This is a genomic window from Bacillus sp. R45 (genome assembly GCF_021729365.1).
Lineage (GTDB): Bacteria > Bacillota > Bacilli > Bacillales > Bacillaceae > Bacillus > Bacillus velezensis.
In genome coordinates, this window is record NZ_CP091421.1 from 3,812,329 (window position 1) to 3,869,999 (window position 57,671).

Sequence of the window (57,671 nt, forward strand, 5' to 3'; positions counted from 1 at the left end):
TATCGGATTCATCATGGGTGCCTTCGGAGAGAAAAAAACGCTGCACGACATCATGTGCAGCACCCGGGTTGTTTATAAATAATGTCCCCAAGTCCGGGCCTTTTGAGCCCGGGCTTTTTTATGACGGCTGTGCCCGCCTGATGTCAATGCTGCCTTCTCCGTCAGCCTCAATGCGGATCGTCCCGTTCACAATGACAGACAGCGGATGGAACTCCGCATGCTGATCAGAAAAAATCCAGCGGCGGCCGCTCGGCCCTAAAAGCAAAAACGCCCCATCATTGTAATCACCCATAAAATGAAACCCGTTTTCCTTAAGAGGCGCGCCGTCTCTCACCGGTATACCGAAACGCTGCAGCTCCTTCCCCGTCGATACCACCTCGGCAGCCGTCAGATTCACCTCACCGATATTCAGAACGGACTCAATCGAAAAACGTTCCGCGCTTGGCGGCGATGTGCCTCTCGCGATGAATTCCGCCAGATTGTTGGACGGATCTTTAAAATAAAAGGAACGCGCCTGAATATGGGAGAAATACACCTCATCCTCCCCATCTTCCGTTTGAAAAACGACTTTATCCTTTATCCACGCCTTCGCCTCATCAAAACGATTATTCGGAATATTAAACGCGAAATGATACGTCGGATGAGAGTGAGAATCGGCGCGCCTGAATTCCAACTCACTTTCTCCCGCCTTGATGGTAAACGAATCACCGGACTCATCAATTAAAGGAAAACCTAACACCCGTTCATAGAAGTGTTTCGTCTCCTCCAACGCACAACTGTACAAAGTAATGTGATTTATTTGCATGATCATACCCCCTTTGGTTTATACTGCCATATAGAGGGGGTGATTCCTACTGTTTCGATTCACCAATTGAGAATCCTCCTTTCGCCCGGCGCTACACATGACAAGCAGCGCCAAACCGCTTATACCAGGCGTTATTAAATGTCTAAAGCAAAAAAAGCAGAAAATAATACCCCATATAGCTTGACAAAAAATAAATGTTATTTAATAATCTATATATAATTAGAATTATTATTGAAAGATAAAGTGAATGCTTTGTCTTTTTAATATATTTCAAATCACATTTCAGGAGGAAGATATTATGTCTTTAATCGGAAAAGAAGTACTGCCATTCGAAGCAAAAGCTTTCAAAAACGGTGAATTCATCGATGTAACAAACGAAGATTTGAAAGGTCAATGGAGCGTTTTCTGCTTCTACCCAGCGGATTTCTCTTTCGTTTGCCCGACTGAACTTGAAGATCTTCAAGGACAATACGCTGCACTGAAAGAATTAGGTGTTGAAGTATACTCTGTTTCTACGGATACTCACTTCGTACACAAAGGCTGGCATGACAGCTCTGAAAAAATCGGCAAAATCACTTACGCAATGATCGGTGACCCATCTCAAACGATCTCCCGCAACTTCGACGTTCTTGACGAAGAAACTGGTCTTGCTGACCGCGGAACATTCATCATCGATCCTGATGGCGTTATCCAAACAGTTGAAATCAATGCAGGCGGTATCGGCCGTGACGCAAGCAACCTAGTAAACAAAGTAAAAGCAGCTCAATACGTTCGTCAAAACCCAGGTGAAGTCTGCCCGGCTAAATGGGAAGAAGGCGGCGAAACACTTACACCTAGCCTTGATTTGGTAGGTAAAATCTAAGGAGTGCATTCCATTGGTACTTGATGCAAATATCAAAGCACAATTAAATCAATACATGCAGCTAATTGAGAACGACATTGTTCTCAAAGTAAGCGCCGGTGACGATGACACTTCTAAGGACATGCTGGCTCTCGTTGACGAACTGGCTTCCATGTCATCTAAAATTTCAGTTGAAAAAACTGAATTAAACAGAACACCGAGCTTCAGCGTTAATCGTACCGGAGAAGACACAGGCGTTACATTCGCCGGTGTTCCTCTCGGCCACGAATTTACATCATTAGTGCTGGCATTGCTTCAAGTCAGCGGCAGAGCGCCTAAGGCTGATCAAAAGGTCATTGACCAGATTAAGAACATCAGCGGAGAATACCGCTTTGAGTCTTATATCAGCCTGACGTGCCACAATTGCCCTGATGTCGTCCAAGCATTAAACATGATGAGTGTGCTCAACCCGAATATCACACATACAATGATTGACGGCGCGGCATTCAAAGAAGAAGTAGAAAGCAAAAACATCATGGCTGTTCCGACTGTTTTCTTAAACGGTGAATCTTTCGGCAGCGGCCGTATGACCATCGAAGAGATTCTCGCGAAAATGGGCAGCGGCGCAGATGCGTCTGAGTTTGCCGACAAAGAGCCGTTTGACGTTCTTGTTGTCGGCGGCGGACCTGCCGGCGCAAGCGCGGCGATCTACACGGCGCGTAAAGGCATCCGCACCGGTGTCGTCGCTGAACGCTTCGGCGGCCAGGTACTCGACACCATGAGCATCGAAAACTTCATCAGCGTCAAAGCGACTGAAGGACCGAAGCTCGCTGCAAGCCTTGAAGAGCACGTGAAAGATTATGATATTGACGTCATGAACCTTCAGCGCGCGAAACGCCTTGAGAAAAAAGACCTCTTCGAACTTGAACTTGAAAACGGCGCTGTACTGAAAAGTAAAACAGTGATCCTTTCAACAGGTGCCCGCTGGCGCAATGTCAACGTACCTGGTGAGCAAGAGTTCAAAAACAAAGGTGTTGCATACTGCCCGCACTGTGACGGACCATTATTTGAAGGCAAAGACGTAGCCGTTATCGGCGGCGGAAACTCCGGAATCGAAGCGGCGATTGACCTTGCAGGTATCGTCAATCACGTGACTGTGCTGGAGTTCGCGCCTGAACTGAAAGCAGACGAAGTCCTGCAAAAACGTCTTTACAGCCTGCCGAACGTCACTGTGCACAAAAATGCACAAACGAAAGAAATCACAGGCGACCAAAACGTAAACGGCATTACGTTCGTTGACCGTGAAACAGGCGAAGAAAAACACGTTGAACTCCAAGGTGTATTCGTCCAAATCGGTCTCGTGCCTAATACAGAATGGTTAGACGAAACCGTCGAACGCAACCGCATCGGCGAAATCATCGTCGATAAGAGCGGCGCGACAAGCGTTCCCGGCCTATTTGCCGCAGGGGACTGCACAGACGGCCCGTACAACCAAATCATTATCTCCATGGGATCAGGTGCAACTGCCGCTTTAGGCGCATTTGATTATTTGATCCGGAATTAATGTAAAAAGCGCTACCCTGCTTACACGGCAGGATAGCGCTTTTTTTATATTAAAACGGCATACTGCATAGCAGTACACCGTCTGAAGTCATTCAATCTGTCTTTCTCCCTCTCGCCCGATAGATAAGAAACAATCCAATAAACCACAGCGGCGTCAGCAGCAAAGCCGGGCGCGTCGCATCCGCAAACAGCATAATCACCAGAATGAAGGCAAACAGCGCCAGCACGGCGTAATTGATAAACGGCGCAAACGGCGCCTTGAAAGACGAGCTTGCGTGTAAGTCCGGACGGGTTTTCCTGTATCTGATATGACAGACAAGAATCACACCCCACACCCAAATGAAACAAATCGCGCTGATGGTTGTCACGATGCCAAAGGCTGCTTCCGGTATCAATTTGCTTAAAAGAGCGCCCGCTGACAGCACAATAACCGATATCCATAACGCGCGGCTCGGCACATGATTTTTATTCAGCTTCGCAAAACTTGCCGGCGCCTGTTTCGTTTTGCTTAAGTTATACAGAATCCGGCTTGTTGAAAACATCCCGCTGTTACAAGCAGAAGCGGCAGACGTTAATACGACAAAATTAATGATTCCCGCGGCTAACGGAATGCCGACCAGACTGAAGGTCTTTACAAAAGGACTTTCCGTTGCATTCAGCTGCATCCACGGGTTAATACATAAAAGAATGATCAATGCCCCGACGTAGAAAAATAAAATCCGCAATGGAATTTTATTGATAGCGGACGGAATATTTTTTTTCGGATTTGACGTTTCCGCCGCCGACACACCCACTAATTCCACACCGACATAGGCGAAGATCACCATCTGAAATGAAAGCAAAAAGCCTGAAAATCCGTTCGGGAACAAGCCGCCGTGCTCCCACAGATTCGCCGCTGAAACCGTTCCGGTATGCGTTTTGAACCCAATCACCAGCAGAACCACCCCGATGACAATTAACGCGAGAATCGTGACTACCTTAATTAAGGCGAACCAAAACTCCAATTCTCCAAAAATCTTAACCGTTAACAAATTAAGCCCTAATAAAATGAGCAAACAGATAAGTGCCGGAATCCACTGCGGAATATCAAACCAATATTTCACATACACACCGACGGCGATCACATCCGCCATAGCCGTCATAATCCAGCAAAACCAGTAGGTCCAGCCGGTGACAAACGCTGCACGCAGTCCTAAATACGCCTCGGCTATATCCGTTAATGATTGGTACCCCGCTTTAGATAACAGCAGTTCTCCCAGCGCCCGCATGACGAAAAAAAGCGCAATACCTACAATAAAATACGCAAAGATGATAGAAGGACCCGCCAGCTGAATCGCCTTACCGGACCCTAAAAACAATCCGGTACCGATCGTGCCGCCAATAGCGATCAGCTGCACGTGCCGATTCGATAAGTCCCTCTTTAGCTCTCGCTGCTCCACATCTGACTCCTCCTTACCTCTCTAGTGAACGATGAGCAAAAAAAGCCAATAAAAAAAGAGATTGGATGCCCTCCAATCTCATGGTCATAAGAATATCAAATTATATTTGCGCCGCTGACAATCAACAGCATGACAAATACATATTCGGTACTCTTCTGTCCTTTTGCCTGAGATTGTGAACCCTTCGGCGCCGCGGAAAACCCGCGGTCTCTCCAGAAGCCGCTCCTGCTGTAGTGCGACCCACAGCAATCATAGCCTGCTACGTATTGAGTTTCCGATAGAAATAACTATCAGCTAACTTTTTATTTTAATGGAAGTTGAATGCATTGTCAACAGGGGTATACGCTCACAGCGTTATCCCGGTCCAATTTTTGATGCCTGAAGCGCCGTATCTTCCGTTTTCATTGTCTCAAAAAGGCGTTATGCGGTACTATCATATAAGGTCTAATCATTTAAACATTATGTCATACTTTAAATTCACTTTATCATACAATTGCTCGTAAATAAAAAGGGGATGGACGAGATTGGAAACCAAATATTTAGATCTGCTCGCACAAAAATACGATTGTGAAGAAAAAGTGGTCACGGAAATCATTAATCTGAAAGCGATACTGAACCTGCCGAAAGGAACCGAGCATTTCGTCAGTGATCTGCACGGGGAGTACCAGGCATTCCAGCACGTGCTGCGGAACGGTTCAGGAAGAGTAAAAGAGAAGATCCGCGATATTTTCAGCGGCGTCATTTACGATAGAGAAATTGATGAATTGGCGGCTTTGGTCTATTACCCGGAAGACAAACTGAAGCTGATCAAACATGGCTTTGATACGAAAGAGGCATTAAACGAGTGGTATAAAGAAACGATTCATCGGATGATTAAGCTCGTTTCTTATTGTTCTTCCAAGTACACCCGCTCCAAATTGCGCAAAGCACTGCCCGCCCAATTTGCTTATATTTCCGAAGAGCTGCTGTACAAAACAGAACAAGCCGCCAACAAGGAACAATACTACTCCGAAATCATAGAACAGATCATTGCGCTCGGCCAGGCCGATAAGCTGATCACCGGTCTTGCCTACAGCACGCAGCGATTGGTGGTCGACCATCTGCATGTTGTCGGCGATATTTATGACCGCGGACCGCAGCCGGATAAAATCATGGAAGAACTGATCAACTATCATTCAGTGGATATTCAATGGGGGAATCATGATGTTCTCTGGATAGGCGCTTATTCCGGCTCAAAAGTATGCCTGGCAAATATTATCCGCATCTGTGCCCGCTATGACAATCTGGATATTATTGAAGACGTTTACGGCATCAATCTGAGGCCGCTATTGAACCTTGCCGAAAAATATTACGATGATAACCCGTCTTTCCGCCCGAAAGCGGACGAAAACAGACCGGAAGATGAGATTAAACAAATCACAAAAATTCATCAGGCGATCGCGATGATCCAATTCAAGCTTGAGAGCCCGATTATTAAGAGACGGCCAAACTTTAATATGGAGGAACGGCTGTTACTGGAAAAGATTGATTATGACCGCAATGAAATTACGCTGAACGGAAAAACGTATCAACTGGAAAACACCTGCTTTGCGACGGTGAATCCCAAACAGCCTGACGAGCTGCTAGAAGAAGAAGCAGAAGTCATGGACAAGCTGCTGTTTTCTGTCCAGCACTCCGAAAAGCTGGGCCGCCATATGAATTTTATGATGAAAAAAGGCAGCCTGTATCTGAAATATAACGGCAACCTGTTGATTCACGGCTGTATTCCCGTCGATGAAAACGGCAGCATGGAAACGATGATGATAGAGGATAAAGCTTATGCGGGCCGTGAGCTGCTCGATGTATTTGAACGGTTCTTACGTGAAGCGTTTGCCCATCCGGAAGAAACCGATGATCTGGCGACAGATATGACGTGGTACTTATGGACAGGCGAATACTCCTCCCTCTTCGGAAAACGGGCCATGACAACCTTTGAGCGGTATTTCATTAAAGAGAAGGAAACGCATAAAGAAAAGAAAAACCCGTATTACTATTTGCGTGAAGACGAGGCAACCTGCCGAAACATCCTGAAGGAATTCGGCCTCAATCCTGATCACGGCCATATCATCAACGGCCATACACCGGTAAAAGAAATCGAAGGCGAAGATCCGATCAAGGCAAACGGAAAAATGATCGTCATCGACGGCGGCTTCTCCAAAGCCTACCAATCCACAACAGGCATCGCCGGCTACACGCTCTTATACAATTCCTACGGCATGCAGCTCGTCGCCCATAAACACTTTAACTCCAAGGCCGAAGTACTGAGCACCGGAACCGACGTCTTAACGGTGAAACGATTAGTCGACAAAGAGCTTGAGCGGAAGAAAGTGAAAGAAACAAACGTCGGTGAAGAACTGCTGAAAGAAGTGGCGATTTTGGAGAAACTGCGGGAGTATCGTTATATGAAGTGAAGAATATGGAGTTCAGAGATAATTCTCTGAGCTCTTTTTTTACGGTTGCGAACTAAGAAGTCCCTTTCCCTGTATGTAAAACAGATTTAACCGCTTCTTCAATCTCCCGATAACCGGTACATCTGCAAATATTGGACTCCAGCCAATTTTTAATCGTGTCATCACTTGCATTCGGCTCAGTATTCACTAAAGCATGACAATTCATGAGAAAACCCGGTGTGCAATAACCGCATTGAAACGCGAATTTTTCAATAAAGGCCTTTTGAATCGGCGTATTGATCAGTCCTTCAATTGTCGTAATATCCTTTCCTTCCCCTTCTGCCGCAAGCATTAAGCAAGATTTCATCGGCACCCCGTCCGTTAATACCGTACAGGCGCCGCAATCCCCATTTAAGCAGCCCGGCTTTGCACCAGTTAATCCGAGACGAAGACGAAGAGCAAATAACAAAGTATCAGCCGGTCTGACCGTCATCTGTCTTTCCTCGCCATTTACTTTCAACGTAATAGGATCAGACATTTGGACCTCCTTCTAATTCCCGTAAGGCATCTAAAATTGTATGTTGCAAGACAAATATTCGGTATTCACTTGAGCCTTCCGCATCATCAAGAACGGGTTTGGGTACATACTGTAAAGACCTGCGCGCTCTATCTTCTAATGAATAGCTTTTATCGTTAAGCACAGCCTCCATTTCAGCAGAACGAAACGGAAATGGACATACGCCGCTGAAAGCCATTCTGATCTCATCATCTTTTTTCAGCGCACAGACTGTCACCAATGGATATCCGACATTCCACTGCTGTCTTCTTTTGATACTGACAAATGGCAAGTCAACATACGCTCGATCGACAACGATATGAAATAAAAAATCACCTTTTTGCAATTGTATTTCCTTGTTAAATACTTTATTTATAGGATGGTAATGAATCCCCGCTCTCCCTGCAATCCCTAGCAAACTATCAGAAATCAGCAACGGCAGCACGGCCTCACGGTAGTAGATGCCCCCGCAAATGTTTCCGCCCAGGCTGATCTTATTTCGAGTCGTCCGATCGGCTATTTCACTTACTGTTTTACTTAATAGCGGAAATGGATTTTCTTCCTCCAGTTTCGTTAATGACACACCCGCTCCGATCACCAGTTCATGTTCATAAAAGCGGATGGTTTGAAATCCCGGAAGCGCGTTCATGTCTATCACCGCATCCGTATAGATGATATTCAGCCTTCCTAACGTGATAATTTCCGTGCCGCCGGAATAATACATTGGTGTTTTCTTTTCGGCCGCAAGCGAGTGAAATAGATTGATTGTTTCTTGAATGGTCTTCGGTTTAAAATAATCAAAATCAAACGGTATCATCTTTCCACCCCTCTTGCGTTCTCCATAATTGTTCGGGAATGAGAGGAAGTTGATTCAATTGGACACCTAAAGCGGCGGAAAGGCAATTTCCCAATGCGGCCGGCATCCCCAGCAGTCCGTGTTCCCCGCCGCCGCGCGCTCCATAAGGCGCAATCTCATGCGGGGTTTCAACAAATTCAATGATATATTCAGGCTGCTCTCCATAGTGAAGGGGGCGGTATGTTCTAAGCTGAGGATTTAATACTCTGCCATATGAATCAAAGACAAAGGTTTCTCTTCCTCCGAATGCGATTCCCATACTCATTCCGCCCATCACTTGACCCCTTGCAGCTTTTTCATTCAGTACAGTTCCTATATCCACAACAGAATAGGCTTTTGTAATCCGATACGTATAATCCCGCTTATCCAACTCAACTTCAATTCCCTGAGCACCGACAGCCCACTCGGGTCCCGGCTTTCCTCTTCCCGTTTCCCGGTCTAAATTCGTCATCCGGGTTAATGTGTAATTGCCGCTCGCAATGATTTGGCCGCCAATGGTATTTCCATTCGGAAACGTATATCCGTAAGCAATGTCTTTTATGTCAACATGTACAGAAGGATGATCTATAAAATAAACCTTTCCGTCGGCCACTTCCAATTCCTCGACAGGAACCCGCAACACACATGATGCCGCGTCCTTCAGCTTTCGAATGGCTTCTTCCGCTGCATTCAGTACGGCATTTCCGGCCATTAACGTCCCTCTGCTCCCCACGGTTTTCCAATGCTCGGGTGTTGTTTGTGTATCTACAAGCATTTTTACATGAATTTTGCTTATATCCATTTTCATTCGTTCCGCCAGGATTTGGGCTAGCACTGTTTTTGTCCCTGTTCCAATTTCCACTACCCCTGACATCAAATTAATGCTTCCATCGGGATTAAAGGTTAAAATAACCCCGGACGTTGCATTTGTATCAAATGTTGAGGTTTTCCAAATACAGCTGATTCCCTTCGCCCGTATCTTCCGGCCGTCGATTTCAATTCGCTGTCCCTCGTCCCAATTCATTAATTCCTTCAATCTTTCAATACATTTCGGTACATTTCCGACCGTGCTTGAATTGAGAAGAACTTGAGTCGGTGTGGTGTCACCGGGGCGAATGGCATTTTTATAGCGGAGTTCTAACGGGTCCATGTTCAGCTTTTCCGCCAATACATCCATCGTCCGCTCAAAAGCAAATAACACTTCAGCATGGCTGTAGCCTCTGAATGCACTTGGATATGGATGATTCGTATACATACAATATGAATCACACGATATATGGTCGATAGCGTACGGACCCGTACAATCAACCACCGCAGCCCGGCTGATGTCCACTCCTTTATCAGAGTATGCTCCGCCATCAAATAAAAGCTGAATGTCCGCCGCCTTTAAAATTCCATCCTTTGTGGCCCCTAATTTGACAATGGCATCCAATCCTACATGAACGGGAGATGTGATCATATCCTCTTCTCTCGTATTAAACAATTTGACGGGCCGGCCTCCGACTGCTTTTGATGCCAAATAGGCAATCACCTCTAACTGAACGGCTGCTTTTCCCCCGTACGCCCCGCCTACTAAAGGCGTTTTGACGATAACCTTTCCGGGTTCAATTCCAAAATACCACTGCATTAATTTTTTAATGGCAAAAGGAGCTTGAGAGGATGTGGTAATGATAATCTCCTCATCCGCCCGAATTTCAGCGATCGAGCATCTTGTCTCCATCGCAGCGTGATCAGAAGGGTTAAAGGAAATCTGGAATTCTGCTGTCACATGGCTTTCCCTAAATCCGTCTTCAATATTTCCTTTTCTAACCTTATCCACGTTTGCGATATTTGTCTTCGGAACCGGGAATACACCTTTTGTCTTCTCATAGCGGTCCGCATGTTCATGGACGAGCGGCGCATCCTTTTGAAAGGCCTCACGGGGGGAATTGACGACGGGAAGAGGTTTATAGGATACTTTGATGGCATCCGCGGCCTTTTTAGCTGTAATCGGATTTTCCGCAACAACAACAGCAACCGGCTCACCATGGTATCTGACCCTTTTGTAAGCAATCGGCGATCTGTCTTTAATTTCCTCACCTGCAAGCGGAAAAGGTTCATCCCCCAATATCGCTCTCACACCGGGAATCTTCCAAGCTTCTGAAAAGTCCATCGACACAATATCGGCATGAGCATATGGACTGGTCAGCATTTTTGCGTGCAACGTCCCTGTTTCTTGAAAATCATCCGTATATTTCGCTTTACCCGTCACTTTTTCAAGGGCCTCTTTCCGAATGACACTCTTCCCGATATACTCCAACTCATTCACTCCCCGAATTTATTCAGCAGCAGCCTATAATCTTCAACTGTATCGACGTCATAAAAAAGCAAAGGGTCTTGAAAGCTGATCATTTTTCCCATATTGATCATACTTTCACGGATGACATGCCGGGCGCCCCGATCTCCCTTTAACTGATGCAATACCGGAAAACATTGATTGGAGAATAAAATGGGGGGCATAGGAAGATGCTGATTTTCAGCGGCGATAAATGAATAACGGCGCTCTTTTTGATAGGAATCAATTAACGTATTGATGATATCTGCGGTGACAAACGGCTGATCTGCAAGGAGAATGATAACGGCGTCAGCCTCGTACGCTGCCGCTTTTTTTACACCGCATTGTATAGAATGGCTTTGGCCCTTACCCGCCTGCTCACATTCTGCCTGGCTCCACTTATTTGACATGGGATCTAAAAAGAAAAAATCCGAAAGCCAATGCAGTAAATCTCCCTTTCCCGTAATAACGAAAATATGATCTAATTCAGATAACAAGGCATGTTTAAGAGCCATACTTCCAAGGGAAACGCCATTGAGAAATAAACTTCGCTTATCCGTTCCCATGCGTCTGCTTGTACCGGCTGCCAGGTATATGGCTGCTGTTTTCATAAGCGGGACCTTTGTTTTCGCATTTTTTGAATCAGCTCGCCGACAATACTTACAGCAATCTCTTCAGGGCCTTGTGCCCCGATGGGAAGGCCGATAGGGGAATGAATATCTGCCGGAATCTCTGCCCCGCCTAACAGCCGCTCCGTGCGCCTTCTGGGGCCTAAAACGCCTTTATAAAACACATTCTCGTTTTTTATTGTATGTAAAATGATCTGATCTTTTTGAAAGCTGTGCGTCATAATGACAACAAAATCCCTTTTTGTCATGCTCAGTCCTTCCATGACTTCTTCCGGTGCTCCCGTAATCAAATGGCCGGCTTCAGGAAAATGCCCGTGATGACATAAAGCGGGACGCCAGTCAATCACCGTCACATGAAAACCCGTACCAGCTGCCAAAGAAACTAACGGCTTCGCATCTTCCCCTGCTCCGAAGACGTATAAACAAGGTTTTGGCACCATCTGATGGATAAAAAATAAATCAGATGTATGTTCATCCCTTTTGATTCCCTTTTCTATCTGTCTCAGTTTTTGAATACGGCCTTGTTCCATCACATCCCCGGTTCCAAACACGCTGCCGTCTTCAGCGATATACAGATCTTCCTTCGGCTCTAACGTTTCAGTGAATCGTTTCAGTCGGGTCACAGACTTTTTTTCATCTAAGCATGTCTTGACTGTCATCAGATTTCGTTCCAATTCCCCTTTTACAGGCTCAAGTAAAACCGTCAAAACACCATTACAGCCAACACCCTGTCCCCAAGATAAATCGTCTTCCGCGCTCATATCAAAGCGGACAATCAACGGCTCTCCTGCAGTCCAGACCTGTTCCGACCGTTCAACGAGATCTTCTTCCAGACAACCGGCGGATAACATTCCGACTCTTGTTTTATCCCCTAAAATCAGCATGGAGGCCCCTTCTTTCTTATAAGCGGACCCCTCTGTTTTAATGATGGTAGCCAGTACCTTAGCTTTCTTAGAATTGGCGATGACATCCAAAATCCGGTGTATATCATCCATCTCATGTCCCCCGCTTTTACCTGATCATATCTGCATCTGTATATCCGTATTCTTTTTTTCCGGAAAACATTACAAACGCTTCAGCAATTTCTTCGTTTCTAAAAAAAAAGAGTCTTTATAGACCTTATGACTGGGCGGCGGGTGCGACAGCATGTCGGAGCGGAGAGATTCCAATAACACGTCCTGTTCCTTCTGTTTCCGATTGTCTGTTTCACCTTGCTGTATGCCTTTAAAACCCGCAAAGTATTCACTTAACACTTGTAAATCATTCCCCAGCTCCCTTTTGTCACTTGAAGATAAAGCTCCTTCTTTTTCCCATTCTTTTAACGTTTTCACTATATTTGATAGATACTCAAATCCGGCGTTCAACTTTTGCATCTCTATTTGATAGCTTGAAATGATGATTTTATGTTTTTTTCTGACGGGGTTGAATTTTAAGCTGTCAGAGGCTGTTTGCAGCATCTCTTTTGTCATATGCAGCTCCTGCAGAAGATGGTTCATTTTATATTCCATAAGGTTCCCTTTTCCTTGTCCCCACTCTGATTGAACCCATTTGGAAAGGTCTGAAAGTGTGCCGGAAAGCTGACGAGCCAATGTTTGAAAAGAGTCCGCTGCCTTTTTTGTGTAGTCGGGCGGAAAAAGGAACATGTGAACCAGAATGGCGATGATGACGCCGATCACCGTATCGATGATTCGGTCGAATGCATAATCTTTAGAGTTCCGTTCAAACGTAAAGACCAACAAAATGGTGAGCGCTACCTGATGCAGAACCGTTACATCTATTCGCAACCACTTCGCTATGTAAGTACCGCCTAACAGGAACAGCCCCAGCATCCAGCCATTCATTGGCAAGTGACTGACAAGAAAGGACGTTAGCATGATCCCAATCGCAGTTCCCGCAATACGATGAAAAGAAAAACGAATCGACTGATCTATCGTTGGCTGCAAACATAAGATAACAGACAGAGGCGCTAAATAGGGGTGATCAGAGCCCGCCAGTTTTGCCGCTTCCCAAGAAACCGCAGAGGCAATCGCCATCTTCCAAACCAAAGATGTTTTGTTTTGAATTTTTTCACTTTTCATCATACGCCCCCTCCTTTCAGAAACCTTTTCCACTAGGTTTCCGTGACGGAAAGGGATTTATACTGACGTGTGGAAAATGCGGAAGAAGCTGTTGTTCGCAATAAAGGTGCTTCTCTGAGCTCTTCTTTACGGTTTCTATCCTCCTTGATAACTTCGCATCAGATATGAACCCTGCTCTCCTATGACTTTCGAAGGGAAACATACAAACCTTGTTGGTTAATGTGATGAAATTGGGTGAATTTTTTATCATTTTATATGGTAAGGGTTTAACAAGCAGAATGCCTTTGTTAGTATGGCAACCAAAGGAGGAGGATCAATTATGCAAAGCAAAATGAAGCTAACCGCAGTGAAACTGGCAGCCTTGGTATTCCTAGCAGGTGCCTTTGCCCTCCCGGTTTTACCCCATGCTGCGGCAAGCGATTACTTCTCTTATCATAAAAATGCTACTCTCTCTAATTAACTTTACCGAAACTATATTGATATGTTTTGTCCTTGTAGAGACGCTTTTTTAATAACACGGATCGAAAAAAATCCCAACTAACGAAAAGCTCTCATATTCCCGTTTGTATGATGTTGTATGTGTTAAATGTGGAAAATTTCATTATTAACATCCATTTGATGGTAATAATGACTTAAATATTTCAAAGAAAATAGAATAATACTTAAAAAAGGAATGATTAATTCAAATCATTCCTTTTTCTTTAAATAGATCGTATATAGCACTAGCTAATCTCTTACTGAATTCGGGTGGAACTGCATTCCCAATCATTTCATAATTTTGAACCATACTACCTATAAATTCAAAGTTGTCATCAAAGGTTTGTAGTCTAGCTGCTTCCCTAACGGTTATTGACCTAGACTGAACCGGGTCTGGGTGAATATGTCTAAGTCCATCTTTTTTCAAATGAGCTGGTATTGTATTACTAGGCTGATCCCATCTTAGCACGTAATATTTATGAATATTTGAAGTTTTACCTGTTTTCTCGGTATAAAGCTTTTTAAGATTTTCAGTCGAGAGATATTTATTATTTCCTTTATCAATATCTTCTGCTAATATCTTGAATATATCCATATCTCTTCTATTATGGTATCTTGGATAATGCCCATTATAATTCGTTTCAGGTGGGACATGTGAATATTTCCGACGTCCTAATTTATAGTCTTCTGGTGAAGGTACTAACTTAGGAAGCTTTCCTATCGCATCACGAACTGTATAAATTTTTTCAGATTTATATCTAGTTAGAATTTCGTTGTAGAAGAACTGAAGTGCTTTTTGATTTTCTGTCTTATTCCCACCAAAATACCTTCTATTTAAACCAATTAGTATTACCCTTTTCCTTTTTTGTGGAACACCAAATTGAGTTAAATCAAGTAAAGCTCGACCTTTAATATCGTCAATAATGTCAAAGCCATATTCATTGAATCCTCGCTTTATTTTATCAACTATATTTTCACCATCTGGAGCTGCCGACAGCATACCTTCAACATTTTCAAAGACAATCAATTTAGGGTCGTAGACTTTTACAACTTTTAAGTAACTTTCGAAAAGATAGTTCCTGTAATCATTTGTCATACCATCTTTATCTTGTATCCTACCTGCAACTGAATATGCTTGACAAGGAGGGCCACCAACAATTAAATCTATTTTCCTATTATTTACTATAGAGTCTAGACCAACATGCGATCCATAAACCTCATCATCTTTCCAACCATTTATTAATTCTTCTGTTCGTTGAATGTCAAAATGAAGAACTCTTTCTTCAGCATCCTCATAATTATATGTTTTTTTTAATCTATTTATTAGAGTATCACAGGCATATTTTTGCCATTCAACACTAGCAACTGTGTAGTAATGCTTCGTTTTTTCAAAACCGTCTAAGAGTCCTCCACACCCAACAAATAACTCTAATGTATTTAGTTTAGTCATAATATCACCTTTATATATTCAATTCCAAGTTCAATTGTTCTAAGTCTTTAACTTTTCTACGCCCGCTTTTCACATCATCAAAATGTCGAAGTATGGCTTTGGCCAAATTGAGGGATAAAAGAGGTGGTACCGCGTTCCCTACCTGTCTATTTTGTTGAGTCCTAGTGCCTATAAAGACAAAATCATCCCTAAAGGATTGTAACCTTGCATTTTCTCTAACAGTTGGTACTCTATTATACTTGTAGTGAAAGTGATTTCTGTGACCAGTATCAATTGTTCGTGAAGGCTTTTTACTGTGATATCGAGTCCAAGCTTCATTGAACTTTCTGCTATCACCAATACCGGGAGGTAAATCCTTATGATTACCACCCTCAGGAACTTGACTTATAACCCATTTAACATGTTCCGTATGATTTGTAGCAACATGATTATGAAGCTTTTTACTGTTTTGTCTCATGAATTCTTGATATAGCGATTGAGGTTTCTTTTCATAGTTATCAACCTCTTCTCCAAACTCTTCATCTCTACTTGGTAAATCACTAATCGCTTCACTACAGCTTACATATCTTTCTGGTGTATGAGTTGGTTCTGGAAATTCAAAATATCCATATCCCTTTTCTATTCCCACAAAAAACATTCTTTTTCTCATCTGTGGTACGCCGTAATCAGCTGCTAATAAAGGTTTTGGTGAAACTGACACATTATATCCCATATCCTCAAAGGTATTTATTATTTGCTGCTTAACAATACCATTATATAATGTTGCAATCCCCGGTACATTTTCAATCAGAAATGCTTTAGGTTTAAATCTCCTTACAGCTTTAACGACTGCTAAGTAAAGGGTGTTTCGTGTATCGTTTATATCTCGTGATCCTGTTAATGAAAATCCTTGACAAGGTGGCCCTCCGATAACAATGTCAACTTTTTGGTCCCCAATTTTATCAGCAATTTCTTGTATAGCCTCATCTTTGGAAAGATCGGCCAATAAAACATCTGACGATTCATGATTATATTTAAAGGTTTTTAACGCTACTTCTTCAAAATCAACACCAAGCATGACATTATATCCAGCATCTAGAAATCCCTGTGATAAACCTCCACAACCACAAAATAGATCTAGTACATTTAATTGTTTTTCACTCATAGACCTATCCTCCATTCCACGAACGTATATTCCCTTTTATTTTAAATTTTTTTTATTATATATGCAATAGCCAAAGTTTTATAATAACACTTTTCGGTATCAATTTGCCACTAATAAATGAAAAAGAGGTTGTTAATCCTTTCCACCTAGAAGTTGAGTAATACTTTTTTTCCGTCAAAGAGATTTACAGCAACTTCATAAATTCCTTCGTGAATAATTAGTCCTTAGAAAGGAATTCCAAATTTAATTTCATTCTTTTCCGACTCTTCACTCCAAATATCTCATTGCTAATATTCTCACTTTAGGTTGAACTTCTGCATCCTATCACCTCTCTTATACTATCTTTTCATTCCAAATATAACAATGTATGCGCATAAACAGACTATAAGTTGTATACCAAATAGAGAAATTTAAAACTAATTTATAAATTTTCCATAAATATAATCTCTATGGTATTTAATCATATCTAAATTGGGCCATAGAGTCTTATCTTGTGGCAAAAGTAATTTTTTTCGATCAATTTCCTGTAAAATCTTATTCTCTTGCATCTTTTCATGCACTTGAATAGTGAAATCATCATTTATTGCAAAAAAACCATGATCAAACGCCCAATGAAGATCTAAGGAAAGTGAGAGTCCGTTAGTAGGATTATCTGATCCTCCATATTCTTTCCCTTTAATGTGAGCAGCTTGAACATTTAGTGTATCCCCATATACAATAGATTGCCCCGTAACAGCGCATTTGTAATTGTACGCTTCCAACACTGATTTACGGAAACGACGATCCCTTTTTATTTTCTTAAGAATGGTTACAGTGCGATCTATACCATCCGTCTCCAAACTTTTCTTTAATAGTTCAGCTAATGCTTCCGGGGACAATATTGTTGGGAGCTCTACACCCAGTCTCTCATCTATTACTTCTCCATCATCTAATGGACTGGATTCTAAACTTGGCAACTCAGTCCCCTCAAACATTTCCGTGAATGTAACGCCTTTAGAAATTAGCTCTAATGATGGAATCAAAGCAGATAAACTTCTTCCTACTTTATATTTTTTGATCAAATCCATGATATCATTATAATTTGGACTTTCAGGATGAATACACCCAACTATATAGTCCTCACTTGAATTAGGGGATTCAATCATTAGAATAATATCATCAGGATCTAAATCCTTGATGTAGCCAGAATACATGCGATATTCATTTCGGCCATTAGGTTTTGATTCAACAATTTTACTATTATGATAATCATAATTAAAATTATGAACCTCCCCGCTATTACTTTCTTTAACAGTAAATTTCTTTTTCGGATTTAGTTCAGATATAGTTAATTCTCCGAAAAAATCTTTTGCAACTTGTTGAGCTATTAATGCAAAAGAACCTGCCCTTTCCCCATTGGGACGAATACCCAATTCATTAGATTGTAGTACTTTTCCAAAAACTAACCCGCTCTCTTTCATTTTTAGCTTTTCATATTTACCTTTCACATTTTGATACACTTTTTCTCTAGCACTTGGTGTTAGAAGGTGACCCTTTTTTTCTAAGAGCCCAATAAATTTGCTTGGATTCATAATTTCCTTCAACATCAAATGACTATCAGTAAGGTCCTCTTCTTTTTCAAAGTCAATCTCAAGAACCCTGGATAGTTGGTTCTTTGAAATGTTATAAAAACCAGTAATTTTAGTTATTAATAGCAAGCTTTCTTTGACAGATACCATATAAAGCGCCTCCTCATATCATTAAACACATAAAAAAAGAATTTAAACAGCTGTTAGTTAAGATTATACTCATTAAAGCTGTTTTAATTCAATATTTTTTATTAATTATTATTTTTTTTTTATTTAATCCAGTTTTATTTGTTTAACTACTCAACTAAGAGACTTTTTAAAAAAACACCAACATTTATTCAATTGATGTTAAAATAGAAAAAATTCCTTTTAAGGCTAAAATCTTTTCAAAACGGAATTAGGGATGTGTAATAACTTATGATGGAAATAGAAGAACTAACAGATGAAAAATTAATAGAGGCGTATGAATTCGTAATTAACCAATTAAAAAAGAAAGATAATTAGAAGTAAAAACTTCTTAGATGATCTTGGTGAATATTATGCTATTAATTACTACAGCAGGACTGTAGGACTACCTAAGTTACAATTTGCTCCTGTTGGTACTCAAACATTGACGCTATTAGTATTAAAGGGGAAAAGGTATAGTATCAAGTCAACAACTGGCAAGACTACTGGTGTTTTTTAAGGCTTAAATGAACCAAATTCAATAATGCCTGAACCACCAAAGTTTGAGTATGTAATAATCAATGAAAACTACCTGTTGAATAAAATCATTGAATTGAATTGAATTGAATTGAATTGAATTGGGGTCAGTTTTTAAAATACAGAAAGTGGCATAGTAGAGTTAGAGTCTGGAACCTGTCTATAACCCAGAAGCTAATAAACTGTGCAAAAGTAATTTATTTAAGAGTCCAACTTTGAGGTGAGGTACTCACTACTAATCTGGCCAAACCTCAAGATTAATGTCCTATTCAATTCTCTCTAAACCATTTGGAACACCCTCTTGAAAAATGCTCGAGGTTAGCAAGGGAATATTTTCATCCATGGTCCAAAAACTCGATCAGTAGATCTATCTATTGATCGAATCTTTGGGGCCAATTTTTTTGATCTATTAACTAATTCCTAAGTCTCAGCCAGTAATACCATTTGCTCTATCAATCTTAGGCAACCATTCTACATGATATAATTGCCTATCCTCAACCATGTGTACGTCTCGAACATCCACTACCTCCTCTGATTGTAAGATTGTCAAAACTTGCAGCTTATATTCTTCTGGAATTGAAGAGCTAGCCGCTGCTTCTTCATTTGAACAATCATCGCTATTCTGACATAGGAAACTAATGACGATGACATTCACCCCTCTACATCAAATAAGTCTTTATAACTGTTTACACAAGGGTTAACCGGTTAGTTGCTACTCCCAATTTTAGGAATCAATATGTACAGGGTGTAGCTGGCTAGTGCTTTTTTAAAAGAACTGTTGGTAATATCAATCTAATATATCTAATAACTAGAATCATATACACAATAAAAATATTTTAGGTTTATGTACTCCATAAGAGAAATTTGATCACAAAATAGAAAAAAGAAGGTTGCAAATAACTTTTAACATAAAAAAGAACCTACCAACTAGTTTTGCTTTTAAAGAGAATTGTAAAATCAAATAAGTTATCTCGTGATCAAAAATATCCCTTAAAAAACTCGTGAACGGTAGGTTCTTTCCTCGTTACTATTAGATTGTAAAACCCAACTCACTTATGATAAGGCTCCCCACGATTAATCCGAAACGCCCGATAAATCTGCTCAACTAGTATGAGACGCATCAACTGATGAGGAAACGTCATCTTCGAGAATGACAGTTTGTCGTCTGCCCGTTTCATGACGGCGTCGCTTAGGCCGAGTGAGCCGCCGATGACGAAGGTGATTTTGCTTTTTCCATATGTCGCCAGCTTATCTATTGTATCGGCCAGTTCTTCAGATGTTTTCATTTTTCCTTCGATGGCGAGGGCGATGACGTGGGTGTCCGGGCTGATTTTGGCCAGGATGCGTTCGCCTTCTTTGTCTTTGACGATTTTCATGTCTTGGTCGCTCAGGTTTTCCGGAGCTTTTTCGTCCGGGAGTTCGATGATGTCGATTTTTGCGTAGGCTGAGAGTCGTTTTTTGTATTCTTCAATGCCTTGCTTAAGGTATTTTTCTTTTAGTTTTCCGATGGTCACAATATTAATATTCACAGGTCATCCCCACTTTAGAAACAAGTTATTCATATATATTGTCCACAATTGTGGATATCTTTTCTGTATTTTGTGTAGGATCATTCGTTCCCTACTAGATATGTTGCAGTGTCCCCACATAATTCACAGGCTGTGGATAAACTGTTAGTATGTTCGATTTTTCTGATTTCGGGCGGAAGCTCATGATCATCTATGTACATGTCCAGCACGGTTTCGATATGTTCTTCACAAGAATAATAAGCGGTTTTCATTGTTACATCCTCCGGTTTTCTTTTGCGCGCGGCAATTGTTCTCTTTTCAATATAACCTATTTATACACATGTTAGTAGTGCTTCGGGCTGAGTTTTATCCACAATTCGGCAAATCACGCGCAAAAAGAGCCGGTGTTTTCAGCACCCGGCTCTTTACGTGTTTTCTCTTTTTTCTAAGCGAAGGACGAACAGAATTCCTAATAGACACGCCAGCAGCGTACAGCATACATCAATCCAGTCCGGCTTTCCGCCGTTTAAAAAAGAGTTGGTTATCACGGAAACCAGGAGAATGGTTACGGCCACCGCGGCAAGCTTTTTCTTCATCGGCTCCCTCCTAAATTCCTCTATCTCTATGTTCGGTCGGCTTTTTTCTTGTTATATAGCCTTATCAAGAGGGTCACAACGATATATACAATCATAATCAATGCCCCGTTGCTCACATCAGGGTATCCAATCAACATATTCATTATGACAAAAACAATGGTTATACAAATGACGGACAACAATAAGAAGATACTGAATGATTTCAAATGAACACCTTCTTTCTTGCAGTAACGTTTCATTATAAAAAGCTTACCAAAAGCGGCAAGCTCTTTTCAAATCTGCATATTTCAACCAAAGAATTGTTCACAAATTTCTTTAGCACCTGCTTCGCCAACTCCATTTTCAATTGCTAAACATAAGGGCGAGCACACTACTGCGCCGACAGCACCTCCGACAGCCATACAAGCACCTGCGCAAGCAATACTGGATCCCAGCCCCAGCATTTTTGTGACTAAATCGTTACAGGACTCCAATTTTGATTTTGCCGGAGATGCTTTTTTGACAGAGTTCAATAAAGCATTATTCCCCTTGCCTTTTAATCCATCTTGATTAAAATCTTCATTAATAATTTCTTTATCTCCAACTCTTAATTTGAAGTTTCCTTCTTTTTTTTCTTTGTCCCATTTTCCTTTACCCTCTACGGATAAAACGATTTGCTCAGTGTTTAAATTAATATACCTCTGCGCAAATGAATGATTTTGCTGATCTTCATAATGAACCAATGCAATCTTATGATCTTTATTATTTAAAACAGTCACAAAGACTTCTGTTTTATCCATATCCAAATCATCTCTGTCTTTGACGATATTCAAAGCTTTTTGTCTGTCTTTTTTACTTCCTTCAGACTTAATCGTTTTATCACAGACAGGGCATGTGATTTCATCTTTTATTGTCTTTGTACTAATAGCTTCTGTCACACCTGAAAAACTGAACATAAAAACAAAAATAACTACTCCCACAAACCATTTGAAACGTTTTTTCACTATATATCCTCCTTTTATTCAGTCTACTACTCTATATCCTCAAACGAGTACAAGTAAACCAATAAAAGGTTTTTTTGTTCATATCATCCAAAGTTTGTGTTTTCATTATGATGACTGCTTTTCCTTCTCAAAACCCCCCCATCACCTGCACATCATACAGCTTGAGATGGCTTTTCGGCGTGACGATGTTTTTTAAGTTTGGGATGGTCAGGTCGTTCAGTTTTTTGCCCGTTTTCAGGTCGAAGGACTCGATTTTGGCGGGCTTTTTGTAGCTGTACGTAAACAGATACAGCTTTCCGTTTTGATGGGTCAGCTCCTTGAAGTCGGCTTTCATTCGTGATGCGGGGAGGGTGAAGGCCTTTTTGCTTTTTCCGGTCTCAGGGTTGATGCGGTAGACGGTTCCGAAGCCGTCAACGAAATAGAAGCTGCGATGCTCCATGAAAAAGCTTTTTTTGAAGCTGAACGGCATGGAGTCATAGATCGTCTGTTCGTCATTTTTATAAGCGGCGATGTCATACGTTTTGATGGCGCCGCTGTTTTTCATGACTTTCACCATTTGATAGATGTGATCGGCTTTTTCTCCTCTGGTAACAAAGCAGACGGCGCTGTCGTCCGCGGCGAGCTGGGATTCGACAGACGTGCCTTCTTTATACGTCCACGTCGCGATTGATGTTGTATGGAGCTTTTCTTTATCGGCCTGAATGTCTTGGACGTGATAGCCTTTTTCGTCATCTGTCGGCGTGAGCGCGAAAAGATGATCTTTAAAAAAGCCTGAAGCGCGGATATAGTGCGGGATGACGTCTTGCTTCCACTTGCCGTCCATCTGGCGGTACAGCTCTGAACGGTAGCTGCCGCCGCTCTTGTCGTAGCCCGAATTATACAGCGTGTAAAAGCCTTTCGCCCGTTCGATATATCCCGCGCTGTCTCCCGTATGCTGGTACGCTCTTTTATACGTGTGAAGACCGTCCTGAACGGTGTAGATTCCTTTTTTGTCCTCCAGCAGGACGCTTTCGTCATGCACTTTGGCCGATCCGAGCTCAAGCCCCTTCATTTGATAAGAAGAAAGCCGCCCTTTTTCATCGGCGAAGAGGGCGTAGCTTTTTCCGCCGCCGAACGTGTCTTGGTCAGCCGCAGTGGAGAAATACAGCAGCGCCTCTTTATCTTTCAGAAAATCAGGGTCATTTAATGTGTCTCTCGCAACCTCCGCAGGGTCTTCCGTGCGGAAATAGAAGAAGCATAAGACCGCTGCGGCGGCGATGATCACTAAGGGTATCCAGATGATTTTTTTCACGTTGTTCTCCTTAGTGAATGGTCAGGATCGTGGTTGTGTAGGACGAGCTTGTGATGTCGCGCGGGTATACGCCTAAGCCGCCGTTAGAGTCGATATCAATCCCCGCTTTTAAAAGGAATGCCGACCACAGCAGTTTTGAGCAGTTTTTGGCGCCTTCATGGCCCGTATTTCTGTTATTGACGAAGTTGAAGGAGTACTCATCACCCACTCTTGATACGGCCCAGTCAGCGGCGGCTTGTTTTTGAGCATCGGTAACTTTCACGGTCTGGACGATTGAATTGTCTTCGACTTCTCTGCCGTTATACGCAATCTGACGGACGCCGTCTCCCGGCACGGATTCGACAATTTTATCAGCGGATGAATACATGCCGACATGCCCGTGATTGTAATAAGCCGTGTATGAGTTCGTGTAATAAATATTGCCTTTTGTGCTTTTCGGGAGTTTTTTGGTTCCTGACGATCCGCCCATCGCAGAGAGTCCGTCTTTGGAAGCGATTACATTTCCTTGCACCTTGTCTGCCGTGATTTCTTGATGAAACTGCTTGAGAATTGCTTCTGTTGAAACATGCTTCTGTTTGGCAAGCTCTTTGGCGGATTGGAGAACGTCTTGAGGAGTCGTGCCCTGCTGAAGGTCTGCGATTTCTTTTGCGTAGCGTGGTATTTCTGTTTCTTTCGCTTTTACATTCAAACCGGAGAACGACAGAACCATGGTGAATGACAGGGCAAACGGGAGGACGGCTTTGAACAGCTTTTTACACATTGACTTCGCCTCTTTTCTCAAAGGTTAATTTTTCCACGTTTTCATTATATGACGAAATTGTGATAAAAAAATATACAATTTACAGATTTTTAAAAATTTTATAACAATATGTAAATCATATACATAAATCATTTTCAAATATCAGGAAATCTGGTTATCATACAAGAAAGGGGGAGGACATATGAAGGACAGAACGATCGGTTCGATGCGGGTTTCCGCAATGGGGTTAGGGTGCATGGGCATGTCGGAATACTATGGCAGCCAGAGTGAGGAAGAGTCGATCTCCACACTGCATCATGCCGTTCATCTCGGCGTGAATTTGTTTGATACGGCTGATCAATATGGATTGGGTGCGAATGAAGAACTTGTCGGCAGAGCGCTCGCCCCATTCAGAAAGGAGCTGTGCCTCGCGACGAAATTCGGTTATGTCCGAAGCGAAAAGGGTGAGTTTATCGAAATCAACGGACGGCCCGATTATGTGAAAAAAGCGTGTGACGCCAGTCTGAAACGTCTCGGGACGGATTATATCGACCTTTATTATCTGCACCGGGTTGATCCGCGGGTGCCGATTGAAGAAACTGTCGGCGCCATGAAGGAGCTGATTGACGAAGGAAAAGTGAGGTATATCGGATTGTCAGAAGCTTCCGCAGAAACGATCAGGCGCGCCGTCCGCATTCACCCGATTGCCGCGCTTCAATCAGAATATTCTTTATGGAGCAGGGAAGCAGAGGAGCATGTGCTGCCCGCCTGCCGTGAGCTCGGCATCTCATTTGTGCCTTACAGTCCGCTTGGCAGAGGTTTTCTTTCCGGAAAGATGACGTCGACAGATCAGCTGGATGCCGATGATTACAGAAGAAGAACGCCGAGATTCCAGGGAGACAATTTGGCGGTGAATATAGGGCTCGTCCAAAAACTTACCGCCATTGCCCGGGAAATGAATATCACCGCGCCTCAGCTTGCGCTCGCATGGGTTCTCGCAAACGGCGATGATCTCATTCCGATTCCGGGTACAAAAAAGAAACACTACTTGGAAGAGAACCTCGCCGCTCTCGACATTGTGCTTCCGGAGGATGTGAAGGCGCGGTTGGATGAAATGTTTCCGATCGGCACGGCGGCCGGCGAGCGTTACCCGGAACAAATGATGACATTGTTAGATGAATAACAAAAGAGGCCCATCGTGCGGGCCTCTTTTCATGACAGCTTTTTGCTCATGATGACATCCGTCTCCAGGAATCCCGTCTTCTCATACAGCTTCCGCGCCGTTTCGTTATGAGCGAACACATGGAGAGAAATCTTGCGGACACCCAGATCTTTGGCTTTGTCCTCCAGCCTTGCGAGCGCCTCTTTTGCATAGCCTTTGCCGCGGAAAGGCGGATGAAGGCCGAAATCATAAATAAATGCGTCCTGCTGCGGGTGATCCGGATCGGCGTGCAGCCACAGCCAGCCGGCATTTTCCTTTCCGTCCAATGTCAGCGTCCATAAATAGTGATCGGCTGTCTCCAAGCCGTCTGGAAGCAGGTCTTCAAACGCCAGCTCCGCTAATTCCGGCGCTTCGTCAGGCAGCCACGTTCCCGCTTTTACCTTTTCTTCAGCGTAATGCTTGGTTGAATGAGCGAGATAGGACTGAAACTCTTGTCCTGTCATCGGCTGCAGCGTGATAGCCATTGAATCACTCCTTACACGAAAGCGATATCATGCAGTATTATCCGAAGGCTCCGTTTTCCGCCGGTTTTATGATTTGTTCGGCTTGTGCCGTTGAACCAGTTTGTGCAAATAATCCAATCGAAATGAGACTTGCCAAGGCTGCTGAGAGTACAATGAATTTACATGTTTTCATTACGAATCCCCTCCGTTAATCTCAAAATTTGGTCATTGGCATCAATTGATTCCTGAAAATACTTCGCCGCCGGTTTGTATTTCTCCTGTTTTTTAAAATGCGCCGCGGCCTGATACGACAAATCGGAAACGTCACTCCACAGCTCTTTCCTTCTTAACTCGGCGAAAGCTGATTCAAGCGCTTCTTCATTGCGGTCAATAAAGACATGCTGTAAGATGCGCAGCTTTTGGGTGTATACGGGCTCGTTTTTTTCTTCAGCGGCATTCAGCGCTTTATGCAGCCAAAACCGGCCCTCATCCGTCTTTTCCTGCTTCAATAACACTCTGGCCAGCATGTACAGACTCCGCACCGAATACGCTGATCGCAAATGCTCCTTTTGATCAAGAGCCGTTTCAAACTCGACCCGCGCCTCTTCCAGTTTTTCCTGTCTTTCATAGCAAATGCCTGCGTTAAAGTGGGCGAGCGCTTCAATATGCGGATCGCCCGCTTTGGCGGCTTGATGAACCGCCGTCTGCAGGAGCTCTTCGGCTTTCTGATAGTGGAACAAGTCCATTCTGTTACAGCCGATCACCATTAAACACTGTGCTTCTCTGACCGCGTACATTTCATTGGCTTTGTAGATCTCCAACGCTTTTTCCGCGTGGTTCATCGCAAAGTAGTTTTGGCGGATTTCATAGTAGGCAATCGCCACTTGATAATTAAACTCGGCTCTTTCAATCTCATTCGGTATGTGCCGGAGCCTGCTTTCAGCAATCCGGTAAAAATTAATGGCGTTCATAAACCGTTTACGGTAAAACTCGTGCATTCCGGAAAAGAAATAATAATAGTATTGAATCATCTGGTCTGTTTTTTCTTTATCGGCGTTCAGCTGGATCGTTTTTAAAATGCCGTCTGTTTTCTCATACTCTTCCATTAAAAGCTTATAGCGGGAATCAATTAAATTAAAATAAAGGAGCACCGTTTGATTTTGTGTCATATTTTGCAGATCCGTAAGCAGTTGTTCTCTTAACGCCTCAGCCGATTCAGTGTTGTGCTTTTTGATTTCCTCATACCAGTCACTAATTTTTTTCGCAACTGTTTCGTGGGCCATCACCTCAGCCATCTGTCAGGACACCTCCCTTTCCCATTTTGTGTAATAAATATATCATATTTACAGGTCCAAAAAGAGGGTGGCAGCCCGCTAGTTTCCTCGTGGCAACAAAAAAAACCTCCGCAGGTGCGGAGGCGCATATTTTATAATAGTTTTTTTCCTAACAAAGATTCCACCAGCTCGACCGCTGTTTTGCCGGTTTTGTTTTTGTGATCGAGGATCGGGTTGACTTCGACAAATTCAGCTGAAGTGATGATGTCGGCATCATACAGCATTTCCATTGCCAAATGGCTTTCACGGTAGCTGATGCCGCCGACGACAGGCGTGCCTACGCCGGGTGCGTCGCTCGGATCAAGGCCGTCTAGATCAAGGCTGAGGTGAACGCCGTCACAGTCTGACAGGTAGTCAATGGTTTCTTCAATGACCTTTGTCATGCCGAGGCGGTCAATCTCATGCATCGTATAGACTTTCATGCCTGTTTCCTTAATGTATTCACGCTCGCCTTCATCAAGCGATCTCGCGCCGATGATGACGACGTTCTCCGGCTTGATTTTCGGGGCATACCCGCCCAGATTCACCAGCGTGTCGTGCCCGACGCCGAGGCTGACGGCCAGCGGCATTCCGTGAATATTGCCTGACGGCGATGTTTCCAGGGTGTTTAAGTCGCCGTGCGCGTCGTACCAGATGACGCCGAGCTGTTTATAGTGCTTTGCCGTTCCTGTCAGCGTTCCGATCGCGATGCTGTGATCGCCGCCCAAGACGAGAGGGAACCGCTCATTCTCAATGACGCTGTCCACCTTTTGGGCGAGCTGCTCGTTCCCCGAGAGCACAGAGTTCAAATTTTTCAGCTCTTCATCATGTTTGAGTTTTTCACGATTGACGGGGATGTCGCCTAAGTCTTCCACCGCATACCCCATGTCAGATAACCGTTCAATGAGATGCGCGTAGCGGATGGCGCTCGGGCCCATGTCCACTCCGCGTCGTGCTTGTCCTAAATCCATCGGCATTCCAATAACTGAGATATTCTTGTTCATCCGTTTTTCCACCTCAACATGTTGTATGTTGTCCTGTGCGGGTTTCTCAAAGATGACTTGGACACAAAAAGATTTAAAGCTCTATCTGTTTTTCTGACTGCTTATGCTTTTTTACATACAGATGATAGACGATAACGCACACCGCCATGAACGGGATGCCGCAATAAAGGGCGAGCCGCTGTTCTGAATCAAATGCGAGACTGATCAGAACGACCGTATTTAACGTCAGCCCGATAATAGGCAGCACCGGGTACAGCGGTGTTTTAAACTTCAGGTCTTCCACTTTGCCGCCTTCGCGGATGTATTTCCGTCTGAACATCAGCTGTGACAGGGAAATCGTGATCCAGCCGACCTGCGCGCTTAGTCCGGCTAATGATAAGAGAAACATATAAACGGTTTCCGGCGCTGCCACTTTAGACAGCAGGGACAGGCAGGCGACGGCCAGCGTCACGATCAGAGCGTTCATCGGCACGCCGCGTTTAGTTGTTTTGCCGAGTGATTTAAAGGCTTGTCCTTCGTTCGCCATGGCATATAGGATACGCGTCGATGCAAACAGGCCTGAGTTGGCCACTGAGAGCAGCGCAATTAAGATAACAAAGTTCATAATATCGGCCGCATATGGAATACCGATTTGTTCAAACACCACGACAAACGGGCTTTCGACCACTCCCGCCTGCTTCCACGGAATCATGCCGGCAATGACGATGATGGAGAGAACGAAAAAGACAAGCGTTCTCCATACCGTCTGCCGGATAGAGCGCGGAATCGTTTTCTCGGGATTTTCACTTTCTCCCGCGGCAACCCCGATCAGCTCCGTTCCCTGGAACGCGAAGTTTACGGTAATCATCGTAATAAGCATAGCCTTAATGCCGTTCGGAAACAATCCATCCTCATAAAAATGAGAGAAGAAAGGAGCCTGCTCGCCGTGTTTCATGTCGATCAGACCGAACATGGCGGCGCCGCCTAAAATAATAAACAGCAGAATGACTAAAATTTTAATGCCGGAAAACCAAAATTCCGACTCAGCGAACGCTTTTGTGGTAATCGCGTTCAAAAGAAACATCAGTCCGACAAACACGAGACACCACACCCATACGGGAACATGCGGAAACCAGCGGAGCATCAATTGTCCCGCAGATAAAAACTCAATGGCGCATGTCACCGCCCAGCCGAGCCAGTACAGCCAGCCGAATGCGAAACCGAAAGCGGGGCTGATGAATTTGGTTGCGTATGTCTGAAACGACCCTGATACGGGAAGGGCAACCGCAAGCTCGCCTAAGCAGAGCATTGTCAAAAACATAATAAAACCGCCGACCAGATAAGACAGAACCGCGCCCAACGGTCCCGCCTGGTTAATTGTAAATCCGGTACTCAGGAAAAACCCGGTGCCGATCACTCCGCCTAATGAAATCATAAACAAATGGCGCGATTTCATTGTGCGCTGAAGCTGATTCTCTTTTTGATTTGTATTCACTATTCTGCACCCCTTCAGCAACTTGTATTGGAACCAAGCCGGTGCTTTGAAACCGATTTGCTGTCCAAAGAGCCTCTATTTGTATATGAATGTTATATGAAATTCATTTTCGTACATAAAGATACATTATACTAAAATACTGTCTCCGCGCAAATAGAGTGTGCTGAATTTTTTATTTGTAAATTCCATACAAGCCGAGGGAAAGCATTGCCGCATCAAGGTTTTACGCGTTTTGAAGCACGTTTGTGATCTTTTGGATCGCCCAGTCCAAGTCTTCCTTGGAAATCATTAACGGCGGTGCAAAACGGATCACGGTATCATGTGTTTCTTTGCATAAAAGCCCTTCGCCTTTCAGCTTTTCACAGTACGGACGGGCCGCTTCTGTCAGTTCAACACCGATAAACAGGCCGCGTCCGCGCACGTCTTTTATGATCGGGTTATCAATTTTCTCAAGCTCTTCTTTAAAATACCGGCCAAGCTGAAGGGAACGCTCTGCCAGCCCTTCTTCCTCAAGGACTTCAAGAGATGCGAGCGATACCGCGCAAGCGAGCGGGTTTCCGCCGAATGTCGAGCCGTGGGAACCCGGATTAAACACGCCGAGAATGTCACGGTTCGCCGCGATGCACGAAATCGGGAAGACGCCCCCGCCGAGCGCTTTGCCTAAGATAAACATATCCGGTACGATATTTTCCCAGTCAACCGCGAATGTTTTCCCTGTGCGGCCGAGTCCCGTCTGAATTTCATCAGCGATCAGAAGCACATTTTCTTCCTTACAAATAGCGGCCGCTTCTTGTAAAAATCCTTCCGGCGGAATGACGATGCCCGCTTCTCCCTGAATCGGTTCGAATAAGAAAGCGGCTGTGTTCGGCGTGATCGCCCGGCGCAGCGCTTCTGCGTCCCCGTATGGAATTAATTTTATACCCGGAAGCATAGGTCCGAAACCGCGTTTATACTCATCTTCTGAAGAAAGGGATACCGCAAGCATCGTTCTGCCGTGGAAGTTGCCGATACACGCAATGATTTCCGCCTGATTATCCGCTACTCCTTTGACCTCATATGCCCAGCGTCTCGCCGCTTTGACAGCGGATTCAACGGCTTCCGCCCCCGTATTCATCGGCAGAATCATATCTTTTCCGGTCAGCTTGGCTGTTTTCTCATAAAACGGGCCGAGCTGATCATTATGGAACGCGCGTGACGTCAGAGTGATTTTATCCGCCTGATCCTTCAGCGCCTGAATGATCTTCGGATGTCTGTGCCCCTGGTTCACCGCGGAATAAGCACTCAGCATATCCATATATTGATTGCCTTCAGGGTCTTTTACCCAAACACCCTGCGCTTCGGAAATAACAATCGGCAGAGGATGATAATTGTTCGCGCCGTAATGTGAAGTTTGGCTGATAATTTCTTGAGATTTTGTGAAAGCTGACATAATCTGATTCCCCCTTGTTTTGTAATCATTCAACATTAGATCTTGCTTTCCCTTTTTATAAAGCAAGTTCCGTGCCAATCCGAAAAAACGGGATGTTTCGCCAGCATTCTTTCTTTTCCTGCAAAATATTCCGGCAGTTTGCGTGCAAACTGCATCCAAGCGCAAAATTTTTTTGCGTTTCCTGTTCGATTTATTTTAAAATAATGAATGTTAAGACGATTGAGAGGGGGAATTGACCTGCACACAACCAGCGAATTTTACACACTCGTGTTACAAAGCATTCTGGAAGAGATTGATGTCGGGCTGCATGTGGTGGACGAAAAGGGCAGCACCGTCATTTACAATAAGAAAATGATGCAGATTGAAGATATGGATGAACGGGACGTCCTGCACAAAAACCTGACTGATGTATTTATGTTTTCCAATCAGCAGGACAGCACGCTCGTTCAAGCCCTTCAAGAAGGCAAAACGATTAAAAATGTAAAGCAGAGCTATTTCAATAACAAAGGCCAGGAAATCACGACGATCAACCACACCTTCCCGATTGTGCAAAACGGCGAGATCAAGGGCGCCGTGGAAATCGCCAAGGACGTCACCAAGCTCGAACGGCTGATCAGAGAGAACATGCACAGAAAAGAACAGAACAGCTACACGTTTGACAGCATTCTCGGGAACAGCCCGGTCATTCAGGAAGTCATCGAAAATGCGAAACGGGCAACCCGTACATCATCGTCCGTGCTTTTGGCCGGCGAGACGGGAACAGGCAAGGAGCTGTTCGCCCAAAGCATTCACAACGGCAGCCAGCGCTCAGGCGCCCCGTTCATCTCACAAAACTGCGCCGCCCTGCCGGACAGTCTGGTCGAAAGTATTTTATTCGGCACGAAAAAAGGCGCCTTTACCGGAGCCATTGACCAGCCCGGCTTATTTGAGCAGGCGCAGGGAGGCACCCTGCTCCTCGATGAGATCAACTCTCTCAATCTCAGCCTGCAGGCAAAACTGCTCCGCGCCCTTCAGGAAAAGAAAATCAGGCGCATCGGATCAGCTCAGGACAAACCGATTGACGTCCGTATCATCGCCACGATGAATGAAGACCCGATCACTGCCATTTCAGAAGAGCGGCTGCGCAAAGATTTATACTACCGCTTAAGCGTTGTCACGCTGATCATTCCCCCGCTCCGGGAGCGCAAGGAAGACATTCTGCCTCTGGCCGAAGTGTTTATTCAGAAAAACAACCACCTGTTTCAAATGCATGTTGATTCGATCAGTGACGATGTGCAGCAATTTTTCCTGGAGTATGACTGGCCGGGCAACATCCGCGAGCTTGAACATATGATTGAAGGCGCCATGAACTTTATGACGGATGAAACGACGATTACGGCGGCCCACCTGCCTTACCAATACCGGATGAAAATCAAACCCGCTGACACGGAAAGCAAAGCAGCCGCAAGCACCCAGCCCGGCACAGATTTAAAAGACAAAATGGAAAACTTCGAAAAATACATGATCGAAAAAACCCTGAGAAAAAACGGCAATAACATATCCAAAACGGCAAACGAGCTCGGAATCAGCAGGCAGAGCCTGCAATACCGCCTGAAAAAATTCGGTCTGGACCGGATGAAATGAATCCATACAAAAAAAGGCTGAGGTGCTCCTCAGCCTTTCGTTTATATCTGATTGGCAAGCCGCTCTCCGGTAAACCAAAAGTTTTCGCTCACTGCCAATGTATGTTCCGTATTCTCGACTTGATGCCACCAATGGCGCGGCGCGTAAATGATTTCTCCCGCCTTTTGCCTGAAGCGGATCGGAGACGCCTTTTGCGCCAGCGGTTTTTGCTCTATATCTTTTTCATCAAAGACATTGATATTTCCTTCGTACAAATACGGAGAGTCGTCCGGATGATAGAAAATCCATTCCTTCTCCCCGAAAATGACGCCGTTCCACGCGTGCGTGCTGTTAAAATCCTGATGCAGCGGCGTGCCTGTCTGCTTAGAACCGAGAAAGAACCATTTCCAGTCCCGTCCCGTTTCTTCATCCGCTCTCAATGTGTCTTTTGTAAAATACTCGGGTGCGGAATAGACAAGGTCTAAGTCATTTTGGTTCAGCTGCGTAAAATTCCAGTCACAGTACCATTTGTCATCATTCTGATCAATGTACTCGATATAGTTGGAAAGCTTTACTTGTTTAAACGTTTTGACCCCTTCGATATCTGATTTCCGGATGGTGACCATTCTGTCTCCATAGTGTTCGTCAATGTATTCAAGCGTCCACGGCCTGCATTCCCAGTGATCCATTGCCCCCGTCAAAATAAAAGGTTTCTTATCAGCATACTCGCTTACAAAAAGATCGTACGATAACTCATTGATTGTCAGTCTGTCAATGGTCATATCCATTCCCCTTTTATTCGGCAATCTGCCGTTTTTTTTGTTTGGCGTAACTGTATGGACCTGAAAAGATGGTGACGTTTTGATTCTCAAGCCAGAAAATCTTGTTGAACTTCTCCAGCAGGTTTCTGTCGTGAGAAACGCAGATGATGGTGCCTTGAAACTGCATCAGGCTGTTTTCGAGAATTTCCTGAGATTCAATATCCAAGTGGTTGGTCGGCTCATCCAGGATCAGGACATTCAGCTTTTTTTCCATTAAGATGGACAGCTTCAGCCTGATTCTCTCACCACCCGACAGGACGGAAAGTTTTTTAAAGACCGACGACCCGTAAAATCCGTACTTGGCCAGCATATTCCGGGCCATGCCCTCTTCAGTCAGCAGATTTTCTTTAAAGAATTGCAGAATCGTCTGACTCGAATCTCCGACGTGGCTCTTTTGATCAATGTAGCCTATTTTAAGATTTTCCCCCACTTTAATGGTGCCGTCCGACAGTTCTCTTTCCCCGATGATGCAGCGGATCAGCGTTGTTTTGCCGACGCCGTTTCTGCCGACGATGCCGATTCTGTCTTTATGCTTTATACGCAGATTCACATTTTGATATAAAAGGGAAGATCCGTTGGCCACCTTTCCGTTTTCAATGAACACAATATCTTTTGAACCGGCGCCCGCTTCCTGAAATGCGTTTTTTAATTTTTGCTCCGTCCGGACCGGCTTATTGATCAGCTCGATCCTTTTCAGCGCCTTTTCCATATTATTCGCGCGTCTGTGCAGCCCGACAGACGGCGGATTCGAGCGGTTGGCCCAATCTCTCAGCTGGGCGATGGATTCCTTCATCTTCTGTATTTTTCTCTGCTGTTCTTCATATTTCTCAAACTGGGCGATGATGAATTCTTCCCGCTTTTTCAGGTATTCGCTGAAACCGTAAGGCCAAATCTTCACCTCGGTATCGTCAATCTCGAGCACTTTCATCGCCGTCTGGTCGGCAAACGTTTTATCGTGGGTCGTAAACAGAATGGTTTTATTCGATTTTTTAATAAACCCTTCAAGCCACTCAATCGCATGAACATCCAAATGGTTGGTCGGCTCGTCCAGCAGTATAATGTCGTCGTTGCGGATTAAAATTTCGGCAAGGCCGGCTTTTGTTTTTTCGCCGCCGCTCAGCTTTGAAAACGGCTGATCCTTTAATTCGCTGAGGCTGAGCCCGTTGCATACCTCGTCAATCATCGCATGCATCTGGTAGCCGTTGTTCCGCTCAAATGTTTCCGTGTATTGACTGTACTTTTCCAATAAAGCAGTCAGCTCGTCCTCACCCATCGGTTCCGAAAGCTTCAGCTCAATAGCCTTCATTTCCTTCTGGATCGCCGCGAGAGCTTCAAACGATTTTTCCAGATATTGATACAATGTCAGATCCTCATGGGGATCAGCGATCTGCTTCAGCAAACCGACCTTCGCCCCTTTGTTGATCGCAATCGTTCCTTCATCCGCCTCAAGCTCCCCGGAAAGCACCCTGAACAGCGTGCTTTTGCCGGAACCGTTCGGCCCGGCCACAAGCACTTTTTCGCCTTCATTGATGAAGAAAGAAACTTGTTTGAAAATGGTATCTCCCGCTAAATTTACCGTAAGATTATGAATATTCAGCAACTCACATCATCCCTTTGTCATTCTGGTTCAAAGCTCGACTTTATTCTGGATGGCGACGCTCGCTTTCAGTTTGTAAAAGCTGAGCATCATAAACAGCGACAATAAGATGGATAATACCCCGATTGCGGTCAGCAGCAAAGCTGAATCAAAATAGTCCGTTAAGAATCCGATAAACGGAAAGGCAATGAACATGAAGAGCGAGGTCATCAAACTGATAATGGACAGCAGCGTGGCTCTCGTTCTGGACGGAATCTCATTATTCACCACCTGACTGGATACGGGTTCTATCACATCATAGAGCGCGTTGATGACGACAAAAGCTGCAATCGTCACGTACAGACTGCCCGAAGGTATAAACAGATAGGCCGCCCCGATGATGCAGAATGTCAGCAGAAGCACGCGCCTCGGCGTGAATTTTTCCGCCGGCTTTGAAGAAAAGATGGAGCACAGCGCCTGCAAGATGGACAGCCCCGCAAAAATAATGGATATATTGCGCACGGACAGCCCTTCCTGACTTAACAGATCTTGTCCGTACATATAAAAAACCGATGTAATCGCAAAGAAAACGGAGAGTGACAGCACCAAATATTTAAAGGCTTTGTTCAGCCTGAAGAAATCTTTGACTTCTTTTAAGATGTCCCCGACCGTCTGCGTTTCGTGTTCACTGTTTTCAAATTTGATCTCCGTCAGCTGTGTAATGACCGCCATCGCAATCAGCTGAGTCACAATCCCGGCGATAAACACATACGACCATGATATTTCCTGCAAGTAGCCGCCGATGCCCATGGCGATCGCAAGACCGAGTATGACAAGTCCGTTATAATTTCCGATGGATTTGCCGTACCACTTTTCTTTCCCTTGTTCTTTCAGTGAATCAAACAAAAAGGCGTGATCCGTTCCTGATATAAACGTCAGCCCGATACCGTATATAATATGAGCGATGAAGAGGGCGATGAAGTTATGAAAGCTCAGGAACATTACCAAATAGACAATGACCATAAAATGGCCGAGCAAGAGCGATTTTTTTCTCCCGATTCTGTCCGAGATGACGCCGCTCGGCACTTCCGCCAGAAACATCGCCAAATTCAGGACCGATTGCAGGATGCCCACTAGAAACAATGAATAATTCATGCTTGTTAAATATAAAATCCAAATTCCCCGTTCGAAAAAGAAGTTTCCGAAAAAACCGGAGAAGTAAAGCAAATTTCGATTCCGCAAATGAATACCCCTTTCCAGCTATCTGCATTTAACATCATGAACAGAAAGGAGCCCGTCAGTCTTTACACTAAAACCCTCTATACATGGATCTTGCAGATACAGACTTTTCCCAAAACAAATTGGGCAATAATGAGTTGTATTCTCGAATAACCCAAAAAGTTCCTTCTTTTTTTCAGATCCTATGGCATCAATGATCGTTTTTTTCTTCCCCGGATCGCTGATGTCGCGGATGAAATATTTGATATAGCTCAGCTCATGCATATAACCCGGCAGAAACAAATGGAGCTCAATATCAAACCCGCTTTTATCCATATGGTAATAATCATTGAAATGACTGACGCGGGAGACGGATACGTCCGCTCCGGCCCTCCGAAACAATTCAGCCAGCCTTTCAATGATCTCTCCGTTGGGATAATAATCGGCATAAACAATTCGGATCGGCTCTTCTTTTGTCAAAAGGGGCGGATCTTTCTGCGGTGTCCGTCCGCTTTCCCATATACCGATCAGTGAATCAGTCGGTGTGATGATATGCCCCAAATCCCCGGCCAGCTTTTGTTTATCAAAATAATGCTGAATGAAAGTTCTCAGCATGTCATCCTTTACCTTGAAGGTAAATAACATAGGCAAATGATTTTCTTTAAAATCAGCATATTGCCGATACCTCATGTTGGAATGATGAAACTGGGTGTGGCAGGTCACATCGGTCTGATTCGCTTCGTACAGCCCGATGCTTTTTTCCAGATCATCATTCAAAATAAATTGGATGATCTGAACGGTGCGGTCATCCGCGGGCGTCATTTTATATTGCGGATTCCGCTCAAATTCCAGTCCCTTCTCAAACGTACGCTTGAATCGGTACGGGCCGTTTTCCGGCACATCGCCCCCGGCGGTCGCCGGAATCAGAAAGCTGCTCTGCAAAACGGCTTCTATTTCATCAGACGGCTCGTCCAAGGTGATTTCAAAGCGTTTTTCGCCCGTTACGTTCACCCCGAGCTGATCGGATGAGACGAGGCCTTTTACATACGGAACGGCCTGTTTTATGTTCAGGAAACTGCCGAGATGGGGACTTTGGTTTTCTTTCGTCAGATGATAGATGATGGTTTGAACCACACCCTCGGCGTCACCTAAATAGTCCGGGTGAATGTCCACCTGACAGGTGCGGCGATCTTTGCGGATGATTCGGCAGTTATAGCCGTCCTGCAGGCTTTCATACATAATGCTGCAAATCATCTTGCTTGTGTAATCCTGCGTATCTAATGGGTTCAAGCGTATCGGGCTTGTGTCGATTTCTATTTTCAGAGGGTCGCCCGGTTTTCTCGCCGTACGATGCATCGTCTTCATAAAGCGCTTTCCTTTTGAGAAAGCTTCGTTTCTGTAATATGAAGTCCGTCAAAGTCCAGGCCGATGCGGGTATTCAGGGATTTCGGGCTTCCGCCTGCAAGGTATGTGATAATGTCATGAGACATAAACGAGGATATAATACCGTTTGTCGCTCCTAACGAACCTTTGATCGGTTCATCGGGGTAACAGTTCAGAAGTCCGGCCGGCATGTTTTTTTCATAGGTGACGCCGGATTGATAGGATTCAGGCGTGAGCAGAGGCCCCCATTGGCCGCTGAAGCTGCCGACACCCCCGGTCATAAACGCGATATTCCGCTCCTTACAATACTGATAAACCCATTCAGAAATGTTATGGGGTTTGTCAGCGGCATTTATGACGATATCAATTTCGTACGGATCTAACACACGCAGGTCCTGCGGCTGTGTCATTTCCTGATGGTAAAGTGCTGCGTCCGCATGGGGATTGATACCCGCGATATAATCTCTGCATTCTGAGATCTTTAATTTGCCTACAGAAGATTGAGTATAGACGAATTGTCTGTTCAGGTTATGTACTGATACGGCATCGAAATCAATGAGAATAAAATGCTGCATGCCCGCCGCCAAAAGGTTTTGAAGAATGATCGTTCCGACGCCCCCCAGACCCACGATCGCTGCCCTGCTGCCGTCTAATCTGTTTTGGATCAGATTGGGGTTTTGGTTGTATTTCTCAAAATGGTACAGCTGCTTTTCAGTGATGCAGCCTTCACGGCCGTTTTGCCATGGCTCTATTAAAGCATCCAATTTCATTAATGCATCGAAAAACTGGTTTCCCGCTTCCTCTCCCAGAAGATCAGAAAGCTCTTGTTTTTCACAGCCGGTGATCAGCCGTTCAACCGCCTCTTTGATCTCACTCGTATGCGCAAGCTTAATCGCCTTTCGATATTGAATGATAATATGCCCCGTGTAGGTCAGCACCTGCACGCTGTCTTTAAACTTCCAGCGCTTACAGTCCGTTGACATCATGACATACCCCCTGAAAGATAATAACTCCCCAAAAAGGGGAGTCACGGCTTTACTAGCAGCGATGCACCAAGCTTGCTGTTTCTGTATCAAGATCAAGTTCTTCAATCTTCATCAGTACACACCCCCTTTGCCAATAACTAGATATTATCATCAATATTGGAAAAGGACAAGTTATTTTTTGAAAATTTAGAATTTATATATAAATTGTGATATTTCTTCCGCTATTCCGGTTTATCCCGGCAGCCGGATGATGAACACGGAGCCTTTTCCCTGCTCACTTTTCACTTCAATTGTTCCGTTATGGCTGTCGATAATGGTTTTTGTAATGGCAAGACCCAGCCCCGCGCCGCCGGATTGACGGGATCGGGAGGTTTCCGGCCTGTAAAACCGGTCAAACACATGAGGCACATGCTCCGGAGCGATTCCCGTTCCGTTATCCGCAATCATAAGCATGATTCCTCCGTCTTTCTGCAGGGAGACGGTGATGACACCCGTGTCTTCATCCGTATGCTGCACCGCATTGTAAAAGAGATTGAGAATGGCCTGCTTCATTTTGTCTTTGTCAAAAACAGCTTCTATCTTTTGATCAACAAAGAACTCGAGTTTCCGGTTTCTCGCAAGCAGCTTCAGCTCAGCCTCCATTTCCAAAATGACGTCTCCCAATGCCCCTTTTTTCATTTCAAAGCTCGGCTCCCGGTCAATCTTCGCGAGAAACAAAAGATCCTCTATCAGCTTATTCGCCCTGACGGATTCCGCGTACATGCTTTGAAGCGCTTTTTCTTTCTGCTCCGGCTTTTCCGCCGCTCCGCGCATTAAAATTTCGATAAAGCCGTGAATGGAGGTAAGCGGCGTTCTCAGCTCATGTGATGCGTCTGATGCAAACCGCCGGATGCGCTCCTTCGCTTCTTTTTCCGCCTGAAACGCGGTTTCAATCCGTTCCAGCATCTGATTGATGGAGATGCCCAATGACTCAATTTCGGCCTGCTTCCTATCAATCGGCAGCCGTTTATCGAGACTGCCGGCATGAATGTCACCCATCATATGCACAATGCGGGACAGCGGCTTGAGTGTGAGCCGGATCACCGGCAAAAAAACAAACAGTCCGATAACCAAAGCCGCAAAGGAAAGTATCGCGAAAATGCTGATCTGGCGGAAAAGCGAATCATTCAGAGGCTGGGTCAGCGTGCTCATCTGTACAACTCCCGCCTGCCTTCCGTCAACGGAAATCGCCTGAAACACGACGATGATTTCCTCACCCGCCTTATTGTGAGCCACCTGATAGTGAAGCGCCATTGTATCTGTCAGCGCATCCCGATACACGTTTTTCGGGAAAGAAGGAGCGGCTCCCGCGTGCGGGTCTTCTGATAAAACTGACATCTTGTATGATTGATTGATAAAAGCAACCGTCACCCCGGGATAAATCACATTCGGATGAGCCGGTGTTTCGGAACGGGCAGGGGTTTTGATTGACCTCCATACACTTTGATCCATTGAATTGATATCACTCTGAATGCTGATCGCCTGATTTTCATACATCGTCCGTCTCATAAACATGTACTGTGTACCGCCGATGAAACATAACAGCAAGGTCAAAATCGCCAGTGACCTGAACAGGAGCTGGAACCGCAGGGTTCTGTACAGCCGTTTCATGCCAGGTCCACCCTGTACCCGGCGCCCCGAACCGTGCGAATCACCTTGTGTTCTTTGTCCTTCAGCTTTTCGCGCAAAGAACGAATGTATGTCTCGACGATATTGTCTTCCCCGAGAACCGTTCCGTGATGAAGCCCCATCGTTAAAGAATCAATGAGTGCAGACTCGCCGTCTGCACTCAGCAGCTTGATGCCTTTCAACTTATTCATGATGCAGTCTCTCCTTAGATGTATCAGCCTGTGTTTATTTTTTTCGCTTCCCCTTCTATTATTCGCTTTTATCTGAAACAAAACGGAAGCTAAGCTGAATTGGTGAAAGTAAACGCTGAAAACGGAGCCATCTGCAAATAAGCTGCCGGCAGTTTCATCTGCCGCTATTCAGCAGCACCAGTCTGTTTCAATCACAAAGTTCTAAGGTCATGTCTGCCTTTTTCTACATATATCCATTTTCAACTGAACGTGTTGTGACCCGCGTTCAGTTCTTTTTTATAGCTTCTGAAAAAAGGCATAAAAAAAAGCGCCCCTGAAAAAGGACGTTTAATATGACATGTTTCATTTTCTTAAATTCTGCATTCTAAAATAATTCTTCCTTCACATTCACCCTCGATTTCATTCAATACGATGATCACATCAGCCGTTTTCATGTGTTTCACCTCCCTGCTTCACAATAGTATAATATTAACAAATAAATCAATAAAAAACAGCCCGGATGTCCGGGCTGCTTTTTTATTTCTGTAATCGATCTGCTTCTGTCAGTTTGACTTCCGCTGTTTTTTTCTTTCCCGAACGGTAGAACGTGATGTTCACACGGTCGCCGATCTTTTTGCGATACAGGCGCTCACGGAGATCCACAACGTCATTGACCTTATGTCCGTCGAACCCGGTAATCACGTCGAGCTTTTTCAAACCCGCTTTTCCGGCCGGTGAAAACGCGTCGACACCCATAATGACCGCCCCGGTTTTAACGCCTTTCGGAAGTTTCAGCGTCTGGCTCCAATGGTAGCTCGCAATATCCGTTAAGGATTTCATCTCAATACCGAGGAAAGGCCGTCGGACTTCTCCGTATTTTTCTAAATCCTGAATAACGGGAATGACAAGCTTTGACGGGATGGACAGGCCGATTCCTTCAACGGCGGATTCAGCGATCTTCATTGAGTTGATGCCGACCACCTTGCCCGAAATATCCATCAAAGCGCCGCCGCTGTTGCCGGGATTAATCGCGGCGTCGGTCTGCAGCACTTCCGCATTCCAATCCGGATGTCCGTCGCCGTTTGAGTCAACGGGCACCGCTCTTTCCGTGCCTGAAATGATCCCCTGTGTCACTGATCCCGCAAATTCAAGTCCGAGCGGATTTCCGATCGCAATGACCGGTTCTCCGACTTTGACTTGATCAGAATTGCCGAACTGGGCGGCCGATTTGATTTTATCAGACTTCACCTTCAGTACCGCGAGATCCATCAGACGGTCGCTCCCGATCAGCTCAGCAGGCACGCGCGAACCATCCTTCAGGCTGATCTCAATCTCAGTCGCACCTTCAATGACATGGTGATTGGTTACGATATAAGAAGTGTTTCCGTTCTTTTTGTAAATGACGCCCGACCCGCTTCCCGCTTCGCCGCCCTCTCCCCAAATATCAGTCTTTTGGATATTGAGAACGCCGACTACCGAATCCGATACACGGCTGACCATATTCGTGACAGCGTCATTGACATTTACGTTGACTGTTTTCACCTGTTCGCTGCCGAGACGCCGGCTGGTGCTTTTGCTGCTGTCTCCATGGTCTCCGCCTGTCCAGTACGGCATCAGGAAAGCCATGAGCGCGGCCCCGACGATGACGCCGATCAGACTTGATAGAAAGTATCCTCTCTTGCTGCGGCGGGGCTGTTCGGAGGCGTACTGTTCATCATCGCGATTATAATCCACCCTATCTCAAATCCTTTCAAGAGTACTCGATTTGCTTATAGTGTGGGTCAGATCGCGGATTAATAATCATGATTCATTTGGAAAAATTACACGGCGCACAGCGGCGTCGGAATTTTCGGATCGGTATCAAATAACTGAAACGTTTCCCCGGCGACAAATCCTTTCGCAGCCAATGTCTGCTGCACGGACATTCTCGCCAGTTCCTTCATATTGTTGTCTTGGCTCAGATGCGCCAAATAGATGCGCGATGTGCCGTCGCCGATGACATCAGTCATGGCGAGCGCCGCATCTTCATTCGAGACGTGGCCGACATCGCTTAAAATCCGCCGCTTAATGCTCCAAGGGTATCTGCCCATTTGCAGCATGCCGACGTCATGGTTGCTTTCAAACACAAACACATTGGCCGAACGGATGATGCCTTTCATTCTGTCGCTCACATATCCGGTGTCCGTCATCAGCGCGAGCTTTCTGCCTTGGTAGTGGAAAACATAAAACATCGGCTCGGCCGCGTCATGAGAGACGCCGAATGACTCAACATCAAGCCCGCCGAAAGACTTTACGCTTTCCATCGGGAACAAAAACTTTTGTCCGGTATCAAGCTTGCCGATCTGATTCTCCATCGCTTTCCACGTCTTTTCATTGGCGTAGACGGGTAGACCGTACTTTCTCGCAATGACGCCGAGCCCTTTAATATGGTCGCTGTGCTCGTGAGTGACAAAGATGCCGTCGACGTCGTCTATCTTGCGGCCGATTCTCTCCATCAGCCCGTCCATCGCTTTACCGCTCAGGCCGGCATCCACCAGAAAAGAATGCTCCTCTGTCTCCAGATAAAACGCGTTTCCGGTACTCCCGCTCGCAAGCACGCTAAATTGCAAGCCCATTGTGTCTCACTCCATTATTTATTTTGATTGTTATCAATGACTGTGCTTTCCAATGCATTCACAGTGTACGTTTGCTGTGTCTTTTTCTTCGTCCCTTTTGACTTATCTTCAATTGTAATTCTCCATACCGGCGCCAGCACCTGCGTACTTGTCAGCGGGTATTGGGCAATATAGCCGAACTTGACGCTTTTAACGGCGCAATTCGCTTTTAAGTAATTTTGAGAATACAATAATTCGACCGCATCAAGCTCAGGAATCAGGCTCTCGGTCTGGATTCGCTTGAATGACTCCAGCATGGTCTGCTCGTAGGATACGACCTGGTTTTTATCGTTCAGATGCAGAATCACCTGTCCGATCGCATCCGTGGACGAGTCAAAATCCTGATAAATAAACTGTCCGTCATATGTCTGGTAAAAAATGATCTGTTTTTGATCCTTGTCGACTTTCCACAGTTTATATTTTTCACCGCCGGTTACTTTAGAACTGACGAGCGATTCCGCATCCTCCTGCGGTTTTTGCTTCGATAAACCGACCGGATCGGTAAATTTCATTTTCAGCGTTGTGACCTTATGATCATCCGCCGGCATTTCCATTAACGGCTTTTGATCCTTCAAAGCATCAATATCTTCAGCGGTAAATACCTTTTGGCCCGCCGTCAGCCGGTAGCCCGTCGCGGAATCAGAAGACAGGTTGCCGAATGTGATATGGTCCATCTCCATGTCTTTTTCCACGTTTGAATTTTTAATCACTTCGTATTCACTGCTCGAGCGTTTTTCAAAAAACTGATAGCCGAGAAAAATATCGAGGATGAGGAAGGCAATGATGAAGATCGTTTTTGTCTTATTCCACTCCATTATCGTCCTCCTCCTTCCCCAGCAGATCTTTCGTAATCGGGACGATCTTCCCGTTGATCTTCATACTCCAGACGGGTTCCAGTTCAACGAGATCATTCGTTGAAGAAGAGACCATTTGATAGGACAGGAAGATCTGGTCGATTTTGTTCACGTCGTATTTATCCTGCTGCTCCAGCAGAGACACAACCTCATTGCCGTTCATCATTTTTACGTCTTTTGTTTTAATCGGATTCGGCCCGAGAACATAGTTCGGCCGCTTGTAGCTGAGAACCTCGTCATTGGCCCATTGCAGGGTCAAAACAGGTCCGGATCCGAAAGGCTTAGACGTGCTGTTGATCACAGGCATTTGGTCTTTAAACATGTAGAAACTCAGCTGCTGGTTATCACTCACATTGAAAAATTGATAATGATCCGTCCAGCTTCCCGTATCCTCTAAATATTTATAGCTTTTCTTAATCAGCTCACCCGTTTGGTAAGAAGCGCTTTGTGCCAAATTCCGATGCTGGAATTGAATCTGCCGCTGTGTCGAATTGATTTCCAGACGGCTGATTCCGTCAGTCAGCACATTCCGATTGTAATTCGGGTCCTCTCTGACCGTGCTCGGATCATTAAAAAGCGTCTGCTTAAACAGGTTCGTCTTAATGGTTTCAGTGATAAATTCTTTTTCCTTCATATTAAACCGCGCATTCGGCATGAGAAATTCTTTGCTTTTTCCGACCGAATAGAGGTGGTATAACGGCATACTCGACTTTTTGCTGTACAGCTCATTCATCAGATTGCGGTAATTCGCCGATTCCACAGTCACTTCCAAAATCAGCTGCTTGCTGTACGAGACCATGTAAATCTTCTTATTCGTCTTATTCTCATTAAACGGAATAACAATATGGTCAAATGAGCTGTATTCCATTGACGGATTTGACCATTTAAACATCGATTGGAAGAAATCAATCGGAATGGTGTCATTGAATTGCAGATCGAGCTTTGCCGAATTGCCGTTTCTGCCGTAAAGCCAATTTTTAAAACCGAGCTTGTCGTATTGATCGGAAATATCCTTCATCCCTTTTACTTCCCATTGCGGCAAATCCGCCCACAGGTCATTAAAGAGCGTCTCATCATCCACTTTATAATGAGAGCCGTTTGTATGAATAAACATATCCCGGGGTTTTACCGTTTGCGACACTTTTTGGCTCGTTTTATCAATTTTATGCTTTTCCCGGACAGTCGATTTGGTTGAGGCCGTGCCTTCTGAAAAATTGGGCTGGAATGTCCAAATTCCCCATGTTAAAACAAGACTAATGACGACCAGCACTGACAGTATGACTGTTTTTATATTTTCACGCCTCATCCCAATCATCCTCTTGCTCTTCTTTATATGGAAGAGTAAATGTAATCTTCGTTCCTTTGCCTTCTACACTGTCGGCCCAAATGTCTCCGCCGTGCGCCTGAACCATCTCTTTTGCAATCGCAAGGCCGAGCCCGGTGCCGCCGAGTTTTCTCGTGCGCGCTTTATCCACTCTGTAGAAACGGTCAAAGACTTTTTCCACATCTTTTTTCGGAATGCCGATACCTTCATCTTTTACGCTGATATAAAGCAGCTCTTCTTTCTCGTTCACATCGACTGAGAAAGTGACATGCCCGCCTTCCGGTGAGTATTTCAGTGCGTTAGAAATGATATTATCGAGAACCTGCGTCACTTTATCCTGATCAATCTCCACGTACAGATTTCTGTCCGGAAGCTCGCGGATAAATTCAACATGCTGTTCTTTCGTCATTTCAAAACGATCGATAATCAGTGACATAAAGCGGATCATATGAATCCACTCCCGATTAAACTGATAATCTTTGCTGTCGAATTTAGAAAGCTGAAGCAGGTCGTTCACCAATCTGATCATGCGCTCAGTCTCATTTTGGGTCACCATTAAGAAACGCGGAGCGATATCTTTGTTTTCCCACGCGCCCTCTGCAAGCGCCTCTAAATAGCTTCGCATGGTCGTCAGCGGTGTCCGCAGCTCATGAGACACGTTGGCAACGAACTCTCTGCGTTCCCGATCGAGTTTTTCCTGTTCGGTGACATCATAAAGAACCGCGATTAAACCGTCGATTTTTCCGTGCTCTCTCTGAATAACGGAAAAATTCACCCGCAGTACAGTCGTTTCATCGTCACGTTCGATCTCCAGCAGCATTGAATCCTGCTGTTCTACTAAATCCTCAAATGTAAAGTTCTCTTTTATGCCCAATAAAGACGTAATCGGCATCTCTAAAGCCGTTTCACGTGAAACATTCAGCAGCTCAAGCGCAGGGCTGTTTAAAAGAATAATAGCCCCGTTGCGATTCGTAGCGATGACACCGTCCGTCATATACGCGATAACGGAAGAAAGCTTTCTTCTCTCCCCTTCCGTCATGGCTTGGGCATCTTCAAGCTCTCTCGTCAGATGGTTGAACGTCGTTGCGAGCTGACCGATTTCATCATGCCCGTATTTCCGCACCTTTCTGGAGAAATTCCCTTTTGCCAGTTCCATCGCCTGCTTACGCATATCCGATAGCGGATGGGTGATGGTGCGGGCGAGAAATATACCGAGAAGAGCCGTCAGAACAAGGGCTAAGCCTGTTCCTGAAGCAAGAATCGAGTTGACGGTTTTCATCTGGTTAAAGGTATCTTCCATACTGGCCACGACATAAATCGCGCCGACAACTTCCTGATTCTCTGTGACGACAGGTTTTGCTGAAATCAGCACTCTGTTTTTGCTTTTAGGATCATAATATTTTTTTGAATAGGCCTGTTTTGTTGAGAAAATCCGTTTAAAAATCGGGTCAGTCGTCTGTTTCCCCGCTATTTCCTCGCCATAAGGCCTCGAAGAACCGACGACCTCATAGCTTTTATCAACAAATGTAATCTCCCGTATTTCATTGTTTTTCGTAAAATCATTCAAAATCCGTTTGACGTCATCTTTAATGACGGTGCTGTCATTATCTCCTTTATATTCCTGCTCAATATAATAGGATAGATTGTCAATCCGCTGATTTAACGATAATTCATAGGACTTGAGAAGAGAATTCTCCACCTGTTTCACAAAGTACACGCCGATAATCTGCATGGCGATGATAATGAGAAGCACATAGATCAGCGTGATCTTAAACTGAATCGACCGAAAAAAACCAACCTTATTCATCGCCGGTTAGTCCTGTTCAGGATTTCTCAAGTAATAACCGACACCCCGTCTTGTGACGATCCAGTTCGGATGGCTCGGATTATCCTCGATTTTCTCACGGAGACGGCGCACTGTTACATCCACCGTTCTCACGTCACCGAAATAGTCATAGCCCCACACAGTCTGCAGCAGATGCTCACGGGTCATGACCTGTCCGATATGTTTGGCTAAGTAATGAAGCAATTCAAACTCACGATGAGTCAGCTCGATCGTTTCTTCTCTTTTTGATACGACATAAGCGTCAGGGAAAATGACGAGAGAACCGATATGAATGTCATTAGAAGCTGATTCTTCCTCAGCCGGCGCAACCGTAAGCTGGCGGCGCAGGTTCGCTTTGACGCGGGCCAGAAGCTCACGCGTGCTGAAAGGCTTCGTGACATAGTCATCCGCTCCGATTTCAAGCCCGATGACCTTGTCAATCTCCGAGTCTTTTGCCGTCAGCATAATAATCGGCATATCATATTTTTTCCGGACTTCCCGGCACACTTCAACTCCGTCTTTATTCGGAAGCATAATATCTAAAAGAATTAAATCAGGCTGAAGCTCCTCCACCATTTCCACGGCTTCGTTTCCATCGTACGCACAATGCACGTCATAGCCTTCTTTTCTTAAATTAAACTCTAATATATCTGCAATCGGTTTTTCATCATCGACTACAAGGATTTTCTTATCCATCATCTTGATTTTCCTCCTGCCAGAATGACTTCATTTCATCTATTGATGTTTCATGATGATCACAATTCGTATCGTGAAAAACGTTCCCCGTCTATTATAACGGTTTCAGGTCAAAAGATAAAAAAATTAAAGAGAACAGCGCAAAAACGTATTGAACTGCCATCCTTTTGTCATGTTTTTTATTTTCTTTTAAAAAATAATATTTTTTTGAAACCTCAAGAAAAAAAACGCCGTCTAGTGTTTGACGTCTTCTTCTGGGCCGGCTGAAAAGCCGGCTCTCCCTTTTTTATAACAAAAGAAAAAACGCACCTACTATTGCAGATGCGTTTGGGTAAGTGGCTCGGGACGGAATCGAACCGCCGACACACGGATTTTCAGTCCGTTGCTCTACCAACTGAGCTACCGAGCCAGATGTTTCTTTTCTATACTATAAAGTAAAGTAAAATGGCGGTCCGGACGGGACTCGAACCCGCGACCTCCTGCGTGACAGGCAGGCATTCTAACCAACTGAACTACCGGACCTTACAGTAATTTGTCCGGAGAACCGTATCGTGGCGGTCCTCCGAGGACAAATAAGGAGTTAGCAATAACGCTAAAGTAAATCAATGACCCGTACGGGATTCGAACCCGTGTTACCGCCGTGAAAGGGCGGTGTCTTAACCGCTTGACCAACGGGCCATAAAAAGTGGTGAGCCATGAAGGACTCGAACCTTCGACCCTCTGATTAAAAGTCAGATGCTCTACCAACTGAGCTAATGGCTCTTGATGTGTCGGATTATGTATCATAGAGCATTGAGACAAAAGCTTTCTTGCAGTACTCTATTGAAGCTGTTCCGTAACAACGAGATTTATAATATCATAGAACATTCGAAAGTGGCAACTACTTTTTTGAAAAAAATCTATTATTTTTTTCCTACATAAAAAAACAAGCCTCCGTGACCGGAGGCTTGTTTGCTGCAAATTCTTAGTTAGCGCGGTATACACTGCGGATGACGTTCGTTTGTGAACGGTCAGGACCGACAGAGAAAATAGAAAGCGGAATACCTGTCAGCTGAGATACGCGTTCCAGATAATGGCGCGCATTTTCAGGAAGATCGCTTAATGTTTTTGCGCCTGTGATATCTTCCGTCCAGCCAGGCATTTCTTCATATACCGGTTCACACTCTGCGAGAGCTTTCAGACTTGCCGGGAATTCTTCAATCACTTCACCTTTGTAGCGGTAAGCGACACAGATTTTCAATGTTTCAATGCCAGTCAGCACATCGATTGAGTTCAGAGAAAGATCTGTGATTCCGCTGACACGGCGGGCATGGCGGACAACAACGCTGTCAAACCAGCCGACACGGCGCGGACGGCCTGTTGTTGTGCCGTATTCGCGTCCGACTTCACGGATTTGATCCCCGATTTCATCTTTCAGCTCAGTCGGGAAAGGACCGTCACCGACACGGGTTGTGTACGCTTTAGATACACCGACGACGTGCTGGATTTTTGTCGGACCTACGCCTGAACCGATCGTCACCCCTCCGGCGACCGGGTTGGATGAAGTGACAAACGGGTATGTCCCTTGGTCAATATCAAGCATAACCCCTTGAGCGCCTTCAAATAAAACGCGGCGGCCTTCATCCAGCGCGTCATTCAGAACGACGGATGTATCGCATACATACTTTTTAATCTGCTGGCCGTATTCATAATACTCATCCAGAATATCTTCAATTTTGAAGCCTTCCGTTTCATACATTTTTTCCAGCAGACGGTTTTTCTCTTCAAGGTTCCGTTCAAGCTTTTCTGCAAACACGTCACGATCTAGCAGGTCTGCGATCCGGATGCCGATCCGCGCCGCTTTGTCCATATAAGCAGGTCCGATGCCTTTTTTCGTTGTGCCGATCTTGTTGGCCCCTTTGCGTTCTTCCTCTACTTCATCCAGTTTCAGATGGTATGGAAGAATGACGTGGGCTCTGTTGCTGATTCTCAAGTTATCCGTGCTCACATTGCGTTCATGAAGATACGCAAGCTCCGTTACGAGCGCTTTCGGATCAACAACCATTCCGTTCCCGATGACACACGCTTTTTCTTTATAAAAAATTCCTGATGGGATTAAATGAAGCTTGTACGTGACGCCATCAAACTTGATGGTATGTCCTGCATTGTTTCCGCCTTGATAACGTGCGATCACTTCTGCATTTTCTGATAGGAAATCTGTAATTTTACCTTTTCCTTCATCGCCCCACTGCGTACCTACTACGACTACTGAAGACATATATCCGTGCACCTCCGTTAACCTTTCAAAACGATATCTCATTCAAACAAATTAAGTGTATCAGTGCCGAAACAGAAAGTCAATCGTAAATCCGAACATTAAAATCTTATTATTCTATATTTGTTCGCCTTAAACCTGATTAAAAGCGTTTTCTCTTTCATTTGCTATCTATTACTCCCGAAACTTTCATACTTTAACACGAAAAAGAACCCATATCCCGGGTTCTTCAGACAGTCATTTATATTCCGCTTGTATTCATCAGGACGATCCGCCAGCCGTCAGGATCTTCGATGGTCACGCCTTTTTCTTCCCAGTACGGGTTTTCGGGTTCTTTCTCCTCATATCCCATCTGCTTTAATTTCGTGCTGATGCGAATGACCTCCTGCTGATCAGGGATGTAAAAGACAAGCAGGCTGTCGCCGTGCGGAACGGGCGCCGGCTGAGACGAGCCGGTTTCTTCGGTGAATTCTAAGTGATATTGCGTATGCGGCAGGCCGAACATGACGCCGCTGTAGCCCTCATGTCCGGAAAAACTGCCGACCCTCTTCAATCCGAGGCCTTCTTCATAAAACCTGATGATTTCTTTGAGCTGTCCGGTCGGCCGGGCAATCCGGATTTGCGCCGCTTGAAATTGCGGAAATTCAATTGTCATCATCATCCCTCCCTTAATGCCATTATATAAAAGCGCTTTCTTTTTATCGACTGCCGAACAGACGGCATTCTCTCATTTTTTCGGATGAAAAAAAGCCTCAAGACATTGCTTGAGGCTTTACGCACCTGCCGGAACACCGCCGTCATCAAAGCGCCTTTCCAGATTTACGAACTTATTGTATTCTTTCACAAAAGCCAGTGAGACGGTGCCCACCGGGCCGTTACGCTGTTTGGCGATAATGATTTCGATGATGTTTTTGTTTTCGGATTCTTTATCATAGTAATCATCACGATACAGGAAGGCGACGATGTCGGCATCCTGCTCAATACTTCCCGACTCACGGATATCTGACATCATCGGACGTTTATCCTGCCGCTGCTCAACACCCCGGGAGAGCTGAGACAGGGCGATGACCGGGACTTCGAGCTCCCGCGCCAGCGCTTTTAGCGCCCGTGAAATTTCCGATACCTCTTGCTGACGGTTGTCGCTCGAACGGCCACTTCCCTGAATGAGCTGCAGGTAGTCAATTAAAATCATGCCCAATCCGTTCTCCTGCTTCAGTCTTCGGCATTTTGAACGGATTTCGCTGACGCGGATGCCGGGGGTGTCATCTATAAAGATACCGCTGTTTGACAGGCTTCCCATCGCCATCGTCAGCTTGCCCCAATCTTCTTCCGTCAGATTACCCGTTCTGAGATTTTGGGCATTAATATTCCCTTCGGCGCAGAGCATACGCATGACAAGCTGCTCGGCACCCATCTCAAGACTGAATATCGCGACGCTCTCATCCGTTTTGGTGGCCACGTTTTGCGCAATATTTAAGGCAAACGCCGTTTTCCCCACAGACGGACGGGCTGCGACAATGATCAAATCATTCCGCTGAAAACCCGCCGTCATCCGGTCAAGCTCGATAAAGCCGGTCGGAATCCCGGTAATATCGCCTTTCCGGTTGTGAAGCTGCTCAATGTTGTCGTATGTTTGAACAAGCACGTCTTTAATATTTTGGAAGGCGCCCGAATTTTTTCGCTGCGCGACCTCCATAATCGTTTTTTCCGCATCGCTTAATAAATCTTCAACTTCATCCTCGCGCGTATACCCGTCTTGAGCGATCGAGGTCGCCGTTCTGATTAAACGGCGGAGAATGGATTTTTCCTCAACGATTTTCGCGTAATATTCTATATTAGCCGCTGTCGGAACGGAATTCGCGATGTCCGTCAGGTAAGAGACGCCTCCCACCTCTTCTAACAAATCGGTATTCGCAAGTTCTGACGTTACCGTGACCAAATCAACCGGTTCACCGCGGTCTCCGAGCACGAGCATGGCATTGTAAATTTTTTGATGTGACATTCTGTAGAAATCATCCGGAATCAACACTTCAGAAGCCAGTGTCAACGCAGACGGCTGTAAAAAAACAGCACCTAACACGGCCTGCTCAGCTTCTATGTTTTGCGGCGGCAGCCGATCATTCAGAAGGTCTGTCATGCTAAGCACCGTCCTTTCCTTAAAAAATATCCAAACTTCATTTTACCATTTCTCATGAAAAAGAATAGAAAAATATCACTTTCCCTGTATTTGTCAGGAGAGGGTTATGTGTTTTACCGTTCCGAATGCCGGGAAACAAATAAATAAATCGAAACCGGGAGGTAAGAAGGATGAAAACATATGCAGTAACACCCAGTGTTGATGCGGACGGATGGTTTGTGAAGGTGGAAAATGTGGCGCCGACGGCTCTTTGTACATCAAAGGACGCGGCGATTGAAAAAGCGGAGCAGATGGCGAAAGAGAACAGCCCGGCTAAGCTTGTCATTTATGATCAGCATAAAAACATTGAAGAGGAACGTTCCTTTTAAGAAAAGCCTTCGCCCGTGCGAGGGCTTTTCTTATTCGATGAAACGGATGTGCAGCACCGTCTGCGCCATGAGATCGGCCGTTTTTTGATACAGCTCCCATTCTTCAAAGGCGGCGAATACTTTCATCATGTCCTGCAATGTCTGTTTCAGTATGATAAATTCGTCAATTGTCCGCAGTTCTGCGGCTTTTTTCTGATAATCAGCCAGCTTCAGCTGTAATAACATCAATGGCGATTGCATAAAAAACCTCCCCCATTCTGTTATAAAGCCCCGCTTTTCAAACCTCCATTCCTTTGTCATATCCTCTTACGATAGATTTCTGATTTTAGTACAATAAAGAAACGGAAGGAGTGATCACATGAAACCGCTGCAAATTTCCGCCGAAACGGCGCAAAAGCTCGCAGAATCACTGAATATGCCGCTTGAGAGAATCATGCACATGCCTCAGCACATTCTGCTTGCCAAATTAGCTGAAATCCAAAAAGAGAACGATCACAAATAAAGGCTGCTCTCTCATATATATGTACGGGAGGCGGAAGCGATGGCTTTCCGCCTCTTTTTTCCATGAAGAAAATTTCGGTAAAACCGTCTCACAGCTGAAAAAACTTGTTGACGAAGGAAAATTGAACTATTTCTTATTATCCGGAAACAATTCAGGCAACACAAAGCTTGTCTCATGGATTAAAAAGAACGGCACAAAAATCTCAGCTGACCGATACAGCACCGGAAAAACAGGCTCAGCCCGATGAGGAATGACAGGCGGCCCGGGCGGACAAAGTCAGCAGACTCTGTATGAGATGAAAAAACAGCTCGGAAAGAGGCTGGATAGTTAAACACCGGCCTCTTTATTTTGCTCTTGAAGCACCTGCCATGCGGCGCCGGTATCATTCAGAAAAATGATTGATAAATCCTTTCTATTTTTGAAACCATCAGTTCCTGACGCAGATGCCGGCCGGCATAGGAGCGCGCTTCTTTTCCAAGCCGTTCCCTGAAAGGCTGATCCGTAATCAGCTTTACAAGGGCATCAGCAAGTTCACGGCTGTTGCCGGGCTGACAGATAAGCCCTGTGTCCTCATGCCGGATCATCTCAGGGATTCCTCCGCAGTCAGTTGCGACAATGGCTTGACCTGAGAACATCGCTTCGATGATCGCTATGGGGAAATTATCATTCAATGTCGGCAGGACAAATATAGATGATTCAGCCAAAAGCGCCGGCACATCATGTCGTTTTCCGAGGAAAAACACATTTGTGAGGCCCAGTTTCCGTCTCTTCTCTTCCAGAAACCCTCTCATGTTTCCGTCCCCGATGATCCATATATCCACTCCGGATAAATGGTGCCGGATGCGGGCGAGAGCGTCCAGCAGCACATCATGTCCTTTTCGCTCGGTCAGACGGGAAACGCACGCAATCACGACCTTTTCAGCACGTTTTGGCTCGGGTGCAACCCGGATGTCAATGCCGGTATGAACAGTCGTCAGCTGAGCCTCCTTCGCTCCGTACTCCAACAAGGGCTCGTGAAAGGAGTCGCTGATTGTAATGATTTTATCCGAAGCCCGAATACCCTGCCTTTCTATTTCACTGAAATATGCCTCTTCTATTGAACCCTTTTGGATTTTATGAAACTTCATCCGGCTTTTCGTGAAATGTCCGTGCGGCGTGAAAAAAAGCGGACGCCGATACGTTTGATTAAGGTATCCCAGCAAAAATGCCGCAAATAAATCCTGCGCGTGAAACAGGTCATATTGTTCTAAGTCCTTCTCCTTCAAAAATCTTTGAAAGACATGTAAATAGCTGAGATTCTTCACAAACTTTTCGTTTGCGGCCCCGTATCTGCCAACAAGAAACGCTCTGATCTCGTCAGCGGCCCGCGGGATATCTTCCTGAAAAAAAGTTGGCGGCATTTGGAGCGGCGAGATGACATCCGCCTGGTGACCGATGCGCTCAAAACCCGTCTTAATTGACGTGATATAACTCGCCAGTCCTCCGACATTCGGGTAACGGAGAAAGGTTGCGTACAGAATACGCAATGGCTTTTTTCGTTTGGGGGAGCTTTTTCCTTCCGCACAGAACGAATACAGCATCTCCGGCTCACTTTGATGTTCGATCCCGTAAAATTGATCCATGACGCGCAATAAGGCAAGAGGCACCAGACCGTTCGGCTTGCCGATCTCTTCTTTCAAATCCGCTCCCCCTCTCTTAAACTTATAATCCTAATTCCCGTCCCCATTTTGACACTTTGTCAACATGATACGGCAGCAGTTCTCCTCCCCGATTGTCGAAGATTCTCCGCAATTGGGTATGAAGCCCTTTCTCAAGTGTTCTCTGCAAATAAGCCATTTTATAAAGCGTCATAGGAGGGGTCTGAAAATGAATGCCCCGCTTTTTCATTTCTTTCGTATACACTTTTACGCAATACGTTCGAATATCTTCTGCGTGCCGGCTCCAGTCTTTTCTGAAGCCGAGCAGAATTTCGACCAGCACCGTCATATCAAACCAAACCGGCGCGTACTTTGCGGATTCCCAATCGATGAATTGAATATCCCACGGTTCATGTCCGGACGCATTGTGGGTGCAGATATTCTGCATATGAAGATCACCGTGTGTGATGGCTGAGCCGTTTTGGATCAATTCAGGGAAAAAATCCGGCTCCTCCTGCTCCAGCAAGTTTGTGATTTGCCGATAATGAGGCTTCACGATATCTTTTGTGCGCTCATCTTTAAGAGCTCTATCCAATAATTCCGCTGTCTTTTTGATCTGCTTTTTACGCCCTTTTCTCATGGTTTCCGATTCGTATACCGGCAGCCACGACCGCCATTTACCGTCAGAAACAGTCTTGTTTTCAAAGGTGCGGCTGTGCAGTTCTGCGACAGACGGAATAATATACTTGAAATGCTTCGGATGAAATGTAAGCTGTCCTCTGATCTGGCTGACAAACTCCATAAATATCCACGTTTCATGGTCACTTTCCTCTATAAGATAGATGTCCGGCAGCAAATCCCCTAAAACAGAACGGGCTTTCCCGTATATATTAATCTCGACCTTGTTTTTTTCACGTGAAGATTTATACACCTTCAATATCAGTGGAACAATTCCGGATTTTTTCTTTACAAACAGTTTATAAATGGCGCTTCTGTCTGTTGATTTCAGGCATGTGATGTCATCCGGATTCACCGCGGCCCTTTCACCGAACGAATACGACAGTTTTTCGTCAATTCTCAGTTTTTGAAATGCGTCATACAAAAGATCCTTTTCATACATGCCGATCTTCCTTCCGCTTCCGTTTCCAGCTGTTTTTGAGATGAGACCAAGTGTTTCTGATAAATGGCATCGGGTCATTCCAAGCAAAAAGAGCGTACTCTTTTTTTCCTTTAAATCCTTTCCAAAAATCCCGGAACGTCATTTCTCCTCTTTTTCGTTTCTTCAAAAACGTTAAGAAGTAACGCACCTCATAAATCCAGTTGATTCCGTCTTTTTGTTCGAGCTGGGGCTTCACATGTTGTCCGGTCAAATACAGATAGTACATGTAAACGAAATGAATGCCTGCCGGTTCTGTCAGGCTATGGCTGAGCCAAAAGCGCGGATTAATTTCGATAAACTTATAAACATTGTCCCGGGGGTCCTTTTTAAATTCTGCCATGCCTACTCCCTTCAGCTGAATCGCTTCAAAAAACGGCAGGGTCTTCTCGATTAAATCAGGAAGCCGTTTGCTGACGACGTGGGCCCCCGCGCCAAAATCAGCAGGGAATTGATGGTTCTTTTGCAGAGAGAATAAGCCCATTAATTTCATTTGGTCATCATAAAAAGTGGCGACTTTATAAAAACACTGGTTGTCTCCGGGGATGATCTCCTGCACGAGCAGTTCTCCATTTTCTCTGTAGGAGCTGAACTCCTTGCGCAATTGTGCGGCATCCTTCATTACAATTGCTTTTTTGTTTACTTTTTTTCTGTATTCATGGCCGGCCACCGGTTTTAAAATACACGGGAAGTCAATATTGGCGATGGCCTCTTCCAGCTCATCCCGGTTGTTCGGAAAAAAGGTTTTCGGGCAGGGGATGTTATGCTTGACCGCTAATTCATATGCTTTGCTTTTATCTAAGACCGTTTCTAACAGAGAGCGGCTCGGGAGCAAAAATAAAAAAAAACCGGCTAATGTCTCGCGGAATTTAGATATAAATCCCGCATAATCATCAGAACCTGCATACAGAACCGGCTTTGCTTGGAATCGCTTCCCGAAATCAGTCAGGAATGTCAGCAGTTCTTCCTCTTGTGTTAAAGGGCTGGGACATATCCCGCAATCTGCCAATCTTGATTTTCCGATACGATAAGGTCCCTCCGTGTCAAACGCGTAAACATCGATTCCTCTTCGGGCCAGGCTGCGAATGATCCCAATCCCGTTTGCACTGAAATCTAGTACAACGGCTGCATGTTCATGTTTCATGATCTCCCTCCGAGCTGTTGGTATTTTGATAAATCGATTCGATATTTTTTATCATCGTCTCACTGCTTAAATATTTCTCCGCGTAGGCCTTTGCGTTTGAAGCAGCTATCTTCCGCGCAGATTTGTTAGTGATAAAAAACGCTAAAGCCCGGGCAAGAACCTTTGCATTTCCCGGCTCGACAATAAGCCCCGTTTTGTTATGGCGGATCAGATCCGGAATACCCCCGCAATCGGTCGCGATGATAGCCGAGCCGCTGAACATCGCTTCAATAATCGAAATAGGCAGACTATCATTAACCGTCGGCAGTACGAATATGTCCGTCATATTCAAAATAGCGGGAACATCATCTCTTTTTCCTAAAAAGGAAACCATAGATAGATTCAGTTTTCGAGCCTGTTCCTCTAAGGCGCTCCTCATCTCTCCGTCGCCCGCGATCAGCACTTCAACATGCTCAAGTACATCAGATGGAATTCTCGAAAGTGCGTCCAGTAAATATTTGTGACCTTTTCTCGGGCCTAATCTTGCAATACACGAGATGATGATCTTATTTTTCGGTACCGGGATTTTTCTTTTCCCGCCTGTTTTTGCATCGTAATCGATTCCTGTGATCACCGTTGTCATGTCTTCCTGTTCGGCTCCGAGCTTCATGAGCGGGCTGCGGAACGTATCGCTGATAATAATCAGGCGATCTGCGTATTCAATGGCTTTCATCTCTAGTTTTTTATAATAAAACTCTTCTACCGAGCCTTTTTTAAAGATGTGAAATTTAAGTCTGTTGAAAGTAAACATGCCATGCGGTGTGAAAAATAAAGGTTTCTTATAGATTTGATTGAACCTGCCTAACATATTGGCTGTAAATAAAT

General features: G+C 44.9%; 54 protein-coding genes, 4 tRNA genes and 1 riboswitch (2 of these 59 only partly in view). Of the genes, 10 read left to right on the forward strand and 48 right to left on the reverse strand.

The features are described from left to right. Positions 1-82 carry the end of an RDD family protein gene (locus L3V45_RS18915; protein ID WP_004393190.1) on the forward strand. The gene continues 374 nt to the left of window position 1, outside the view, so 82 of the gene's 456 nt are visible here — the last part of the coding sequence; its start codon lies off the left edge, out of view; it ends in the stop codon at positions 80-82. Between the two features lie 36 nt (positions 83-118). Here the strand turns inward: L3V45_RS18915 and L3V45_RS18920 are convergent, their stop codons facing one another. Further along, positions 119-805, reverse strand: coding sequence for a VOC family protein (locus L3V45_RS18920; protein ID WP_236837204.1), 687 nt, complete (start codon positions 803-805; stop codon positions 119-121). 298 nt (positions 806-1,103) lie between these two features. Here L3V45_RS18920 and ahpC point away from each other — a divergent pair, with 298 nt between their 5' ends. Further along, positions 1,104-1,667: an alkyl hydroperoxide reductase subunit C gene (gene ahpC, locus L3V45_RS18925; RefSeq protein WP_004393188.1), complete on the forward strand. Its 564-nt coding sequence runs from the start codon at positions 1,104-1,106 to the stop codon at positions 1,665-1,667. Between the two features lie 13 nt (positions 1,668-1,680). Next, entirely contained in the window at positions 1,681-3,210 is a 1,530-nt protein-coding gene (gene ahpF / locus L3V45_RS18930; RefSeq protein ID WP_007614902.1) for an alkyl hydroperoxide reductase subunit F, read from the forward strand. 91 nt (positions 3,211-3,301) lie between these two features. Here the strand turns inward: ahpF and L3V45_RS18935 are convergent, their stop codons facing one another. Beyond that, the gene (locus L3V45_RS18935; RefSeq protein WP_060658651.1) at positions 3,302-4,648 is read right to left on the reverse strand and encodes an amino acid permease; all 1,347 of its coding nucleotides are present in this window, start codon (positions 4,646-4,648) and stop codon (positions 3,302-3,304) included. Between the two features lie 145 nt (positions 4,649-4,793). Next, a riboswitch (glycine riboswitch) is annotated at positions 4,794-4,874 on the reverse strand. 298 nt (positions 4,875-5,172) lie between these two features. Here L3V45_RS18935 and fbp point away from each other — a divergent pair. Then, a complete protein-coding gene (fbp, locus tag L3V45_RS18940; RefSeq protein ID WP_015387465.1) occupies positions 5,173-7,098 on the forward strand; it encodes a fructose-1,6-bisphosphatase in 1,926 nt (641 codons plus the stop codon). A gap of 52 nt (positions 7,099-7,150) precedes the next feature. Here fbp and L3V45_RS18945 read toward each other — a convergent pair whose 3' ends face one another. The 6 genes from L3V45_RS18945 to L3V45_RS18970 all read right to left on the reverse strand — a co-directional run bounded on the left by L3V45_RS18945 (position 7,151) and on the right by L3V45_RS18970 (position 13,492). After that, positions 7,151-7,615 carry a (2Fe-2S)-binding protein gene (locus L3V45_RS18945; RefSeq protein WP_071392502.1) on the reverse strand — a complete coding sequence of 155 codons (465 nt, stop codon included), beginning with the start codon at positions 7,613-7,615 and terminating at the stop codon, positions 7,151-7,153. Then, a complete protein-coding gene (locus tag L3V45_RS18950) occupies positions 7,608-8,450 on the reverse strand; it encodes an FAD binding domain-containing protein (protein ID WP_014306144.1) in 843 nt (280 codons plus the stop codon). The genes L3V45_RS18945 and L3V45_RS18950 overlap by 8 nt, the downstream gene beginning before the upstream one ends. Next, complete coding sequence (locus tag L3V45_RS18955; protein WP_213403686.1) at positions 8,437-10,767, reverse strand: xanthine dehydrogenase family protein molybdopterin-binding subunit; 2,331 nt, start codon at positions 10,765-10,767, stop codon at positions 8,437-8,439. The genes L3V45_RS18950 and L3V45_RS18955 overlap by 14 nt, the downstream gene beginning before the upstream one ends. 5 nt (positions 10,768-10,772) lie before the next feature. Then, positions 10,773-11,393: an NTP transferase domain-containing protein gene (locus L3V45_RS18960; protein WP_236837205.1), complete on the reverse strand. Its 621-nt coding sequence runs from the start codon at positions 11,391-11,393 to the stop codon at positions 10,773-10,775. Beyond that, a complete protein-coding gene (locus tag L3V45_RS18965; protein ID WP_117614740.1) occupies positions 11,390-12,406 on the reverse strand; it encodes an XdhC family protein in 1,017 nt (338 codons plus the stop codon). Before L3V45_RS18965 ends, L3V45_RS18960 begins: the two co-directional genes overlap by 4 nt. Before the next feature lie 69 nt (positions 12,407-12,475). Then, a complete protein-coding gene (locus tag L3V45_RS18970; protein WP_213403688.1) occupies positions 12,476-13,492 on the reverse strand; it encodes an FUSC family protein in 1,017 nt (338 codons plus the stop codon). 316 nt (positions 13,493-13,808) lie between these two features. Between L3V45_RS18970 and L3V45_RS18975 the strand changes: the two genes are divergently transcribed. After that, positions 13,809-13,949: a hypothetical protein gene (locus tag L3V45_RS18975; RefSeq protein ID WP_234949527.1), complete on the forward strand. Its 141-nt coding sequence runs from the start codon at positions 13,809-13,811 to the stop codon at positions 13,947-13,949. Positions 13,950-14,171: 222 nt separating this feature from the next. On the opposite strand, the gene L3V45_RS18980 is transcribed toward L3V45_RS18975, so the two are convergent. The 9 genes from L3V45_RS18980 to L3V45_RS19020 all read right to left on the reverse strand — a co-directional run bounded on the left by L3V45_RS18980 (position 14,172) and on the right by L3V45_RS19020 (position 23,968). After that, positions 14,172-15,416, reverse strand: coding sequence for a DNA cytosine methyltransferase (locus L3V45_RS18980; RefSeq protein ID WP_234949528.1), 1,245 nt, complete (start codon positions 15,414-15,416; stop codon positions 14,172-14,174). A gap of 10 nt (positions 15,417-15,426) precedes the next feature. Next, entirely contained in the window at positions 15,427-16,560 is a 1,134-nt protein-coding gene (locus L3V45_RS18985; protein ID WP_234949529.1) for a DNA cytosine methyltransferase, read from the reverse strand. A 416-nt stretch (positions 16,561-16,976) separates the two neighbouring features. After that, positions 16,977-18,278: an HNH endonuclease gene (locus L3V45_RS18990; RefSeq protein ID WP_234949530.1), complete on the reverse strand. Its 1,302-nt coding sequence runs from the start codon at positions 18,276-18,278 to the stop codon at positions 16,977-16,979. A gap of 1,601 nt (positions 18,279-19,879) precedes the next feature. Next, positions 19,880-20,359, reverse strand: a complete 480-nt coding sequence (gene rlmH / locus L3V45_RS18995) for a 23S rRNA (pseudouridine(1915)-N(3))-methyltransferase RlmH (RefSeq protein ID WP_013354196.1) — start codon at positions 20,357-20,359, stop codon at positions 19,880-19,882. An 80-nt stretch (positions 20,360-20,439) separates the two neighbouring features. Next, on the reverse strand, positions 20,440-20,610 hold the full coding sequence (locus L3V45_RS19000) for a CxxH/CxxC protein (protein ID WP_004393147.1): 171 nt from the start codon (positions 20,608-20,610) through the stop codon (positions 20,440-20,442). A gap of 153 nt (positions 20,611-20,763) precedes the next feature. After that, positions 20,764-20,934, reverse strand: a complete 171-nt coding sequence (locus tag L3V45_RS19005) for a hypothetical protein (RefSeq protein WP_236837206.1) — start codon at positions 20,932-20,934, stop codon at positions 20,764-20,766. Between the two features lie 287 nt (positions 20,935-21,221). Then, entirely contained in the window at positions 21,222-21,917 is a 696-nt protein-coding gene (locus tag L3V45_RS19010) for an ABC transporter substrate-binding protein (RefSeq protein ID WP_094247339.1), read from the reverse strand. A 127-nt stretch (positions 21,918-22,044) separates the two neighbouring features. Continuing rightward, on the reverse strand, positions 22,045-23,208 hold the full coding sequence (locus tag L3V45_RS19015; RefSeq protein WP_234949531.1) for a hypothetical protein: 1,164 nt from the start codon (positions 23,206-23,208) through the stop codon (positions 22,045-22,047). A 10-nt stretch (positions 23,209-23,218) separates the two neighbouring features. Further along, entirely contained in the window at positions 23,219-23,968 is a 750-nt protein-coding gene (locus tag L3V45_RS19020; RefSeq protein ID WP_015387448.1) for a YiiX/YebB-like N1pC/P60 family cysteine hydrolase, read from the reverse strand. Between the two features lie 181 nt (positions 23,969-24,149). On the opposite strand from L3V45_RS19020, the gene L3V45_RS19025 reads away from it, so the two are divergent. Beyond that, on the forward strand, positions 24,150-25,130 hold the full coding sequence (locus tag L3V45_RS19025; protein WP_017418510.1) for an aldo/keto reductase: 981 nt from the start codon (positions 24,150-24,152) through the stop codon (positions 25,128-25,130). Positions 25,131-25,159: 29 nt separating this feature from the next. On the opposite strand, the gene L3V45_RS19030 is transcribed toward L3V45_RS19025, so the two are convergent. From L3V45_RS19030 to L3V45_RS19050, 6 genes are all read right to left on the reverse strand, one after another. Beyond that, the gene (locus L3V45_RS19030) at positions 25,160-25,633 is read right to left on the reverse strand and encodes a GNAT family N-acetyltransferase (RefSeq protein ID WP_022554029.1); all 474 of its coding nucleotides are present in this window, start codon (positions 25,631-25,633) and stop codon (positions 25,160-25,162) included. A gap of 37 nt (positions 25,634-25,670) precedes the next feature. Further along, complete coding sequence (locus L3V45_RS19565; RefSeq protein ID WP_007407881.1) at positions 25,671-25,805, reverse strand: hypothetical protein; 135 nt, start codon at positions 25,803-25,805, stop codon at positions 25,671-25,673. After that, positions 25,792-26,907: a response regulator aspartate phosphatase gene (locus tag L3V45_RS19035; protein ID WP_024086023.1), complete on the reverse strand. Its 1,116-nt coding sequence runs from the start codon at positions 26,905-26,907 to the stop codon at positions 25,792-25,794. The genes L3V45_RS19565 and L3V45_RS19035 overlap by 14 nt, the downstream gene beginning before the upstream one ends. 131 nt (positions 26,908-27,038) lie before the next feature. Further along, positions 27,039-27,929, reverse strand: a complete 891-nt coding sequence (rocF, locus tag L3V45_RS19040) for an arginase (protein WP_014306158.1) — start codon at positions 27,927-27,929, stop codon at positions 27,039-27,041. Positions 27,930-28,002: 73 nt separating this feature from the next. Next, positions 28,003-29,403 carry an amino acid permease gene (locus L3V45_RS19045; protein WP_004393132.1) on the reverse strand — a complete coding sequence of 467 codons (1,401 nt, stop codon included), beginning with the start codon at positions 29,401-29,403 and terminating at the stop codon, positions 28,003-28,005. Positions 29,404-29,626: 223 nt separating this feature from the next. Next, positions 29,627-30,832 carry an ornithine--oxo-acid transaminase gene (locus L3V45_RS19050; protein ID WP_004393130.1) on the reverse strand — a complete coding sequence of 402 codons (1,206 nt, stop codon included), beginning with the start codon at positions 30,830-30,832 and terminating at the stop codon, positions 29,627-29,629. 207 nt (positions 30,833-31,039) lie between these two features. Between L3V45_RS19050 and L3V45_RS19055 the strand changes: the two genes are divergently transcribed. Next, on the forward strand, positions 31,040-32,455 hold the full coding sequence (locus L3V45_RS19055) for a sigma-54 interaction domain-containing protein (protein WP_046376731.1): 1,416 nt from the start codon (positions 31,040-31,042) through the stop codon (positions 32,453-32,455). 41 nt (positions 32,456-32,496) lie between these two features. Here the strand turns inward: L3V45_RS19055 and L3V45_RS19060 are convergent, their stop codons facing one another. From L3V45_RS19060 to dnaB, 20 genes are all read right to left on the reverse strand, one after another. Beyond that, entirely contained in the window at positions 32,497-33,216 is a 720-nt protein-coding gene (locus L3V45_RS19060; protein WP_004393125.1) for a cupin-like domain-containing protein, read from the reverse strand. Positions 33,217-33,229: 13 nt separating this feature from the next. After that, positions 33,230-34,855, reverse strand: a complete 1,626-nt coding sequence (locus L3V45_RS19065) for an ABC-F family ATP-binding cassette domain-containing protein (RefSeq protein ID WP_024086026.1) — start codon at positions 34,853-34,855, stop codon at positions 33,230-33,232. A gap of 27 nt (positions 34,856-34,882) precedes the next feature. Next, positions 34,883-36,073 (reverse strand): MFS transporter, encoded by a 1,191-nt coding sequence (locus L3V45_RS19070; protein ID WP_014306161.1) that lies wholly within the window; start codon positions 36,071-36,073, stop codon positions 34,883-34,885. 18 nt (positions 36,074-36,091) lie between these two features. Further along, on the reverse strand, positions 36,092-37,414 hold the full coding sequence (locus tag L3V45_RS19075) for a periplasmic substrate-binding domain-containing protein (protein WP_069473655.1): 1,323 nt from the start codon (positions 37,412-37,414) through the stop codon (positions 36,092-36,094). Then, positions 37,411-38,418, reverse strand: coding sequence for a ThiF family adenylyltransferase (locus tag L3V45_RS19080; protein ID WP_014306163.1), 1,008 nt, complete (start codon positions 38,416-38,418; stop codon positions 37,411-37,413). The genes L3V45_RS19075 and L3V45_RS19080 overlap by 4 nt, the downstream gene beginning before the upstream one ends. Before the next feature lie 231 nt (positions 38,419-38,649). Beyond that, positions 38,650-40,068: a sensor histidine kinase gene (locus L3V45_RS19085; RefSeq protein WP_004393117.1), complete on the reverse strand. Its 1,419-nt coding sequence runs from the start codon at positions 40,066-40,068 to the stop codon at positions 38,650-38,652. Further along, a complete protein-coding gene (locus L3V45_RS19090) occupies positions 40,065-40,277 on the reverse strand; it encodes a winged helix-turn-helix domain-containing protein (protein WP_057080362.1) in 213 nt (70 codons plus the stop codon). Before L3V45_RS19090 ends, L3V45_RS19085 begins: the two co-directional genes overlap by 4 nt. A 516-nt stretch (positions 40,278-40,793) precedes the next feature. Next, the gene (locus tag L3V45_RS19095; RefSeq protein ID WP_015387437.1) at positions 40,794-41,990 is read right to left on the reverse strand and encodes a S1C family serine protease; all 1,197 of its coding nucleotides are present in this window, start codon (positions 41,988-41,990) and stop codon (positions 40,794-40,796) included. A gap of 86 nt (positions 41,991-42,076) precedes the next feature. Beyond that, the gene (locus L3V45_RS19100; RefSeq protein ID WP_004393110.1) at positions 42,077-42,871 is read right to left on the reverse strand and encodes an MBL fold metallo-hydrolase; all 795 of its coding nucleotides are present in this window, start codon (positions 42,869-42,871) and stop codon (positions 42,077-42,079) included. Positions 42,872-42,885: 14 nt separating this feature from the next. Then, positions 42,886-43,725, reverse strand: coding sequence for a two-component system regulatory protein YycI (locus L3V45_RS19105; RefSeq protein ID WP_004393108.1), 840 nt, complete (start codon positions 43,723-43,725; stop codon positions 42,886-42,888). Further along, a complete protein-coding gene (gene yycH, locus L3V45_RS19110; protein ID WP_004393107.1) occupies positions 43,712-45,070 on the reverse strand; it encodes a two-component system activity regulator YycH in 1,359 nt (452 codons plus the stop codon). The genes L3V45_RS19105 and yycH overlap by 14 nt, the downstream gene beginning before the upstream one ends. Beyond that, positions 45,060-46,895: a cell wall metabolism sensor histidine kinase WalK gene (walK, locus tag L3V45_RS19115; RefSeq protein WP_004393106.1), complete on the reverse strand. Its 1,836-nt coding sequence runs from the start codon at positions 46,893-46,895 to the stop codon at positions 45,060-45,062. The genes yycH and walK overlap by 11 nt, the downstream gene beginning before the upstream one ends. Positions 46,896-46,901: 6 nt before the next feature. Further along, on the reverse strand, positions 46,902-47,609 hold the full coding sequence (gene walR / locus L3V45_RS19120) for a cell wall metabolism DNA-binding response regulator WalR (protein WP_004393104.1): 708 nt from the start codon (positions 47,607-47,609) through the stop codon (positions 46,902-46,904). A 336-nt stretch (positions 47,610-47,945) separates the two neighbouring features. Continuing rightward, a tRNA-Phe gene (locus L3V45_RS19125) sits at positions 47,946-48,018 on the reverse strand. A gap of 36 nt (positions 48,019-48,054) precedes the next feature. After that, positions 48,055-48,131 (reverse strand) — tRNA-Asp (locus L3V45_RS19130). Positions 48,132-48,215: 84 nt separating this feature from the next. Further along, positions 48,216-48,287 (reverse strand) — tRNA-Glu (locus L3V45_RS19135). Between the two features lie 8 nt (positions 48,288-48,295). Continuing rightward, a tRNA-Lys gene (locus tag L3V45_RS19140) sits at positions 48,296-48,371 on the reverse strand. A 202-nt stretch (positions 48,372-48,573) separates the two neighbouring features. Then, complete coding sequence (gene purA, locus L3V45_RS19145) at positions 48,574-49,866, reverse strand: adenylosuccinate synthase (RefSeq protein WP_004393102.1); 1,293 nt, start codon at positions 49,864-49,866, stop codon at positions 48,574-48,576. 238 nt (positions 49,867-50,104) lie between these two features. Beyond that, the gene (locus tag L3V45_RS19150; protein WP_004393101.1) at positions 50,105-50,518 is read right to left on the reverse strand and encodes a VOC family protein; all 414 of its coding nucleotides are present in this window, start codon (positions 50,516-50,518) and stop codon (positions 50,105-50,107) included. A gap of 117 nt (positions 50,519-50,635) precedes the next feature. Further along, a complete protein-coding gene (gene dnaB, locus L3V45_RS19155; protein ID WP_004393100.1) occupies positions 50,636-52,000 on the reverse strand; it encodes a replicative DNA helicase in 1,365 nt (454 codons plus the stop codon). 170 nt (positions 52,001-52,170) lie between these two features. On the opposite strand from dnaB, the gene L3V45_RS19160 reads away from it, so the two are divergent. Further along, entirely contained in the window at positions 52,171-52,368 is a 198-nt protein-coding gene (locus tag L3V45_RS19160; RefSeq protein ID WP_004393099.1) for a DUF2188 domain-containing protein, read from the forward strand. 30 nt (positions 52,369-52,398) lie between these two features. Here L3V45_RS19160 and L3V45_RS19165 read toward each other — a convergent pair whose 3' ends face one another. Further along, complete coding sequence (locus tag L3V45_RS19165; protein ID WP_014306171.1) at positions 52,399-52,608, reverse strand: hypothetical protein; 210 nt, start codon at positions 52,606-52,608, stop codon at positions 52,399-52,401. A gap of 118 nt (positions 52,609-52,726) precedes the next feature. On the opposite strand from L3V45_RS19165, the gene L3V45_RS19170 reads away from it, so the two are divergent. Both L3V45_RS19170 and L3V45_RS19705 read left to right on the forward strand, forming a co-directional pair. Next, on the forward strand, positions 52,727-52,870 hold the full coding sequence (locus tag L3V45_RS19170; protein ID WP_014306172.1) for a YycC family protein: 144 nt from the start codon (positions 52,727-52,729) through the stop codon (positions 52,868-52,870). Positions 52,871-52,889: 19 nt separating this feature from the next. After that, positions 52,890-53,117, forward strand: a complete 228-nt coding sequence (locus tag L3V45_RS19705; protein ID WP_442863051.1) for a mannosyltransferase YkcB-related protein — start codon at positions 52,890-52,892, stop codon at positions 53,115-53,117. A 139-nt stretch (positions 53,118-53,256) separates the two neighbouring features. On the opposite strand, the gene L3V45_RS19175 is transcribed toward L3V45_RS19705, so the two are convergent. The 4 genes in view from L3V45_RS19175 to L3V45_RS19190 are tightly spaced (at most 22 nt apart) and all read right to left on the reverse strand, a layout consistent with a single transcriptional unit that may run on beyond the window. After that, on the reverse strand, positions 53,257-54,549 hold the full coding sequence (locus L3V45_RS19175; RefSeq protein WP_058906487.1) for a glycosyltransferase family 4 protein: 1,293 nt from the start codon (positions 54,547-54,549) through the stop codon (positions 53,257-53,259). A 22-nt stretch (positions 54,550-54,571) separates the two neighbouring features. Further along, positions 54,572-55,627, reverse strand: coding sequence for a phosphotransferase (locus L3V45_RS19180; RefSeq protein WP_015387434.1), 1,056 nt, complete (start codon positions 55,625-55,627; stop codon positions 54,572-54,574). Next, entirely contained in the window at positions 55,620-56,807 is a 1,188-nt protein-coding gene (locus tag L3V45_RS19185) for a carboxylate--amine ligase (RefSeq protein ID WP_004393071.1), read from the reverse strand. The genes L3V45_RS19180 and L3V45_RS19185 overlap by 8 nt, the downstream gene beginning before the upstream one ends. Then, a protein-coding gene (locus L3V45_RS19190; RefSeq protein WP_015387433.1) for a glycosyltransferase family 4 protein crosses the window boundary here: on the reverse strand, positions 56,797-57,671 show its 3' portion. The gene runs 460 nt beyond the window's last position; 875 of the gene's 1,335 nt are visible here — the last part of the coding sequence; its start codon lies off the right edge, out of view; the stop codon is at positions 56,797-56,799. The genes L3V45_RS19185 and L3V45_RS19190 overlap by 11 nt, the downstream gene beginning before the upstream one ends.

What these genes read in the sequence shown, in the direction of transcription:
- L3V45_RS18920 (WP_236837204.1), bottom strand. Translation starts at nt 805, where the DNA reads ATGCAAATAAATCACATTACTTTGTACAGTTGTGCGTTGGAGGAGACG.
- ahpC (WP_004393188.1), top strand. Translation starts at nt 1,104, where the DNA reads ATGTCTTTAATCGGAAAAGAAGTACTGCCATTCGAAGCAAAAGCTTTC.
- L3V45_RS18945 (WP_071392502.1), bottom strand. Translation starts at nt 7,615, where the DNA reads ATGTCTGATCCTATTACGTTGAAAGTAAATGGCGAGGAAAGACAGATG.
- L3V45_RS18950 (WP_014306144.1), bottom strand. Translation starts at nt 8,450, where the DNA reads ATGATACCGTTTGATTTTGATTATTTTAAACCGAAGACCATTCAAGAA.
- L3V45_RS18960 (WP_236837205.1), bottom strand. Translation starts at nt 11,393, where the DNA reads ATGAAAACAGCAGCCATATACCTGGCAGCCGGTACAAGCAGACGCATG.
- L3V45_RS18965 (WP_117614740.1), bottom strand. Translation starts at nt 12,406, where the DNA reads ATGGATGATATACACCGGATTTTGGATGTCATCGCCAATTCTAAGAAA.
- L3V45_RS18970 (WP_213403688.1), bottom strand. Translation starts at nt 13,492, where the DNA reads ATGATGAAAAGTGAAAAAATTCAAAACAAAACATCTTTGGTTTGGAAG.
- L3V45_RS18975 (WP_234949527.1), top strand. Translation starts at nt 13,809, where the DNA reads ATGCAAAGCAAAATGAAGCTAACCGCAGTGAAACTGGCAGCCTTGGTA.
- L3V45_RS18980 (WP_234949528.1), bottom strand. Translation starts at nt 15,416, where the DNA reads ATGACTAAACTAAATACATTAGAGTTATTTGTTGGGTGTGGAGGACTC.
- L3V45_RS18985 (WP_234949529.1), bottom strand. Translation starts at nt 16,560, where the DNA reads ATGAGTGAAAAACAATTAAATGTACTAGATCTATTTTGTGGTTGTGGA.
- L3V45_RS18990 (WP_234949530.1), bottom strand. Translation starts at nt 18,278, where the DNA reads ATGGTATCTGTCAAAGAAAGCTTGCTATTAATAACTAAAATTACTGGT.
- L3V45_RS19000 (WP_004393147.1), bottom strand. Translation starts at nt 20,610, where the DNA reads ATGAAAACCGCTTATTATTCTTGTGAAGAACATATCGAAACCGTGCTG.
- L3V45_RS19005 (WP_236837206.1), bottom strand. Translation starts at nt 20,934, where the DNA reads ATGAAGAAAAAGCTTGCCGCGGTGGCCGTAACCATTCTCCTGGTTTCC.
- L3V45_RS19020 (WP_015387448.1), bottom strand. Translation starts at nt 23,968, where the DNA reads ATGTGTAAAAAGCTGTTCAAAGCCGTCCTCCCGTTTGCCCTGTCATTC.
- L3V45_RS19025 (WP_017418510.1), top strand. Translation starts at nt 24,150, where the DNA reads ATGAAGGACAGAACGATCGGTTCGATGCGGGTTTCCGCAATGGGGTTA.
- L3V45_RS19030 (WP_022554029.1), bottom strand. Translation starts at nt 25,633, where the DNA reads ATGGCTATCACGCTGCAGCCGATGACAGGACAAGAGTTTCAGTCCTAT.
- L3V45_RS19565 (WP_007407881.1), bottom strand. Translation starts at nt 25,805, where the DNA reads ATGAAAACATGTAAATTCATTGTACTCTCAGCAGCCTTGGCAAGTCTC.
- L3V45_RS19035 (WP_024086023.1), bottom strand. Translation starts at nt 26,907, where the DNA reads ATGGCTGAGGTGATGGCCCACGAAACAGTTGCGAAAAAAATTAGTGAC.
- rocF (WP_014306158.1), bottom strand. Translation starts at nt 27,929, where the DNA reads ATGAACAAGAATATCTCAGTTATTGGAATGCCGATGGATTTAGGACAA.
- L3V45_RS19050 (WP_004393130.1), bottom strand. Translation starts at nt 30,832, where the DNA reads ATGTCAGCTTTCACAAAATCTCAAGAAATTATCAGCCAAACTTCACAT.
- L3V45_RS19055 (WP_046376731.1), top strand. Translation starts at nt 31,040, where the DNA reads ATGTTAAGACGATTGAGAGGGGGAATTGACCTGCACACAACCAGCGAA.
- L3V45_RS19060 (WP_004393125.1), bottom strand. Translation starts at nt 33,216, where the DNA reads ATGACCATTGACAGACTGACAATCAATGAGTTATCGTACGATCTTTTT.
- L3V45_RS19075 (WP_069473655.1), bottom strand. Translation starts at nt 37,414, where the DNA reads ATGAAGACGATGCATCGTACGGCGAGAAAACCGGGCGACCCTCTGAAA.
- L3V45_RS19080 (WP_014306163.1), bottom strand. Translation starts at nt 38,418, where the DNA reads ATGATGTCAACGGACTGTAAGCGCTGGAAGTTTAAAGACAGCGTGCAG.
- L3V45_RS19085 (WP_004393117.1), bottom strand. Translation starts at nt 40,068, where the DNA reads ATGAAACGGCTGTACAGAACCCTGCGGTTCCAGCTCCTGTTCAGGTCA.
- L3V45_RS19090 (WP_057080362.1), bottom strand. Translation starts at nt 40,277, where the DNA reads ATGAATAAGTTGAAAGGCATCAAGCTGCTGAGTGCAGACGGCGAGTCT.
- L3V45_RS19100 (WP_004393110.1), bottom strand. Translation starts at nt 42,871, where the DNA reads ATGGGCTTGCAATTTAGCGTGCTTGCGAGCGGGAGTACCGGAAACGCG.
- L3V45_RS19105 (WP_004393108.1), bottom strand. Translation starts at nt 43,725, where the DNA reads ATGGAGTGGAATAAGACAAAAACGATCTTCATCATTGCCTTCCTCATC.
- yycH (WP_004393107.1), bottom strand. Translation starts at nt 45,070, where the DNA reads ATGAGGCGTGAAAATATAAAAACAGTCATACTGTCAGTGCTGGTCGTC.
- walK (WP_004393106.1), bottom strand. Translation starts at nt 46,895, where the DNA reads ATGAATAAGGTTGGTTTTTTTCGGTCGATTCAGTTTAAGATCACGCTG.
- walR (WP_004393104.1), bottom strand. Translation starts at nt 47,609, where the DNA reads ATGGATAAGAAAATCCTTGTAGTCGATGATGAAAAACCGATTGCAGAT.
- purA (WP_004393102.1), bottom strand. Translation starts at nt 49,866, where the DNA reads ATGTCTTCAGTAGTCGTAGTAGGTACGCAGTGGGGCGATGAAGGAAAA.
- L3V45_RS19150 (WP_004393101.1), bottom strand. Translation starts at nt 50,518, where the DNA reads ATGACAATTGAATTTCCGCAATTTCAAGCGGCGCAAATCCGGATTGCC.
- dnaB (WP_004393100.1), bottom strand. Translation starts at nt 52,000, where the DNA reads ATGACAGACCTTCTGAATGATCGGCTGCCGCCGCAAAACATAGAAGCT.
- L3V45_RS19160 (WP_004393099.1), top strand. Translation starts at nt 52,171, where the DNA reads ATGAAAACATATGCAGTAACACCCAGTGTTGATGCGGACGGATGGTTT.
- L3V45_RS19165 (WP_014306171.1), bottom strand. Translation starts at nt 52,608, where the DNA reads ATGCAATCGCCATTGATGTTATTACAGCTGAAGCTGGCTGATTATCAG.
- L3V45_RS19170 (WP_014306172.1), top strand. Translation starts at nt 52,727, where the DNA reads ATGAAACCGCTGCAAATTTCCGCCGAAACGGCGCAAAAGCTCGCAGAA.
- L3V45_RS19705 (WP_442863051.1), top strand. Translation starts at nt 52,890, where the DNA reads ATGTACGGGAGGCGGAAGCGATGGCTTTCCGCCTCTTTTTTCCATGAA.
- L3V45_RS19180 (WP_015387434.1), bottom strand. Translation starts at nt 55,627, where the DNA reads ATGTATGAAAAGGATCTTTTGTATGACGCATTTCAAAAACTGAGAATT.
- L3V45_RS19185 (WP_004393071.1), bottom strand. Translation starts at nt 56,807, where the DNA reads ATGAAACATGAACATGCAGCCGTTGTACTAGATTTCAGTGCAAACGGG.